Below are 57,182 nucleotides of genomic sequence, written 5' to 3'. Positions count from 1 at the left end.
GAGAGATGGAACTTTAGCTTTGGCCCATCTGAATTATCAGTATCAACTTACTTTTAAGCAGGACCAAGTGCGGAGGACCTTGGGGAAATTCCCGGAGCTTAGAGATATATCGGTAAGAGATACTTTAGGTATGGAAGAGCCATGGCATTATCGCAACAAAGCTTTAGTCCCGATTGCTGGGAAAATTGGTCATCTTTGCAGCGGTTTTTATCGCCAAAACTCGCATAAGTTTATCCCTGTAGCTGATTACAAAATTCAACTGCCTATTATTGATCGGACAATTCAAACCGTACTTCAAGTGATTAATCGTCACGGCTGGACGGCTTATGATGAAAAAACCGGTAGGGGTTTGCTTCGCCATATTGGGGTAAGAGTCGGATTCCATACCGGTGAAATAATGGTGATTTTTGTCGTTAATGGAGCGATTTTACCGGAAGAAATAGATGTTACACAGGAAATAGTTTCGGCTATTCCCAATTTGACTGGGCTGATAATGAACAAAAACTGTCAGGCAACTAACGTTATTTTGGGGCATGAAAGTAGGGTGCTTTATGGTTGTGACTGTTATCGGGAAACAATCGGAGGTCTGACTTTCATGGTTTCTTGGCAAAGCTTTTTACAAGTAAATACTTTACAGGCAGAAAAGCTCTATCAGACTGTGCTTGAGGTGGCCGGTTTGTCGGGTAATGAAACGGTTATCGATGCTTATTGTGGTATAGGGACGATCTCGCTGTATTTGGCGCGGCGGGCAAAATTTGTTTATGGAGTGGAGATTGTGCCGGCGGCGATTGAAATGGCTGAGCGTAATGCCGAGGTTAATGGTATACATAATGCTTCATTTGTCTGCGGTAAAGCGGAAACCGTAATACCGCAATGGGTGGCTGAAGGGCTGGCTCCGGATGTAGTGGTGGTAGACCCGCCACGTAAGGGTTTGGCTACTGAGGTTATCGAGGCTTTGTCGACGGTTCGGCCGGCAAAAATTGTATATGTTTCATGTAATCCGGCGACCTTGGCTAGGGATATGGCTCTGTTGCTGAAGGCTGGCTATCATGCAGGCGATGTACAGCCGGTTGATATGTTCCCGCAAACACCACATGTGGAGAGTGTCGTATTGATGTCTAGGGTTGATTAGGTGGGTGCATTTTTGCCCTTGTGTAGCAGGGTTTAGCGAAGTCTATCGTTAAAAGGTTTAATGAGTGGCGGCTTTAGGCCGGGTTCTCGCGGTCTTGGAGAGTGATTTTGCTGTATGAGGGAAGATATCAACGCTCTGGGGTCGAGTGCACAGGATGTTAACGAATTAGTTGATTTTGAAGTGCTTGACGATAGTGAGATACAAAAAAAGAGAGATGTTCTTTGTAATAAAGTTTCAGAAGTCAATAATAATTATCCTGCAACTGATGAGAGAAGCTACAGGGCTGCGCAGAAGGCTTTGCAAAAGGAAGAAGAACAGACTTTTAAGGAGAACGAGGTTGATTCCATTTTGCCTAATGGAATTGATAAGTGAATAATCGAAAGGGGTGAGTTATATGATACTCCCTGAAAATTTGATGAGCTTGATTCGTCAGGGCGAGGGGCTGACAGTCGAATTCAAAAAATCAACAACAGATATTACGAAGGATGTCTATGATACTGTTTGTTCTTTTTCCAATCGGGATGGCGGTCATATTTTCTTTGGCGTGAAGGATAACGGGACGATTCTTGGTGTTGATAAAGACTCCGTTGAGCAGATGAAGAAAAATTTTGTTACAACGATCAACAATGAAAGCAAAATGTATCCGCCACTCTATTTGACTACAGAGGAATATGAGATCGATGGGCGTATTGTTCTTTATGTCTATGTCCCGGTTGGAAAAACCGTTTATCGTAATGCAGGCAGAATATTTGACCGCAATAATGAGTCTGACATCGATATTACAGATAATGCGGACATGGTTTTCAATCTTTATGCCCGTAAGCAAAGCACCTATTTTGTGAATAAGGTCTACCCTGCCATCCCGATTTCGAGCCTTCGTCATGATCTTATGGATCGAGCAAGGAGAATGACGAGAGTGAATACTGAGCACCATCCGTGGATTGACATGACGGATGAGGAGATGCTCAGAAGTTGCGGGCTTATACTTGAGGATCCGGAAACGAACAAAGAAGGTATAACACTTGCGGCAATCTTACTCTTTGGTACGGATAACCGTATCATGTCCGTGTTACCTCAGCATAAGACAGACGCTATTTTCAGAGTGTTCAATGTCGATCGTTATGATGACAGGGATGTGGTGATCACAAACCTGATTGAAAGCTACGATCGTTTGATGGAATTTGGAAAGAAGCATCTAAATGACGTTTTTACATTGGATGGCATCCAAAGGGTAAGCACCAGAGACAAAATCCTGCGTGAGATTATCTCCAATTTGTTGATGCACCGTGATTTTTCCAGCGGATATGTACCAAAGCTTGTCATTGAACGGGATAAGATTACAACAGAAAATGCAAATCTTGCACATGGGCACGGAAACTTGAATCTGAAAACATTCAGGCCATTCGCAAAGAATCCGCCTATAGCAAAAATGTTCCGAGAAATCGGACTTGCTGATGAGCTTGGAAGCGGCATGCGCAACAGCTATAAATACACGAAGATGTATTCTGGTGGAGAGCCTGTCTTTACAGAGGCAGATGTTTTTACGACAGTGATTCCTCTTTCTGAGGCGGCAACGGTTACAGTCGGACCGACTACCCAAGGTACTACCCAAGGTACTACCCAAGGTATTATGCAAGCTGAACTGAGCGAAAGAGATAAGACGTTAGTTAATCTATTACTGAAGCATCCGGACCATACACAAGCAAAGATTGCGAATGAATTAAACTGGGATGTTAATACTGTGAAATATTATATGAATAAGCTAAAGAAGAATTCCGTAATTCTACGCCACGGGACAAGTCAGAACGGCTATTGGGAAGTTATTTATAAGAATTGAGATATAATATATTCATCTGCATTTTAGGGCACTTCAAAGCGCACTTATAGATAAGCCAAAGTGCTAAAACGCCAAGATGACGTTTTAAGTGGCGTTTTGAATGATGTTTTGGTGGATAAGATAATAGAAGTCATTCAAAATGATCCTAAGATTACGCAGGTATAACTTGTCAAGATACTTAATATTCCATATCGTTCTTTACAAAGAAAAATGGATGAGATGAAAGACTCTGGCCGCATAGAACGCATTGGTGGCAAGCGTTATGGTCACTGGAAGATTAATGATTGATGTAGATGTGTGAAGGATTGACTTTATGTATGGGCAGAAAATAACGGCGAGATGATATTTGATGAATTAAGATCTTTATAAGGAATATATCAAAAAGTCCGATCCTGATAAGCGGGATAAGGGAACAAGATAAGGAGCAAGCCACGATACAAGATTTAATTCAATTTTGCTCTGTTCCTCGCAGACGGAAAGAAATGCAAGAATTTATGGGGCTGACCGGTAGAGGAAACTTTTCGCAAAAATTACAAGGCCTCTTATGAAACATCAAATAAAAAGAAAAGGTCGTGAATAAATGAGCAGAATACTATGCCCGGAATGCGGGACAAAAATATCAGATAAAGCTACGAAGTGCCCGCATTGTGGATTTCAAAGTGCCGATCCAAAGAGGCCAATCAGTGAGCAGGACAAATACGAGATGGTTCCAATCTTCGAATATGATATTGAAGAGTGGCAGCCGAATCGAGGAGAACTAAGCATTATCTCATATGAAGATAATAGAAGTCTTATTCAGTATTTTGGTAAGTGGGAAAATATCAAGGTGAAGCTTCCTGCAATTGCAGAAGTAATAGGAGCTATGGCAGACAAGGATCACATCATGGTTGCTAAGATGGATTCCTATGTGAAGGATTTAATAGATAAGGGAATCTATCGATTCACCATTGATAAACAGGGAGAAATACTACCAACAATTCGTAACGCAGATGGATTTGTTAAACAGGTTAGACTTGAGGACATGGCCTTGACACCTAATCTCATACAGTCCTTAAACAATTTATCGACGCACGCGGTAATGGCTCAGATTCTTGATGAAATAGAATATGTCGTTGATGCAATAAGAGAAATCCATGTAGAGCTTCAGAATGATCGTCTTGCTATGGCAGAAGGAGCAAGGGATAAACTAATGCAGGCAAGGCTGATTCAGGATGCAAAGCTGAGAGAAGCGGCTATGCTGGATGTTATACATAGTGCGACAGATGCAAAGCGAGTATTGATGCGGAACTTTTCTCAGAATATGTATCATATCACCGAACATTCCCAGAAGTCTGATTTTCAAATGATGCTTGAATTCAAAGGAGAAAAAGACGTCAGTAGGAAGGCAATTGACGCATTTCAGGCACTTGTTTACATTACTAACTCTGTGCAGACCGAGTGTGAAGGATACGCAATGTTGGGAGAATACGAACCGTGCAAGGAATGCTTAGAGGAATTCAAATCCTTCATAGTGGAAAATAAACTTAATGAGCGAGATACATTATTGTTGCTCAATGAGAATTCTTCTCAGAAGCGGATCGAAGTAGTTGATCAGTTTACCGATATTGCAGCGAGGATTACAGCCTTTGATCCGAAGGCACAAATTGAGTATTCAGTACATAATCTGTTGACAGTAGAAACAGAACATACCGGAGGTGATTATGATGAGCAATAATAAAGGTCCAGAAATTCGTTACTGCAAGAAGTGTGGATGCGAACTTGTAAGCACGAATAAGCACAAGTTATGTGATAATTGCAGACGCGAAAGGAACGCAAATATTAGAAAGGACGTATTAGGTGCGGTGGGCGCGATTGGCAGTATCGCACTATTTATTGTTACCAAGGGAAAGCATGGTGGCAGAGGAAATAAAGCCTGAGCCGAGTTGAGGCGATGGGATTTCAGACATATTACCTCAGAGCGAAGCCTTGAGGCGGTTGGTAAATCTGTGCGTTTGCATATTATTAGGCAGGAACATGGCCTTTGACCTGTTTCCGAGAACGGACAAGAGTAAAATCGGTGTGTTATCCTCAAAAAATGCGCTTTGACCAATTCCCGCGTACGAACGTGAATTTGGCTACACACTCGACATCAAGATGAAGCAGTCGAGCCACGTCGAGACTGTCGTATTGATGTCAAGGGCTTAATAGGTGGGTGCATTTTTGCCCTTGTGTAGCAGGGTTTAGTGAAGTCTATCGTTAAAAGGTTTAATGAGTGGCGGCTTTAGGCCGGGTTCTCGAGGTTTTTGAGTGCGATTTTGCTGTATGAGGGAACATGTCTACGCTTTAGGGTCGAGTGCACAGGATGTTAACGTTAAAAGGTGCACCCACTTTGCACCCAGGCTGTGAAGTGAGGATATACAGTATAGTTTGCATAATTATTTATCACGCAAAAAACATGATAATAAAATTTATACAAGCAAAAAGAGATGTTACTCAAATGGCATAATTGTAAAAAGTTACTTTATAACATTCTCCTATATCGTGGGGCTTAAATCTAAGCCCAACTTTTTATATTCAAAACTATTTTTTCAAATAAATAAAAGTCAAAGACTTTGCATATTTAACGCTTATTCTTAGCTAAAACACCTGTTTTTAATATCATTCGTAAGCATGCACTGAACAAAAAAATACAAAACAATATATTGCATATAAAAGGTGAAATACTGTGCGCAATTATTGCGCCTAATTTTACAGTAAATGTCGCAAAAATACCGATAATAATTCCTTCAGTAAAATGAGTATAATGGTAACGAGCATTAGCAATACTACCACTTATAGCTGTAGGAAGCGTGACAAGCAAAGCAGTTCCTCTTGCCATAAGGTCTCCCATGCCGAGCAAAAGTTGCACGCATGGCACTATAATTCCTCCGCCACCAACGCCTAAAATACCTGAAAAAATACCAGAAAAAACGCCTATAAATATAAGACATATAGCTTTTAAAAAACTAACATTAAAATCTACATTTCTTAATGGAATCCAAACTTGACTAGAACATATAACTAGTAATACAAAAAGTGTAAAACACCAAGGAAATATTTTTTTAGGCAAAATATGTGAAAAATATACCCCAATTTGTGATCCGAAAACTGAACCTATTATTAGAAAAAATGCTGATAAAAATGACACTTTTCCGTCTAAACCGTAAACAATGCTTCCACAAAGCGACGTTATAATTATGGCAACAAGAGAAGTAGCAGTAGCATGACGCTGATCAAATTTCATAAAAACAGTTAATGCAGGAACTATCACAATTCCCCCACCTACAGCGAACAATCCTGATAAAAAACCTGCTAATAGTCCAATGAAAACGATTAAAACAATATTATGGAAATTATATTTGGTTTTAAAAATATTTCTCAACATATATCTTTTCTTCACAAATTACCTCCTCGTGCGTTATCCACTACTTTTACTATATTATATGAAAAATAGAATATTATTTCTATACTAGGGTTCATATATGGTAAAAAAATTGCATCAACTATACTAATACTTTGTCTTAGGGGGGTAATCCTCTCTAGGCTGTTTTTTATGCTCAAAAATCAAGCTATTAAGCCAATCTTAAACTTTTTAACGATAGCTTTTCCTATCGTTAAAAGGTGCCCCACTTTGCACCCAGCTTTGTGAAATAAGTAAGACGATAGTTAAGTTGGTTGAGGTACTAAGTTATATATGAGTATATGGTATAATAGTGACAATTATTTTCGGAGGTATCAAAAGATGGTAATTAATAAATCCTGTTCTAACTAATGTAGAGAGGTTAAATCCTCTCGGTATTTTCAAGGAGGATTTATGATACGTATTGATGATTTAACAAAAGTTGTAGGTGCAAGAACTTTATTTGCGATTGATCATCTATCTATTGGTGCTTGTGACAAGGTTGGTTTAATTGGTGATAACGGCACAGGCAAAACCACCTTTTTACGCATACTTTCAAGTCTTGATACTGACTACGCGGGGCGAGTTCAAATGAACGACGAGATTAGTTATTTGCTCAACAATTTAGAAGATGAACTCGGTTTTATATATCAGCGTCGTTTTCAGCAGAATTGTAGTAGTAGTCCAGGCGAGCAGCAAAGATTGAAACTGGAGCACCTTTTAGTTGATAATAAAGCATTTTTGCTTATTGACGAGCCTACATCACATTTAGACATTAAGCAAAGAAAGCTATTAGCTAAACGGCTCTATTCTCGCAATAAGGGTTTTATTCTTGTCTCCCATGATCGAGATTTTATTAATCAAACCTGTACGAAAATTTTCGAATTGGTCAATGGGAAAATTGAGGTTTATAGCGGTGATTATTCGTTTTATCTATGCGAAAGAGAAAAGAGGTATAAGTGTGCTGAGAGGGAATATGAGAGTTATGTAAAAGAAAAGAAGCGTCTTTTACAGGTTGCAAATGCAATAAAACAGCAGTCAGCAAAAGTAAAAACCACACCCAAAAGGATGGGTAACTCAGAAGCTAGGCTGCATAAAATGGGTGGGCAACAAAATAAGAAGAAGCTCGACAAACAGGTAAAAGCCACTTTAGAAAGAGTAAATCAACTAGAGGTGAAGAGTAAGCCATATCAAAATGCAGCCATCAAGCTCAATATGGACGAGCGAGAAAAAATTCATTCCAAGGTACTCATCAGGGCAGAAAATCTCAATAAGAGCTTTGATAGCAAGGTGATTTTTAAGAATGTCAATTTTACGATAGACAATACAAATAAAGTTGCCTTATTAGGTGACAACGGTTCAGGGAAAACCACTTTGCTCAACATGATTCTTAACGGTGAAACGTGGACACATCCGAATTTACGAATTGGTTACTATAGTCAGCTAGGAGAAACACTCGACTATACAAAAACGATTCTGGACAACGTATTACCTTATTCAATCTATGACCAGTCAATGACGAGAATCATCTTGGCTCGTCTAGGTTTCAAAACAAATGATGTGTTCAAGCAAGCGAATGTGCTTAGTGATGGTGAAAAAGCCAAGGTGAAATTGGCGAAGCTTCTAACAGGTAACTTTAATTATTTGGTGATGGATGAGCCAACTAACTTTTTAGATATTCGTGCCATAGAAGCCTTAGAAGAGCTGCTTCAAGGCTACGACAGACCCTTGCTTTTCGTGACGCATGATGTGTCCTTTATCAACAATGTAGCGGATTCTTTGTTACTTATCGAGAATGAAAAGATTACTGGTTTTGAAGGTAATTTGCAGCAATATAATGAGGAAAATGAGGTTTAAACGGTCAAGCCCTCACTTTGGTGTAAATTCATTTCCTTTCCTTTATCCGCCATTTTTATGTTCAAACTCATATGGAGGTTGATTGATATGGCAGTTACTAAGACAGCGAATGTGAATGTGAGAATACAAGAAAATATTAAGCAGCAGGCGGAGCAGATTTTAGAAACGATTGGAATCCCTAGGGCTACTGCTATTGACATGTTTTATCGTCAAATCATTCTTAATAACGGTATTCCATTTTCGCTTACTATTCCAAAGTCACTTCCGGCGCAAGATGATATGGATGAGAAAAGGTTTAACGCGTTGATGGCTAAAGGTTATGATCAGGCAGTTCGTGGTGATAGTTATCCTATAGATGATGTTTTTGAAGAGCTTGAACGTTGATGAGCAGCCGTGGTGTGAACTTGGTTTTAGAAGAATACGCGTAAAAAATTATTACCTTTACTTTTGTGTTGATGAGAGTAAACGAGAAGTCCAAATACTCGCGGTTATTTACGCGAGAAGAGATCAGGATACGCAACTGGAACAATTGTAATGTAACGCGCTGTCAAGCGAGTCTTAAACCTTTTAACGATAGCTTTTCCTATCGTTAAAAAGTGCACCCAATACCCATAGTGTGCACTCAAAAAAGTGTAGAAATACTCGGAGTTCTCTCAATCAACGTTGAAGCTCTAACCCTGCTATCGCGCGATTAGCAAAGCTAATCGATGCGAAGCAGAGGTAGGTCTCATGTCAAGAATCTCCAAGAGAAGCGACCGAATAGGAAGCTTCGATTGAAAAGATTCGACGGCGGAGGTTATAGTATTGATGACAAGAATAAAATATAGTTTGTGGAGGACTGGATTGAATATAAAAGTAAAAGAAATTGAGAATAAACTAGAAAAGGAATCTGTATCGAGAGAAGTATTGTATGATCTTCAAGAATGGTTTGGAATGCCAGAAAGTACAGAAGAATATATTCAAGATTCACAGGAAAAGCCTTTTCTTGCTTGTTATATTAATGATAAACTTGTTGGGTTTATTGTGTTAAACGCAACAAGCAAGGATTGTGCAGAGATTTTTGTGATGGGTATAAAAAAGAAATTCCATAGAATGGGAGTTGGCTCGGTACTTAACAAAGCATACGAAGCTATGGCAAGGAAGATGGGTTACACATACTCACAGGTAAAAACTGTTCAGATGGGACACTACAAAGAATATGATATTACAAATCATTTTTATATCGCGATGGGATATAAAGAATTGGAATGTTTTCCAACTTTATGGGATGAGTGGAATCCGTGTCAAATATATATTAAATATCTAGGAGTGTGAGAACTCTAAGTTTATTTGCTTGAAACCTTTTAACGATAGGCAGAGATAATTGTTAAAAGGTTCATGGATATGTTTCTGCATACGAACATGTCATAAGACATACCTAGTGTTTACTCGTTTAATGTGAAAGCTGCGGCGGAGGCTCTGGTATTGATGACAAACGAATAGAAAAAAAGATAATTGAGGGAAAGTGTATGTTAGAAAGTAGACCTGAATTTAAAGATATAAAATCATTTGAAGAATTCAACAAATATTATTGGTATCGAGAGGAGTTATCAAAAGTTTGTAAGTCTCTTGGATTAGAATATAGAGGAACAAAAAAGGAACTGAATTATATTATAGAAGAATATTTTAAGGGAAATAAAATAAAAAAAATCTTCAAGGAATAAAAATAAAAAGATAACTGATAATATAACATTAAATACTCCATTACTAGAATGTGGATTTTCATTCAATCAAAAATTTAGAGACTATTTTTCAGAGCAAACTGGAATTAAGCCATTTAAATTTAATGCGAATATGGCAGAAGCTTGGCGAAAAGTAAAAAGAAAGAACGACAAAAATTTTACAATTAAAAATATGCTTGATGCATATAATGGAGACTCTGATTACGCAAAATATGATAATACTACTAACCAATGGAACCAGTTTGTAAAAGATTTTAACTTAGATGAACGTAGTGATAAATTTTCTAATAAGATGAAAGTTGCTGCAATTCTTTGGAACGAAGTGAGAGAATCTAACCAAAGTAAAGTATATTCAAAAGAGCTTTTAAGCAAATATGCAGATAAAATAAAAGGATATTGTAAATGAGTAAATTCTACATTATATAATGTGTATTATATATCAAAAACATAAAACTCGATATGTTTCCAAATACGTACTAGTATAAAAAAACCTATGATATGTTTACCAATACGAGGAAAACATTAAAAAAGTCAATGATATGTTCGCGAAAACGAAAAAATGAACTTTTTATCCATAGTGTTGACTCCAGGCACGTTGAGAGTGTTGTTTTGATGTCTAGGGTAAAGGACTAAGGCGTACAGAAAAGCCTTGAAATCAAGGTATTCCGATAATATTGCTTGGTCAAGGAAAGATGCTGTTCTCCCCGCCCTGAAAGAAAATTGGAAGACGGTGCTTATGGGGGATGCGGATGCGGCATCCCGCCAGAGAGTTAAAGATAAGGTTGATGACCTCACTTCTTTTCTGGACGGCCAGACGGAAGGAATTACTGAGTACTCGGAAACACAGGTCAGAAGGCTAATCGAGAAGATAACAGTATATGATGAAAAACTCACTCGTTAAATTTAAATCGGGGCTGGAGATTGATGTGGAGACATAAAGGTATGCAGATATGAATGGCACTCGGCTATAGCCGGGTGTTTTTTCGTTTGCGAAAAAAATCTCCCAAGGCAATTGATATTCTCCCAAAATGCTGACATAATTGGGATAAGATAAAAGTGATTGGGAGAAAGTAAAAGACAATGAGAAAATTTGATTACTCCATACTCAAAGACCGGACATGGGATAATGAAATACTGTCATATGTCTCACAGATACAAGAATATAAAGGCAAGCAGGAATTATTTACAAGGCAGAAACCGACGGAGCTTAAACGCCTTACCCAGATAGCCAGGATACAGAGTACTGAAAGTTCTAACCGTATTGAAGGGATTGTAACGACTAATCCAAGGTTAAAACAACTGATGAACGATAAGACTACTCCAAGAAATCGTGATGAAGAGGAGATCCTCGGCTATCGGAATGTTTTATCTTTAGTGCATGAAGATTATGATGCCATACCGGTAAGACCAAATTGCATCCTGCAGATGCACAGGGATCTGCTTCGGTTTACAAACCTGACATACGGCGGGAGTTTTAAGACTACGCCAAATGAAATAGACATGATTCTTGGCGATGGGAAGAAAATTGTTCTTTTCAAGCCGCTGGAACCATATGAAACTCCGGATGCTGTCACGCATATATGTGAGAGCTATCAGGAATCTCTTGAGAAGGAAATCGTTCATCCCCTCATTCTGATACCATGCTTTATACTGGATTTTCTTTGTATTCATCCATTCAATGATGGGAATGGAAGAATGAGCAGACTTCTTACGCTGCTCCTGCTTTATCGGAGCGGATATATGGTCGGGCAGTATATCAGCATCGAAAAAGCTATTGCGGATACAAAAGAGTCGTATTACAAGGCTCTGGCAGATGCAGACAAACTGTGGCATGAAGAAAAGAACGATCCGAAGCCTTTTATAAAATATATGCTGGGTGTAATACTCGCCTGCTACAGGGAATTTGAGGCGCGAGTTACTATTGCGGAAAAAAGCGGGGTCAGGAGCACATCATATAATATCGTAAAGGAATTTGTTCGGAATAAAATCGGGACATTTACAAAGCAGGAAGCGATGATAGCATGTCCGAGCCTTGGAAGCTCATCCGTGGAATCAGCCTTAAAAAAACTTGTGGAGGATGGAACTTTAAAACGATTGGGGGCAGGCAGAAAAACACATTATGTCAGATCCGATGCTGCCATCTGAGACGGAAAAATAAGAGGCTGTTAAGTTTTAGGTTCTGATAAATTAGAATTAATTAAGGCTCCATATGAAAGAAAAAAGACCTGATTTTAGAGATATAAAATCATTTGAAGAATTTAACAAATACTATTGGTATCGAGAAGAACTTTCACAAATTTGTAAGTCTCTTGGATTAGAGTATAGATGTACGAAGCAAGAATTGAACTATATTATCGAACAATATTTTAGGGGAAATAGAGTAGAAAAATTTTTGAGTATGAGTAGAGGAAATAAAAATCAGTCCGAAGTTATAACCTTGGAGACACCATTACTTAAATGCGGTTTTTCATTTAACCAAAAATTTCGAGATTATTTTTCAGCTGTAACAGGTATTAGTCCGTTTAAATTTAGTGCTGATATGGCAACGGCTTGGCGAAAAGTAAAAAGGGATAAAGATATAAAATTCACTATTCAAGATATGATTAAAATATATTATGGTGAGTCGGATTATGCTAAGTATGATAGTTCGGCTTGTCAATGGAATAAGTTTCTAAAAGACTTTTGTTTAGATGAATTTAGCGATTGTTATTCTAATAAGTTAAAAGTTGCAGCTATTCTCTGGAAAGAAGTTAGAGAATCAAAGAGTGAAAAAGTTTACTCACGAGAACTTTTAAAAAAGTATGAATATAAAGTAGAGGAATACTGTAAGTAAACAGATCCCAGTTTGTCGAGGTAATACCTTTTAGCGATAACCTTATGCTATCGTTAAAAAGTGCACCCGGTATCCATAGTGTGCACTCAAAAAAGTGTAGCAATACTAGGAGTTCTCTCAATCCACGTCGAGAGTGTTGTATTGATGTCAAGGGTGAATGACTAAACTGTATAAAAAGGCTTGAAATCAAGGTATTTCTAAGAAAAGCCTAGACATAAAAACGAAATGTATTGAATCCGGAATCACCCTGGATAGGCTGGCAAAGGAAATCGAAACATCCGCTCCCTATGACCTGGTGATCCGCAAACAAAGAAACCATCGTCAACAACACGCTTGTCAAAATGATGGAAGCTCTGGGGTATGATATAGAGCTTCGGTATGTGAGACGGGAGGAAGAGTTATGGCATAAAGCAAATATTATCTCGATTACATATTAGAACAGCTATCTGGTTTAGAGGATATTTCCTATCGCGCAATGATGGGAGAGTCCATTTTATATTACCGAGGAAAAATCATCGGCGGCATTTATGATGACAGACTACTTGTAAAGCCCGTCCCATCCGCGGTCTCATATATGAGTTGTCCGAAGTTTGAACTTCCTTACACCGGGGCAAAGGAAATGCTGCTGGTTGAGGAAGTTGATAACAGGGAGAAACTATGTGGCTTGCTGTTGGCGATGTACGAGGAATTGCCAAAGCCGAAAAAGAAGAAAAGACGTGGAGGATGAGGCTGTTGATGGATTTACGTGATGAAAGTATGATAGTGTTAAATCAGAATTTATCGGGACAAAAGATAGGACTGCAAGGCCATATGAAGCATGAAGAAATAAGAGGAAAAAAGATTATACTGCGCAGGCAAAGAGAAGAAGACGCTCCGTTTTTCGCCTATTGGTTTAATCAGCCACAGGTTATGTTTCAATGCGGATTTGAGAAGACAACCGATGAAGAAGAGGAGAAAAGAACTATTAACGTCAGCCACAAATCGGAAGACTCGGTTTGGTTTACGATTACTGATCTTGACGGTAATATTATTGGCGAGACCGGTTTGCTCCGTATGTTTCCCGCGTGGCACCAAACCGATCTGACGATTATTATTCCAGACCCTGAAATGCAGCATAAAGGATATGGTTCGGAAGCAATCCGCATCATGTTGGACATGGCATTTCATGAGTATGAGATGCATCGGGTCTCGATTGGCGTGGTAGGGTTGAATACAGATGCACTGGAATTCTACAAGAAAATCGGTTTCAAGCAGGAAGGTATTTTAGAAGAGGCATATTATTATAACGATGAGTACAGCGATTTTATAATGATGCGAATCCTTAGCCAAGAATGGAAATAAGCGACAAATTCCAGTTTGCAGTGCCTTAGACTTTTTCCATCCAACGACATTCCCCACTTCCCCCCTGCAACGAGCGTTAAGACCAAGTTCTTGATGTAGGGTTATCATCAGGGTAGTCTTAATCCCCGTCGAGAGCGTTGTATTGATGTCAAGGGCTGATTAGCTGGGTGCATTTTCCTTTTCATATCTAAACTGCGTGTCTCTTCATAATCTACGCAGAATGATATTTTATTACAAGTTGATGAATTGAAATGAGGAATTCGTATGGTCAATAAAACTGAATATGGTTTTAACACCTCCCGTTTATTTCGATCACGGAGATAGGGTCTCGTTTGGTAAGCATTTTTATGCAAACACCTTGTAAAAACATATCCCAATGGCGTAAGAGTTGGATATGTGCCGAAGCATAGGCGGCCTATAAAACGTAAAGGAACCAATTAATCATGTTTTCTGGCTAGCTGGACAAGCAAGGACATTAAACATGCAGGTAAATATGTTGACAATTTAAAAGAAGACAAGAATGTAAAAATGTAGCGCATAAAAATATCCTCCTTACTGGTTTTGTCCAGTAAGGAGGATACATATCAAAGATGGAGTCAGATATTTTAAAATGATTTATTTAATGAGACATGGTGCAGATCCGGTCGATCGTTATGGTGGATGGAGTGAATATGGTTTAACTGAAGTTGGTAGGTCACAGGTTAATAGTGCAAAGCATAAATTATTAGGAAAAGGTATCGCTGATATCTATTCAAGTGATTTAAACCGAGCAAAAGAAACCGCTTAAAATAAAGGATGCAGAAATCGTACAAATAGATGTATAAATCTTATAAATTAACGTATCATAGAATGCAAGAAAACAATAGGAAAAGAGAAGGAGGTGCAGTATGATTACTGAACGATTAAAGATAAGAAAATTTACTAATAATGATCTAACGGAACTCTATAATCTACTTTCAGATGAAGATGTCATGGAATTTATAGAACCGCCTTTTTCATGGGAAAAAACAGCGAATTTTCTAAATAGTGTTGCACTGATTGACCCTCCTTTGATTTATGCGGTGGAAGATTTTAGTCAGAAGTTTATCGGATATGTAATATTTCATGAGTATGACAATGACTCCTTCGAATTTGGTTGGATACTCAATAAGAGATACTGGGGGAAAGGATATGCCAATGAATTAACAAAAGCCTTTATAAATCGTAGTTCAGAGATAGGAAAAAACTTGATTATTGAGTGTGCCTCGAACCATGAAAATTCCAAACGAATTGCGATGAAAAATGATTTTGAATTTATTGGAGAAAGTGATGGCTGCAGTGTATTCAAAAGAAAGCTGATTAATAAGATTTGAAAAGGTGACCAAGTTAGAATGTATGGTGTATTTCTTTTTGGATACTTATCAGAGCAAGATGATATTTTGGCATTTATGAGAGATGAAGTTTCCCATACAAGGAGAAAAGTATCAATATTTCCCAAAAATCTACTTTTCAATTTCAGTTCAAGGAGGAAATCAAATGGATGTTAAGATTGAGAAAAAGAAAGCGTTTAAAGTAGCGGGTATTAAATCAGATGTAACTAAAAGTTCAAATTTCCCAAAAGTTTGGGATAGACTGGTAGAAAAAGTACCAAGAGAAAAATTTGAAGAGTTTGGTAATGGTCAAATCTTTGGCGTAGGATAGGAATAAGTAAAAGTCCTATTAAATAGTATATAAAATTGAATAAACGTAAAATTTATGCTAAAGTGACACTGATAATAGTTATCAATAGGAGATGAAAATGTTAAAAAAATTTTTTGAAAATGTTAAAAAACCGAAAAACAATTTCGGCGGTCGCTTCATGGTGAAAGAAATGAATATTGGTCACGAAAAAATGGCGAAATGGGGCAGATCCTTTCTGAATATTAAACCATCGGATGCAGTTTTAGATCTAGGATGTGGCGGTGGACGTAATGTTCAATACTTCTTAACAAAGGCTAAAAAAGTATATGGAATGGACTATTCTAAAACAAGTGTAGATATCGCAAGTTCAGTAAATAGCGAAGCAATCAAAGATGGCAGGTGTAAAATTATTGAAGCAGACGTGGCTAAGTTACCTTTTGAAGATGAATCCATAAATATAGTAACTGCCTTTGAAACCATTTATTTTTGGAAGAATATAGAAGTACCTTTTAGGGAAATCCATCGTGTTCTAGTTCAGGACGGTCAGCTTCTAATATGCAACGAAGGAGCATATAGAGAACATAAAAATATAAAAAAATGGGCGGACATGCTAGATTTTGAAGTTTATTCTCCCGAATATCTTACAGAAACATTGAATAAGATAGGATTTAAATGTGAATACCATCTGGACGAGAAAGATCATATAGTATTTTTAGCTAGAAAATTATAAAAATATTTGTGAATAATGAAAAATAAATCTTAAGGAGAATAAAGGAAAAGATACACGTACGCACTTGCTTTCTGGAATTGTAAAATGCCCGATATGTGGAGTGGGAATGTATGGAAACAAGTGTATCAAGAAAAAATCAACATGAAGGTGGATACCTCTGAAATAGAAAAAGAAATAGATAATTACCAAAAGGAATTGAGGAAGAGTCATTCTACAAAGTTTAAGCTAATTGAGGAATATGAAGATAAACAACCTAACGGACAATGATGAACAAGTTGAGTGTGTTGTGTTGATTTTACCGGCTTGCTCAGTGGCTATCGTAAAAGTGCTTATAGCGATGAGTGAGCTTTTATTTTTTGTGACTAAGGATTGATTTTAGCTATGGTGCAAGCCTCCTATATGCTTTGTTTATTTGAAGATTTTTGTTTAGGTCTCTCTTTTTTTGAAACAATCAGAACTCGGGCTCAATATGACGACAGCGATAAATATATTTTTGCGAACAACGATTCGTGAGAACGGGATTCCTTTTTCTCTTAAATTAGAGGTTCCGAATGATACATCAATTCAAAAAAGACCTTAAATTAGCTAAAAAACAAAATAAAAATACGGATAGTCTTTTAAAAGTAATTGATGTTATATAGGCTGGGTACACATTCAGAATTATTTAAGAAATAAAATGATACCTTTGCGATAATTTTCCAATCGTTAAAAGGTGCACCCACTTTGCACCCAGGTTGCGAGGTGGGATTATGTGTCTATAGTACTTTAATTTTGAGCCACTCGCGCAATTGAAAATTGAGCCATCCCTTCCTCTTTAGGGCAATAGTTCTAGGAGGTGTATAGGAAATGATAACAATGATAGACACACAAAATAAGCACTCTTCATAACAAATGTATCTCGCAAAGAAAAAGAGCAGATGATTTAGGCATTTCTAGGAATATAGTAGCTAGCTATATAAAAAAATACGACTCGCTTAGCGCTATTCTTTTCACATCTGAGAATTTGTCTAAAGAACAGCTACATGGTTTGACGATCTTATAGACAACCTTTAAGAACAAGAGATGAAAGGCATTGGCCCCAAGCAGGGCTTTTGCTCGTAGTAGATAGAAACGATATGGACGCAAGTAAGCGTTTTTTATGCTTAGGTGTCAACCACACATTGCTATAAGCAAAATTAGAAAGAAAGTTAAACAAAAATAAAAAGTTGAAGGTTACTATTGAATATCATTAGAAAATAGGTTAGTATAAAAGAAAAGGAGTATGGTAATGAAGAGTGATTGGATCTTTAATCTCGATGATAATGAAATAGCATTTATCAAGCAGTTCATTTTATCATCTGGATCATTGAAGAGCATGGCTAACTATTACGATAGTTCCTATCACATAATCAGGAATAATCTCAATCAGTTAATTGAAAAGGTAAAGCTTATGGAGGTGGATGAAGATCCGTACGTGAAGTTCATTAAGTCTTTAGCTTTGCAAGATAAATATGATTATGAGACTACGAAGAAACTGATTGATAAATACAATGAAAGGAGGCAAGCAAATGAATAGAGAGTTATTGCTTCTTTACTTGGTGATGGGTATTGTTTTAGCCGGACTTGAAATTTACTTTGTTAAAAGCAGACGAGTAAATAAATGGATTCTACCTAGTATTGTTTGGGTTATTACGATTGCTGTAGCCATTCCATTTTCAGTGAATTTTGGAGCTTTTTCTTCGTTATTGCAGGCTGTCGTTTTGGTAGGCTTTTATATGGAAGATTGGCTTCATAGAAGGAATAGTGAGGACGAAAAATTCAAGATAAAGAACTTAGGATAAAATATCATTCGAAAATTTATCTTGATAGTTTAAAGCGGTAAATGGGTAAGAGTGAGCTGGCTGCTACTGTTGCACTTCTTTTTTGTTGCACTGCTTTGCATTTGTCGAGCCGAGCTTGGCGAGCTTATTCCGTTTTAATTAATTGCAGATCGATAAAATGGCGATAATGCTCGTGTTGCGCATATAATTCGCTGTGGGTACCGATGCCGCTGATTTTTCCCTCTTCCAGGAAAATAATCGTATCAGCGTATTTAACAGTTGAAAGACGGTGGGCAATAGAAATAATTGTTTTATCCGGCTTGAATTTAAGCAGTGTTTCAAAAATCAGAGTTTCCAATTCCGAGTCAACCGAAGCTGTAGATTCATCGAGTAAATAAATAGAAGCTTCTTTCAACAAAGCTTTAGCGATCATTAAACGTTGCTTTTGACCGACGGATAAATTTTTGGCAGCTAAACCGAAATCGTAGCCTGCAATATTCTCTGTATTCAGATTTAATTCAGCAGCTAAGCCGACGGTGTTCAGTGTATCTATAAGCTGAGCGTTAGATACCTTATGCTCTTGCCCTAAATTAAGAAAATCAGATAAACTTGAGCCGATGATGCTACTTTCTTGTGGAACTAAGGCAATGTGTCGGCGGATGCTTTTTTTGCTGAAAGAATTTAATTCTTGTGCGTTAAGCAGGATTTTGCCGCTATCAGGTTCGTACAAACGAAGCAATAATTTGTATAATGTACTTTTGCCGGAACCTGATGGACCGACGACTGCAATTTTACTGCCGATAGGAATTTCACAGGATAAATTATCCAGTACTGCAGTGTGCTCGTAGGCGAAAGAAAGATTGCAAAAAGAGAGACTTTTTATTTCTGTTAATTCTTCCTTCCCCTCGTTAGTTGTTTCCGATTCCAATGTTAAATATTTTTCCAGTTCGACTTTGTTGGTATTCCATTTCGACTTAGCCATGAAAAAGTTGCTTGTATAAGCAATCGGATTAAGAAGTTGTAGTAAGTAGAGGAGAAATGGAATCAAGACACCGATTGTGATTTCGCCGCTTTGGACTCTTTTTCCGCCATAGACGAAAATTAAGGAAACTATTATTAAAAGTAATAAGAAAACCAAAGGTTCGGCAATTGCATCAAAGCCGCCGCTTTTAATCGCTATATTTTTCAGATCTTTATTTTTCTGATCAATATTTTCTTCTATTTCCCACCGTAGAAAATGAACGGCGTTTAAACATAATGTTTCCTCCAATAAATGCGTAGATTTTCTTAGGCAATATGAAATAGCCTGAAGCTATAAACATGAGCCGGTGAATAAATAATAGAGTGTGTGAGTAAATCTCTGTAAATAAGATTTCCTGTGATATAATTTCCTGCTAATTAGCCCAGATGCTTGCTATTCCAACTACTTAGCAGTTATTCATTATATAATTCATATGAAATTGCATGTCAAGAGCAGGCAGGTGTTTCCTGTCTGCTCTTTTGCTTGGTATTTTCAAGTTATTCAGGTAGCCTATCCTCATACATGAGCGTTAATTCGCCATAAACTTGGCCCCAGTTTCTAAGTGGCATAGTCCATTTCTTCTTTTCTGTCCTTATCTGCCACATATTTCAGAGTGTTTCGGACTTGATGAACTATACAACGTTGGTATTCAGTGTTAGGAAAAGCTGTAGATATAGCTTCACGAATGCCGACTAGTCCGTCAGCACATATGATCATCACATCTACGTCTTCCCTTCAGTAATTTTCACTTTGTGGATGTTTTCTTTTTTGCTTCTTGCCATTTTTTCGGCCTCCTTTAATTAGTTTATATCGCAGGAGTACCTATTGGAATCTTTCATCTGCTTTTTACAGAAATTATTTCATACTCTCGAAAATGAGGTTTAGACGGTCAAGCCTTAACTTTGGTGTAAATTCATTTTCTTCCCTTTATCTGCTATTTTTATGTTCAAACTCAAACGAGAAAATAAGCGGGGCTTCCCCACCATCATGGCGCTTGATTGTGCTATCTGATGAAGGAATGCGAACACGCAAAGCGCGTATGGTAGCCAAGCAATCCTATTCATGTAAATTGTGTTGCAATATACGACACAATTATGTATGGTATGAATATGGAGGTTGATTGATATGGCAGTTACTAAAAGTGCGAATGTGAATGTGAGAATACAAGAAAATATTAAACAGCAGGCAGAGCAGATTCTGGAAACTATTGGAATTTCTAGGGCTACTGCTATTGACATGTTTTATCGTCAAATCATTCTTAATAAGGGTATTCCGTTTTCGCTTACTATTCCAAAGTCACTTCCGGCACAAGATGATATGGACGAGAAAACGTTTAACGCGTTGATGGCTAAAGGTTATGATCAGGCGGTTCGTGGTGATAGTTATCCGATAGATGATGTTTTTACAGACAATGCCTTATCGTGTGAATTGTATAGCTGAGCAGCCGTGGGGTGAGCTTGGTTTTAGAAAAATACGTGTAAAAAATTATTACATTTCGTTAAAAGGTGCACCCAATATCCATAGTGTGCACTCAAAATTTAGACAGACTTCCCAATAGATTACTCATCAGTAAATTCAAATAAATCTTCTACTTTTACTTTGAAAATTTTTGCGATATCCATGGCCAGTTTCAAAGACGGATTATACCTACCGTTTTCTAGATGAACAATAGTTTCTCTTCTGACATTAACCATTTCAGCCAGCTCTGACTGTTTATAGTTTGCTTTTTCTCGGTAATCTTTTAGTTTTGTTATTAACGCCATAGCTATACCCCTTTTGAATTCAAGATAAGGAACAGCATGGTACGAAGCGTTGCGATTGTGATAATGCTTCCGATGATTAGCCAGCCCATCATTGCAGTTGACATTGCATTGACGTGCCCTAAAATCCCTCCCACATATGCAACTATTACCATTAAAACAGTTAGAACTTTCAGGCATATTGCATCGCATTTGCGTAGTGTTTTTATCGCCAACTCATCAAAACATTCTTTCTTATACTTATGTATCCTAAGATAATGGGCTAGCAATATAAGGAATAAGAATCCGCCGAAGTAAGCTGAATATTGGCGATATTCGGGCATCCAATCGGATCTACTCCACATCCAATAGTAACCTGCAACTAATAAGGCAATGACAATTTTTGTTGCTACAATTTCTAGTATTGATACTTTTTTCTTCATATTAATCTCCTTCTAGTGTAAAAACATAAGGTGATATATTTCTAACATGTGTTATAAATATATAACTTTGAAAACAGCTTGTCAATATTGAGCTTGTAAATTTCTTTTGGACACCAAAGAATAGAGAATTACGGCGTAGGTCAAGCTCTAACGTTGGTGTAAATTCATTTTGTAAATCCAACTTCAAAATATGTCTGTTATGGAATTAATTCTAAATAGGGAGAGGCATAGATTTACGGAAATAATGACTCATTTAAAAAAATACTTATCGTAAAAGATAGAATAAAGTCATTTTTAGATGAAAATGGGATACTCACTCTTAATTTATTCGACTTCTTATTGGATAAGCATAGTTTAGATTTATAACGAATACCTTTATTTATTAGTATGGATATATTCCCACATACGAAGCTTTGAAAAACATTTCATCTTATCCATACTGACCACTTAATCCAGCTTGTCGCCTAGTGTGTCCGAAATTCTGGGTCCATCTCAATACTCAATAATCAAGCTATTAAGCAGGTCTTAAACTTTTTAACGATAGCTTTTCCTATCGTTAAAAGGTGCAACCACTTTGCACCCAGCTGTTTATGTGGGAAAATAAGGTTGTTGGCGTGGCTACAATTTTATCAAATAGAATTAATGAGATGTAATTTAACGGAAATCTGCTTTTCTCGCAGTCTTAAATCCAGTTTCTTTTTGAACTAATACACTAAACTCTTGACAAATATTGAATATGAGTTCAGTATTTTATTAGAAAGAGGTGTGATATGGCACAAGTATTGAAAGAAGAAGTTAGAAATAGAATACTTGATGCAGCAGAAAAAGTATTTTATAAAAATGATTATAGAGGTGCTAAATTAACAGAAATTGCAAAAGAAGCAGATATTCCTGTGGCACTCATTTATACCTATTTCAAAAATAAGGAAGTTTTGTTTGATGCAGTAGTAAGTTCTGTTTATATAAACTTTGACTCAGCTTTTAATGAGGAAGAATCTTTGGAAAAAGGTTCTGCTTCTGAAAGATTTGATGAAGTTGGAGAAAATTATATTCATGAACTTTTAAAAGAGCGTAAGAAGTTAATTATTTTAATGGATAAAAGTTCAGGTACAAAGCATGCAGACGCAAAACAAAAACTCATATCGCAAATGCAGGTTCATATTGAAGTAAGTTTAAAAAGACAATCAAAAGAAGAATATGATCCAATGCTTTCCCATATTTTAGCCAGTAACTTTACAGAGGGGCTTCTTGAAATAGCAAGGCACTATCAAAGTGAAAAGTGGGCAAAAGATATGCTAAAACTTATTGCAAGGTGTTATTACAAGGGAGTGGAATCCCTGTAATCAGCACTAAAAAATAGACTTTGTGTAATCAGCAAAGTCTTATTTTAAGCCTTAATATTAAATTAAAATTCAATATTATTCGGTTTTGAAAGGAGTGTTGTTCATGCCAGAAAAAGAATTAAGGAAAAAAGTGATAGGGAAAAATGGCTTATCCAATTCACTTCTTGCTTTAAAAATAGTATTTGATTTGATACCACAAATCTTACTTGTATATTTAATTAGTTCTTTAATCACAAACAATACTAACGAAGTTGATTTAAAGTATGTATTCTTTGGAATCTTTATCTCATTTGTGTTAAAAGGCGTGTTTTACTATTTTGCAACAAAGGCTGCTCATGAGAAAGCATACGAAAAATTAACAGAACTTAGGTTAGATATTATTGATCATCTAAAAAAACTAAGTTTAGGATTTTTTAAAGAACATAATACAGGAGAGCTTACCAACATTGTTCAGCATGATGTGGAACAAGTGGAAGTATACCTTGCCCATGGTCTTCCTGAAATAATGTCAGTTACACTTCTACCTACCATTATTTTTGTAGCTATGATTTTTGTGGATTGGCGTCTTGCTCTTGGAATGATTGCCGGAGTTCCACTCATGTATTTGGTGAAAGTTCTTTCACAGAAAACAATGGATAAAAATTTTGCTATTTACTTTAACCATGAAAACAAGATGAGAGAAGAGCTAATGGAATATGTAAAAAATATTTCTGTGATTAAGGCTTTTGCTAAAGAAGAGGAGATTAGCGAAAGAACATTAAAAACGGCAAGAGAGTATGTTTACTGGGTTAAAAAGAGTATGGGGGCAATCACAATTCCAATGGGACTCATTGACATATTTATGGAAATTGGAGTAGTTATTGTCATGATTTTGGGAAGTATATTTCTTTACTATGGAAATATTACAACCCCTAATTTTATACTTGCAATTATTTTATCATCTGCGTTTACAGCATCCATAAGCAAGACAGCCACTCTACAACATTTTTCTATTGTATTTAAGGAGGCATTAAAGGCGATTGGCAAAGTTTTAACCGTTCCGCTTCCAAAGAAAAAGACAGAACAAGGTTTAGAATTTGGAAACATAGAATTTAAAGATGTGAATTTTGCATACGGAAAAGATGGCTTTGCGCTTAAAGATATCAATTTAACTTTTAAGAAAAATAGCTTGAATGCCTTTGTAGGGGCAAGCGGTTGTGGGAAAAGTACCGTATCTAATTTGCTTATGGGATTTTGGGATGCTGACAGCGGACGAATAGAAATAAATGGGAAAGATATAAAGGATTACAGTCAGGAAAATATTTCAAATCTTATTGGAAGTGTGCAACAGGAGGTCATCCTTTTCGATTTAAGTATTTTTGACAATATTGCAATCGGGAAACTTAATGCGACAAAAGAAGAAGTCATAGAAGCTGCCAAAAAAGCGAGATGTCATGACTTTATTTCAGCGTTGCCAAATGGATATGAAACACGAGTAGGTGAAATGGGAGTTAAGTTATCCGGTGGAGAAAAACAAAGAATATCAATTGCGAGAATGATACTTAAAAATGCACCGATTTTAATATTAGATGAGGCAATGGCAGCTGTTGATAGTGAAAACGAAAGACTAATCGGTGAAGCGATTGATGATTTAAGTCAGGATAAAACCATCATTACAATTGCTCATCATCTAAATACGATTAGAGATTCAGACCAAATTATTGTTATGGATAAAGGCCTTGTTCTTGATGCAGGAAGTCATGAAGAGCTGATGGAAAGATGTGAGTTCTATAAGGATATGGTTGAAGCACAGAACAAGGTAGATAGATGGAATTTGAAAGAGGTGGTAACAGAAAATGTTTAGAGAAATGTTAAAACTACTTACAAAAACCGGCAAGAGAGATTTGATTATATCAAGTGTATTTTTTGCCCTTTATGGACTCAGCTCCATAGCCATGATTGTTATCGTATTTTCTATACTGTTCCAAATCTTTGACGGAACGAGCTTAACAAGCCTATATAAATATTTTATTGCGATTGGATTACTTGTAGTCTTCAAAGGTATTTGTAACATGGTCGCAGATATGAAAAAGCATAGTGCAGGTTTTGATATTGTTCAGCAAATAAGAGAACGCATGATTATCAAATTAAAGAAATTCAGTTTGGGATTTTATACCAATGAACGACTTGGGGAAATAAATACAATTTTACACAAAGATGTTGATAATATGTCCCTTGTTGTAGGGCATATGTGGTCGAGAATGTTTGGTGATTTTTTGATAGGCGCAGTCGTATTTGTTGGTCTTGCAAATATTGATTTCAAACTTTCTATTATTATGGCTGTATCTGTTCCGATTGCACTAATCTTTCTATATCTGACAATTAAGCAATCTGAAAAAATAGAAAATCAGAACAACTCAGCACTTCTTGATATGGTTAGCTTATTTGTTGAATATGTTAGAGGAATACCTGTATTAAAGAGTTTTTCAAACAATAAGAGCTTGGATAATGAGCTTATGAATAAGACAAAAAAGTTTGGAGAAACAAGCAAAGTAGCTTCAAGATTAAAGGCAAAACAGCTATCTATATTTGGGTTTTTACTGGATATTGGATATTTAGTTCTTTTAATTGCAGGAGCAATACTTGTTACAACGGGAAGTCTTGATGTACTTCATTTTATTATCTTTGCAGTAATTTCAAAAGAATTTTATAAGCCATTCGCTTCTATGGAACAACACTATATGTACTATGTTTCGGCGGTAGATAGTTATGAGAGACTTTCAAGAATTTTATATGCAGATGTAATCCCGGATAAAGTGAATGGAATTGTTCCGAAAGATAATGATATAGCTTTTGAAAACATAGATTTTTCTTATGAAAAAGATGAATTTAAAATGGAAAAATTGAGCTTTTCTATTGCTGAAAAAACAATGACAGCCTTAGTTGGAGAATCAGGTAGTGGAAAGACTACTATTACCAACTTGCTTCTAAGATTTTATGATGTGCATAAAGGGAAAATTATACTTGGAGGAACTGATATAAGGGATATTCCTTATGATGAGCTTTTAGATCGTATCAGCATTGTCATGCAGAATGTTCAACTGTTTGATAACACGATTGAAGAAAATATCAGAGTAGGTAAAAAAGGAGCTACAAAAGAAGAAATCATTGAAGCTGCAAAGAAAGCGAGAATACATGATTTCATTATGAGTTTACCAAAAGGTTATGAAACTGATATTGGAGAAAATGGTGGGATTTTATCAGGTGGACAGAGACAAAGAATATCTATTGCAAGAGCTTTTCTAAAGGATGCACCTATTTTAATTCTTGATGAAATGACAAGTAATGTTGATCCTGTAAATGAATCTTTGATACAAGATGCTATTACAGAACTCGCAAAGAATAGAACTGTACTTGTAGTGGCTCATCATTTAAAAACCATTCAAAAAGCCGACCAAATTCTCGTATTTCAAAAAGGTAATTTACTTGAAAAAGGAAAGCACGGGGAACTTCTTGATAAAAATGGTTACTACACAAAATTATGGAAAGCTCAGTATGAGGTGTAACCATGATTTTGTTAAAAGATGTTTCTTATGAATGGGAAGATGGGCGAACTGCTTTAAAAAATATCAATCTTGAAATTAAAAAAGGTGAATTTGTTTTAATTTCAGGGAAAAGTGGAAGTGGTAAAAGCACTCTTGGAAGTGTAATGAATGGCCTTATTCCACATTATTACAAAGGCAAAATGAAAGGAGAAGCCTTTGCGTTCGGAAAAGATATAAGCAAATTATTACTTCATGAAGTAGGGCATATTGTAGGGACTGTATTTCAAGATCCAAGAAGTCAGTTTTTCACGACAACGACAGATGAAGAAATAGCTTTTGGGCTTCAAACTATCTGTAAATCAAGAGATGAAATCAAACAGAGAGTAGAAGAAGTATATGCAGAGCTGGATATTGAGGAACTGAAAGGAAAATCTGTTTTTGAATTATCAAGCGGGCAGAAACAAAAGATAGCTATTGCAAGTATCTATGCAATGAATCCGAAAGTTTTAATTTTAGATGAGCCTTCAGCAAATTTGGATATGAAAGCAACATTTGATCTGTTTTTAATTTTGGAGAAATTAAAGAAAAAAGGTACAACAGTTGTTCTAATTGAGCATCGTTTGTACTATGCAAAATCTTTATTTGACCGTTTTCTTTTGATGAAAGATGGAGAGATTGCACAGGACTTGAGCCGGGAAGAAGTTATCCATCTTGAAGAGGAGTTTTGGGATGAGAATGGACTAAGAACTCTTGAATTAGAAGAATACAGGATAAGTGAGAAGAAAGATTCATATCAATTAAATGATGAAAGTATCAGTGGAAAAGGCTTGAGATTTTGCTATCCGAATGTAGCTAAGGATGGAAAGAAACAAAACAAGTACATCTTAAATCATCTTGATTTCAATATAGAGTGTGGGAAAGCCATTGGTCTTATCGGCTTAAACGGTACCGGGAAAACTACCTTTGCAAGAGTGATTTCAGGACTTGAGAAGATAAAAGAGGGAACAATATGGGCGGGAAAAGATAAGTCGCTTAATCATAAAGATTTAATGGATATGTCATATTTTGTCTTTCAAGATTCAGACTATCAGTTATTTTCGGAAAGTGTACTTGATGAAATGCTACTTGGTATTTCAAGTAAAGATAAAAAAGAAAATACCCAAAAGGCAAAGTTTATTTTGAGTGTACTTGGCTTAGATAAATACGTTGATAAACATCCGTTTGCTTTATCAAGAGGAGAAAAACAAAGATTGACAATAGCTTGTGGAATGATGAAACAGGCAAAGATTTTCATCTATGATGAACCAACATCAGGTTGTGATAAAGACTCAATGCTTTCGGTGGCAAAATTGATTGAAGAACAATTAAAAAATGGGACAACAGTTTTGGTAATAAGTCATGATTTTGAGTTTTTAGCAAACACAGTAAGTGAGCTGTGGGTAATGGGAGATGGAAAAATAGAAACTGTTTTGAATATGAGTGAAAGTAACAAATTTCTCATATTAGACAAGATGAGAGGAGGTGGTAAGCGTGGTAGATAGAAAAACCATTGATCCGAGAATAAAGCTTACTCTACTTCCAATTGTTGGATTTACGAGCTTTTTTATAAGCGATACAATTCTACTTTTTATTCTAATTGTTTTTGCCTTTTTTCTGTATGTATATAGCAGTATGTGGAAAAGGGCGTTACGCTTTATCTTGTTTTTTGTGCTTTTATACTGCATAGAGTTAGGGCTTAGCAAGTTTTCTGAAGCAAGCATCGTATTTGCAATATATATGTTTATTTACTTTGTATCAAGAATGACCTTAATCGCTATGTTTGGTGGATATATAACAAAGACTACAAGTGTAAGTGAAATGCTGGAAGCGTTAAATAGAATGAAAGTACCAAGAAGCATTGGTATACCTTTTAGTGTTTTGCTTAGGTTTGTACCAACTATAAAAACAGAACTCAAGGCATTAAAAGAGAATATGAGGATTCGAGGAATTGTAACAAGCAGATTTTTCCCATTGCTACACCCAATTAAATACATTGAATATACGCTTGTTCCGCTTTTAATGAGAATGATTAAGATTTCAGATGAACTGTCAGCTTCAGCACTCATTAGAGGACTTGATAGTGATGAGAAGAGGGTAACATTAACAGAATTGCAGTTTAGATGTGCAGACTTAACTATTGGACTATTAGGAGCTTTTATGATCGCTCTTATGATAGTAATACAGAGAATTTATTAGGAGGGCTTTTATGAAAAACAAATTAAATGGTCGTGATTTTATTACAATCGGAATTTTTAATGCAATTGGAATTGTCATATACATGGCAGTTGCATTTGCCATGGCAACAACAGTTGTTGGAGGATTTATTGCTTCAGGAGTTAGCTTTATGGTAGCTGCCACCGTTTATATCCTTATGGCTGTGAAAGTTAAAAAGAAGGGCGTATTTACAATATCAGGAACGCTTCTTGGTTTAATTGCGCTGTCAGGAGGACATTTGCCTCATGCAGTCTTTGCTGTAATCGGTGGAATTATATGTGATTTGATTATAGGAAATTACAAGAGCAAGGGACGAATGATTATTGGATATGGGACATTTGCATTAGCAGATTTTTTAGGGACTGTAATTCCCGTGATTTTATTCGGAACTGCTTCTTTTGTGGAAAGAGCAACAAAATGGAAAATGAGCGAAGCACAAATAAATGAAGCATTATCTTATTTCAAAGTTTCGTGGGCAGTAGGATTTGGCTTGATAACTTTTGTTCTTGCTTGCATAGGAGCTTTTGTTGCAACAAGAATACTTAAAAAACATTTTGAAAAAGCCGGAGTGATTTAATCAATATTTATTTGTGAGGGAAAAGAAAAATGGATTAAGTAGTTGGAGGTAATTGCTATGTGTTGTTTAGGGTATGTTATTCATATAGGAAAAAAGAATAGGCCTTTTTGATACTGGTAATTATCATAAAAAATCAAATTTTAAATATAGAGAAAGAGCAAATTTCTTTCATTTTAGAGGACTTCTTATGCCCGGATGCAGAAGTCCTCCTTTTTTGTCTAAAAACGCAGACAAAAAAGAAATGGAGGAAACTTTATGGCAAAAGAATATTACCTTTATGTCAACGGACAAAGGGTTAAAGTCAGCGAGCAGATATATCAGGTCTACTGGCGAGACGATGGTATCATTGTCCAAACTAAACCCAGACCAACATATTGATATAGAAATCGGAGAAGAATTATCTGAAATAGATTTTTCAAAAGATGCAACTTATGGAGAAATTAAAAAGTTGGAATGATTCAAATAATATCTAAGATTGAGAATTTTAAAATTAAGATATTAAAAACTAATGAAGCCTTGCAAGAAAAGACAGATTAGGATAGCGAAATAAACAAAACAAGGCTATGATAATTGACAAATTGCATATAAAGTTATAGAACAAAAATCATAAGATCAAATAACAAAGGAGCCTAACATGAATCAAAAAGAAAAAATACTAGAATCATGGATTATGGTGGAGCATTTATCGGAGGGAGATATTAATTTAAGAGACAAGAATATTTTAACTTTTAAAGATCTTAAAGATTATGATTTCTATGATGCATTTAAGAAAAAGATCAAATATTTTAATTTAAATCCATACCAAAAAGGCGGGATAGTTGTATATTTTGATATTTTCAAATTTACAGAAGTAATTGAATTTTTGAGAGATAAATTCAATCTTCCAGTATCCAATCAAGAAATCACTTTAGGAAACAAATTTTCATTTGCACTGTATTTCGATAAGGATTTGCAGATAAATAATGATATGACTTTTTTAACAGAAAGCTTTTATATTAGAAACTTTCATAAAATTCCTTCGGAAAAAGAGTTTAGGGAATATGATGAAGATTTCAACAAGAAAATTCAAGAAGTATTTGAATGTCCAGAGAATAAACCTTATAAAGATTGGTTCAACAAGGCTATACTGGGCATTTTAGAAACCAATAAAATAGATATTGATAATTGTAGAATGAAGCCTTTGAAAAATTTGGAGAACGATGCAATTAATCTACATTCATTTTTCATTAATGATTTGCAAAAGGCGAAATCTGTTCATTCGAAAAACTTGAATGATTATTTGCTTGGGAATTGTTCAAATAGAAAAGACTTAGATAGTAGAATCACTTCTCCTAAGTTTAATAAATATATTTTTACAGAGATTTTACAGCCAAACAACTATCCTTTGTCTAGATTTCCGAGTAATATACAATATGCACCATCTTTTATGCAACAAGTCGCAATCAATTTGTCATTAGGATTTGATTCTAATAATATGAGAAGTGTAAATGGACCTCCAGGAACAGGGAAAACAACACTTTTGAGAGACATTTTTGCACAATTATTAGTAGATCAATCCTATGAAATCACAAAACTAAACAACAAAAAAATTACGGGAAATGACGAGACTGTTTATTGGAAAAACGGATCACAAAAAGCTTCAATTGGTATACTTCCAGCAAAAATAGCAGAAAATGGGATTATTGTTGCAAGTTCTAATAATGGAGCTGTAAAAAACATTGTAGATGAACTCCCACTGATATCCGAAATCGACAATTCATTGGCAGATGAAATAAAAAGAATAGATTATTTCAAAGACATTTCTAATTCTAAACTTTTAACAGAATGGGTAGAAGAAAATGGAAAATATATAGAGAAATTAGAAGCCGAGAAACAATTAGATGAAAAATTCTGGGGATTGTTTTCTCTTGAAGGTGGAAGAAAAGAAAACATGCAGTACATAATTACTGCATTAAAATATGTGGTTGATGATTTAAAAAACAATTATATTTCTGATAATAATGTCTATAGTGAATTTGAGAAAAAATACAATGAAGCATTATCTTATAGAAATAAGAGACAAGAGATATCAGATAAATACTTCTCTTTAGAAAAATTTGAATGCGAATTATTAAACAAAAAATCAAAATTCAGTAAAAATGTAAAATTCAGAGAAAGCGAGTTCAGTAATTTAAAAAATAATGTTAATTTGAAATTAGAAGAATTATATTTGAACAAAAGTCATTTGAATCAAAAAGTAAATGAATTGAAGAACGATTCGTCAAATATAAGTGAAAATAAAAAAATGATTGAAAATAGCATTGATGTCCTCAAATTACAAAAGCCAGGATTTTTCCAATTCAGTAGGAAAAAAACATATAATGAGCAGATGAGGAAATACTCCGACGATTTAATAAAAATATTAGACCAAGAAAGATCGACAAAATTAAAGATAGGTGCTTTTATAAAAGATTTAAAACATATCGAAGATCAAATTTCTTATGGAAATAAGCTTATCGAAGATAAAAATTCAGAGATTGTTCAAGCGATTCAAAATGAGGATAACGAGATCAAAAAACTAGAAGCAAAAATAAGAGATATGAAATCTGTATTAGTAAATACAGATGTTAATGTGTTAGATTTTTCATTGCCATATGATGATTTGCAAATGAGTAATCCTTGGTTTGATGAAGCGTATCGTAGAATTCAGTCTGAACTATTCATAGTTGCACTGAAAGTTCGCAAACAATTCTTATATGAAAATATAAAAAATATTGAAGCTGCAACTAGAATATGGAACAAACAACAAAATTACTTGGATAAAAATATTATTATACAAGAAGCGTGGAATTGGATTAACATGACAGTTCCAGTTATAAGTTCCACATTTGCAAGTATGGGAAGGATGTTTTCAAATATTCAAGCAAATTCTTTGGGACATTTATTCATTGATGAAGCAGGACAAGCCTTGCCTCAAGCAAGCGTTGGCGCGATTTTTAGATGTAAGCATGTTATGGCAGTTGGAGATCCAGCCCAAATCAAACCAGTTTTAACTTTAGACTCATATATACTTAGTTTATTGGGACAAAATTATGGAGTTGGACAAGCTTATCTATCAGAAGATGCATCTACTCAAACTTTGATTGACAGTGCTAGTCAATATGGATTTTACAAAGGTATCAACAATCTTGAAGATTGGATAGGAATTCCTTTATGGGTACACAGACGTTGCAAGTATCCAATGTTCAGCATATCAAATGAAATCTCTTATGGTGGTAACATGGTTCAAGGAAATAAATCAGACGGAAAAGCAGAATGGTATGATGTTGGAGGATCTGCGGATAATAAGTATGTAAAAGAACAGGGTGAATTATTGGTAGAAAAAATCAAGAAATTAGCAGAAACCAATAAAGACATTCTAGATAAAACTAAGAAAGACCAAGTCTATGTAATATCGCCGTTTAAAAATGTTGCGTATAATTTATCCAGAAAACTTGCAACAGATCTCAACTTTACAAGATATGACAGCAAATACAGTCCGACAAATGTAGGAACAGTACACACATTCCAAGGAAAAGAAGCACCAATAGTATTCTTGGTTTTAGGAGCAGATGAAAAAAGTAAGGGAGCTGCAAACTGGGCAATGGGATCAGAAAATCCAAACATAATGAATGTATCAGCAACTAGAGCCAAAAAAGAATTTTATATAATTGGAGATAAAAAGCTGTACTCAAACTTGTGTAGTGATGTTATAGATAAAACGATAAACGAAATTAGAAAATTTAATTCAAAACCAAAAAAAAGCTAACATAAGACAAATCTCCCGAAACACTCGGGGAGTGTGTGAATAAATCGCGGAGCAATTCTTTTGCCGTACGTCTTTTAAACGCAAAAAGACAAGTTAAACAATTCGGGCGTAATCTTAAAGCTGAACTTGAAATTTACGCCTAAAATGGTTGCTATATTATGCAAGGGGGCTTTTATGATAAAAAAGAAAAGTTGCTGAAAAGTTGGTACAAGTTTCCAAGCAAGTGCCTGTAGTTACTGTAATTGGGCCAAGACAATCCGGTAAAACTACTTTAGTAAAGGAGTGTTTTCCGGAATACAATTACGTCAATAATCTTTAGCAGGTAGAACGAGCATAGTGACGCTTCTCCCATTAAGCATGGATGAACTTGCAGAAGACGGACGTCTAGGGAAATTATCTGCTGATAAGTTATTGATTCAGGGCTTTATGCCGGAATTGTATAGAGAAAATTCAAGGGAAAGCAGTGTATATTATCGTGATTACTTGAATACCTATGTAGAAAAAGATTTACGCGAAATGTTAGAAGTTAAAAATTTGGATAAGTTTCTACGATTCATAACCCTGCTTGCAGGCAGAGTTGGGCAAGTTGTAAATTTGTCTTCTATGTCCGGAGATGTTGGCGTTTCGTCTGCAACTTTGGCGCAATGGCTGTCAGTACTTGAGGCATCTTATATAGTGTATAAGTTACAGCCATATTTTTCTAACATTTCAAAACGACATACCAAATCGCCGAAAATATATTTTACAGAAATTGGATTGGCTTCATACTTATTGGGAATTGAAACAGAAAATCAAGCGAATAGAGATCCATTACGTGGAAATCTTTTCGAAAATCTAATTGTTTCGGAAGTCCTAAAATCTCGATTGAATGAGAACAAAATCCTCAGCTGTTTTACATGAGAACAGAAAAAGGGATAAAATTATTTATACAGGACAGTCTTACCCACAATTTAATGGCAATGAAACCTGATTATTAGTATGTGCACGAGGAGGTGCTTAAGGAATGGATAATAAGAAGTTTATCGCAGAGACGAAAGATGTTCGTTTAACGGTGAAACGTGCTGATACCTTTGGCGTGAGCTTTGTTAACTGTGAACAAGATATATTGAGGGTTGAGGAAGCGCAAAATGTTATAAGGCTTATTCAAACTAAAAAAGTTTCAGCTTCGAATTGGCTGAGGTGGTTTACTCAGGGTATGCCTGAAATTGTTGTGAGTTTGCCACATGATGTGGAAGTTTGTGAGGTTGAATCTGATTCTAATCAAGTGCTCATCACAGATATTGAGATTGGTGAGCTTTATGTAGAAGTGAACAATGGCAAGGTAGAAGTTGTTAATGTGAAAGCGGATGATGTCTTTCTTAAATGTTGTAATGGGTCGGCTTCAGCAACAAACGTAGAAGTAACTCATGTTTGTACACTCGATACGTTAAATGGCATGAGTATTTTAGAAGGAACAATCACCAAGGATGCAAGCCTTGAAGTAGATTGTGAGAATGGTGTCACCGAGGTTTCAGATGAGAAGAAGGTAAACTGTAAAAACGATGGATTTGCGCATTACACGGTGCACTGCCTTAATGGGAAAGCTATTGCAAAGTAGCAGACATATAGATCAAAAAAGAAGCAATAAAACTTGATATAAGTTGGAATTAGAGCGTAATTTGACAAGTGCTGTGCATTAAAGCGTACGAATTGCAGAAGCTTGAATAAAGACTTTTTAATTATAGACCCAAAAGATGAATTCTTAATTTGCTTCGTTTATAATAGAAGCAAATGCAAGAAACGATAAATTTATCGACTATAATCGAAAGGCGCGATGATATGTCATACATACTACGTAAAAAATATCTCAATAAGATCAAACCTTTTATTGACAAGCCTATTGTGAAGGTGATTACAGGTATGAGACGCGTGGGCAAGTCCACTTTGTTAAAAATGATTCAATCTGAATTACTTACAGACGTTCCCTCAAGTAATATTATTTATATTAATTTAGAATCAGCTCAATACTTATCTGTCAAAAATGATTTTGATCTGCAGCAACTAATTATGAAACGTAGTCAACAAATCGAAGGTAAAATATATTTTTTCTTTGATGAAATACAATTAGTTACTCACTGGGAGCGTGTTATAAATGCGCTTAGAGTTGATTATGATTGCGATATCTATTTGACCGGTTCTAACTCAAAATTATTGTCCGGCGAGCTTGCCACTTTGCTTGCGGGGCGTTACGTGAGTTTTGAGGTGCTTCCTTTTACCTTTGGCGAATTTGTGGATTTGTATCAAAACTTAAATTTAAGCATACAAGAATTATTTCAGCTATATATCAAGATTGGCGGTATGCCTCCTCTTCATTATTTTAATGGAGAAGAAGAGTCGAGTTTTAAATATTTAAATGATATCTACAATACTGTTGTTGTTAAAGATGTGCTTGAATATAATTCAATTCGAGATGTTGACGTGTTCAATCGCATTTTACTTTTTTGTTTAGATAATATTGGACAAAGTTTTTCGGCTAACAGCTTACGTAAATATTTTATGAGCGAAAATCGTAAAGTTTCAGTGGACACCATTTTGAATTACTTGAATTTTTGCCAAGCTGCGTATCTTCTGAAAAAAGTTCCACGCTATGACAGTGTCGGAAAAAAGTTATTGACGGTTGAGGAAAAATACTATGTAACGGATCATGGCTTTAGGCAAGCAGTAGGCTTTTCAAATGTTGCATCAATTGAACGTATTCTGGAAAATATCGTCTATATTGAGCTTTTGTCTCGTGGCTTTCAAGTTCAAGTTGGTCGTATTAACAATCAAGAAATCGACTTCATTGCTACTAGAAAAGGTGAAACTGAGTATTATCAAGTGTCTTATTTGCTGGCCGGTGAAGATACTCGTAGGAGGGAGTTTGGCGTTTATCGATTGGTTAAGGATAATTATCCTAAATATGTTTTATCGATGGATACAATGAATTTTTCACAAGAAGGGATTATCCACAAATATTTACCGGAATTTCTACTGGAAGAGAATGCGTAAAAGGTTTTGATTACATGCGATGATGACAATATCGGATCAATAAAAGTTATAGAAAATAATGGCGGAATTTTGGAAAACAAAGTGAAAAACAGCTTAGCAAGAGGAAATGTTGCAACAAGAAGGTATTGGATTAATATATAAAATTAGATACACTATTCGTTCTCTCAATATTGATTTTACAGGCTTGTTCAGTGGCTATCGTAAAAGTGCTGATAGCGATAAATATGTTTTTGCGAACAACGATTCGTGAGAACGGGATTCCTTTTTCTCTTAAATTAGAGGTTCCGAATGATACATCAATTCAAAAAAAGACCTTAAATTAGCTAAGAAACAAAATAAAAATACGGATGGTCTTTTAAAAGTAATTAATGTCATATTGAACCGGATTGGCTTTTAGTTTATGAAATTAAGAATGAAGTTCTTGTTTTGATGTTATATAGGCTGGGTTCTTGCGATTTTTGAGCGCAGTTTGGCTGTTTGAGGGAAGATGTCTACGCTCTAGGGTCGAGTGCACAGGATGTTAACGTTTTAGTCCGTGCGTGTATAGATATTTTAGATTATTAACGAGGAGATAAAGAGGACAATGGCTGTGAAAAAATCCGAGCTGTATTCAATTTTGTGGGAGGCTTGTAACAAGTTAAGGGGTGGTGTGGAGCCTTCAAGATACAAAGATTATGTGCTCGTACTTTATGTGAGCTTTAATAATCCTGATGAGCTTGGCAAAGGTAAGGAACTTGTAGATAAGGTTTCAGGTCTTTATTAAAGTATTTCAAAATACTGCTATCGATTTAACGGCATCGCTGCTTAGGGTACGAACCTAATACTAAGGGGTACGAAAATTAATAAGCTCACAGCGATGTTCATCCTAAAATTAAACTAAGAGGAATTACGCGTTACAAGAATCTTGATGTATCTGGCAGGGTTCTTTTTTATGCAACATTAAACGAATTGCCATTATCGCATAAAATTCTTGACAAATAAGTTAATCTATGATAACTTGCTACTTACCGAGAATAATCTCGGTAAAGGGAGGGAAATGATGGTCAGAGAACGATTAGATCCGGAAATGCGTAAGGAAGACATTCAAAAGGCTGCTATGGCACTCTTTTCTTCTAAGGGCTTTAACAATACGACGATGGATGAAGTTCGTGAAAAATCCGGTTTATCAGCCGGCGGATTATACTACTACTACAAAAATACGGCAGAAATCCTCTACGACATTATGGACAGAGGAAGCAGGATGCGTGAAGCGACGGTAACAAACACGGTTCAACATATGGGAAACAGGCTTACACCACACGTCTTGGCTGAAATTGTCGTCGATAAAATGTTGGCGAATAATCCTTTTACGCCTATCTATGTCATGTTTCTTGGTGAGATTAAGAAAAATGAACAGCTTAACGCATTATATGAAAAACTCAAGAGGGATTCGATTACTTACTTTAAGCATTTTATGAATGGGTACGACTGCGGATTGTTTACTGATGATGACTATGAATTTGTAACGAATCTCATCAATGCAAGCTTGTTATCCTGTGAAATTTTAGATACGCGTGAAAATTTTCTAAAGAACAGACAGCACTTGGTATCCATGCTTGAAGGTTATTTTACTCGTTTGACTTCTCAGTAAGCGGAAGTTTCAGGACTCTAAAATCTTCCATCAATTTCCGCATTTCATTCATTTACTAAGGAGGTTTTTTGATATGAACTTATTGAAAAAGTACATCGCCAAAAATAAGACCGGATACTTTTTCTCGGTTCTTTTTGCCGTTTTGGGTGTACTGGCAGGACTTTTTACCTATGTGCTCTTGAGTAAAATGATCGTTGCCCTCATTGCAGGGAATACAGATTTTGCTTTTTATACTAAAGGAGTCCTCAATATTCTCGCGCTGCTGTGCGCCAAAGAAGTTTTTATGGGTATTTCCACCACGATTTCTCATACAGTGACCTATGGTGCTTTGTGTAAAATCAGGCGAGATATCATGGAGAAACTTTTCAAAATGCCGTTAGGAAACATTTTGAATTTAAGCACAGGAAAACTAAAAGATGTCATCGTGAATCAAGTTGACAGCATGGAGACAACCCTGGCTCACCTGATTCCTGAAATGACCGCTAATATTGTTGGCCCGGCTTTACTTCTTGTTTACATGTTTGTACTCGATTGGCGCGTTTCGCTCTTGTCACTGGTCCCTCTTGTGATCGGCATATTTTTTATGGTCGGCCCGATGAAGCGCATGCCTAAAATGTTTCCCAAAGCAGTCAAAATCGGTCAAGACATGAACAACTCGATTGTGGAATATATCAACGGCATCGAGGTCATTAAGTCTTTTAATCAAGGCGATACATCCTATAAAAAATACAGCGATAATGTTTATGCCAAAGCAGATTATTACTGCAAGTGGATGGGCTTGAACAACAACGACTATGCGGTGAGTATGTCGCTTGCACCGATGGGTATTTTAACCATCATTCCGTTTGGCCTTTTCTTCTGTATGCAAGGTAGCCTAAGCGGCGCTCATCTTTTGATGTTGATTATTTTATCGTTTGGCACAATCTCAAATATCATGCAGGTGATGTCTTATGAGGACGATATGGGTCGCATCAAAACCATTGCCGGTGAGATTGAAAAAGTTCTCAACTCAAAAGAGTTATCCCACGCAACCGGTACACAAAACATTTCACGCTATAACATCACTTTCGATCACGTGTATTTCTCTTACGATGACAACAAACAGGTTATCAAGGATGTCAATCTGCACATCAATGAAGGTAGTGTCAATGCACTCGTCGGGTATTCTGGCTCAGGGAAATCGACCGTTGCAAAGCTCCTCGCCGGATTTTGGGATACAGATAGTGGCACCATAACAATTGGTGGCATAGCTCTCAAGGATATGCCTTTAGAACAGCTTTCAGACGCTATTTCTTATGTATCTCAAGACAATTATTTGTTTGATATTTCCATCAAAGATAATATTCGCATCGGCAAAAAAGATGCAACGGATGAGGAAATTATAGATATTGCTAAAAAATCGGGCTGCCACGATTTCATTATGAAGCTCTCACAAGGCTATGAAACGGTTGCCGGAGAAGGTGGCGGGCATCTCTCCGGCGGTGAACGCCAACGCATCTCTATTGCACGCGCCATGCTCAAAGATGCACCGATTGTCATTTTGGATGAAGCCACTTCCTATATCGATCCAGAAAATGAAGCTATTTTGCAAGATGCCATCGCCACATTGGTAAAAGGCAAAACGCTCATTATTATCGCCCATCGACTGAAAACCATTGCAGATGTGGATCAAATATTTGTAATCCATGATGGATATGTTGAAAATCACGGAACACACGATGAACTATTAAAAGATTCTCCGGTTTACCAAGAATTGTGGAGTGCGGCCATGCGAGGTGAAGAAAATGATTAATATATTTAAGAAGTTATGGAAATTTGCAGAGCGTGAGCAAGGAATGATTCGCTCCTCGGTGATCTGGAGTTTTTTGGGCGCGATTTTTAACGTTTTTCAATTTATGGCCATCTATTTGGTCATTGCGGCGATTATAAAGCAGGAAATTACGTGGCAGACGATTGGTATGTGCAGCGCATTCTTATTGCTTTCCTTACTGGGCATCATTATTTCTAAGAAAAATTCCATGCTTAAGCAAACGCATGCCGGCTATTTTACAGCCGCAAATAAACGTATCGCTATGGGAGAAAAAATCAAAAAAGTGCCAATGGGCTTTTTCAATGATTTTAGCTTAGGAAATTTAACGGCCATTGCGACGACAAAGTTGGACAGTCTCGAAACTTGGGTGCCCACACTTTTTATTATGGTATTCAGCGGTCTTCTTGTAACCGTGGTATTTATTCTGTCCCTTTTTATGCTGTATTGGAAAATTGCACTCATTGCTATCGCTGGGTCTTTGATTTTCTTGGCGGCGGCCGTTTTAATGCAGCAAAGATCTAAAAAGAGTTCGGATCGAGTTTCTATTGTACAAAACGATCTCACGAAAGAAGTGCTGGCAACCTTGCAAGGTATGCAGATCATCAAGTCCTATAACTTGGGCGGACAAAATAACAACAAGCTGGATCAAAGTTTTGAAGAAACAAAAAAATCGACGTTGAGCCTTGAAAGGGCCGTTACGCCTTACACGGTACTGCTGAAAATCATCATTGCTATCACGATTTCGGTTATGATTGCCACAGCACTTTCATGCTACTTTTCGGGAGAGCTTTCTTTGGACTATACCATCATGACGCTGGTTGCCAGTTTTGTGATTTTTAACAGTTTATTGGCTTCTGGTAGTGCTATGGCCATGCTTAGAACCATTGACAACGCGATGGATTCTTATGATTACGTCAATCAAATGCAAGATATGCCGGAAGGTCATATCAATGATGCACTTCAGCAACACGATATTGAATTTAAAAATGTTTCCTTTGCCTATGGCGAAAAGCCAATCTTAAATAATGTGTCTTGCTATATCCCCGAAAGATCAATGACGGCTATCGTAGGGCCGTCTGGTTCAGGGAAAACAACTTTTTGCAATTTGATCTCTCGCTTTTGGGATGTCAATTCAGGAGAGATTCGCCTTGGAGGAAAGAACATAAAAGATTACTCCCTTGAAAATCTCATGAAGCATATTTCGATGGTCTTCCAAGATGTCTATCTTTTTGCCGATACGATTGAAAACAACATTAAATTCGGATGCCCAAATGCCAACCGCGATGATGTGATTGCGGCGGCAAAAAAGGCCCAGTGCCATGACTTTATTTCCGCCTTGCCCGATGGCTATCAGAGCATGATCGGAGAAGGTGGAACAAGTCTTTCCGGCGGTGAAAAACAGCGCATCTCCATTGCCAGAGCAATGCTGAAAGATGCACCGATTATCATCTTTGATGAAGCTACTGCAAATGTTGATCCGGAAAACGAAGACAAGCTGAAAGCAGCCATTGAAGCCCTTACTCAAAACAAAACCGTCATCATGATCGCGCACCGCTTGAAGACGATCCGTAATGCAAACCGGATTTTGGTACTGAACAAAGCAGGGATTGAGCAGTGCGGCACACATGATGAATTGATGCTGCAAGGAGGTCTTTATCGAGCTCTTATCGAATCGAGAAGCAAGGCTGAAAGCTGGAGATTCGCAAATTAAAGTTGAACTTAATAGCTGGAAGTTGGAAAGCAAAGAAACAAATCAAGTGTACAAGTTGGCAAGTAAACTTATTAGCTGACAACTCCCAGCTTATCGATCTTAGAAAACTATAAGTTTCTAATAGATAAAACCTATAAAACTTGTGCAGATATTTTAGGGTAGGAAAAGATATCTTCCTCAGTGTCGTCGATGACAACGTAAAAAAACAGAAAAGTTGCGTACGCTAATCCTGTAGTAGGGGTGTTCTAGGGTTGTTGATGATTGGTAAGGAGCAAATAAGAGGGGCGATTCAAGTCGTTTATCGATTGCTGATTCTATATCGTCAACAAGTCTGTGAGCAGTTTTGGGATTTTGCAGTGTATTGGTTATATAGTCAAGTGTTTCTAATAAATCTTCTTTGAATAGTGGTAGAAAGGTTAATTTAAAGGTACTGCAATCCAGTTTGCTGTTTAAAGCTTTGGAATTTCCGCTCAAAGAAATTAAGGAGAAACAGCGAGGAAACAAAAATGTTCCATCAACAACTCATGCTGATTTTTGCAGAATTTGGCAAGGTAAAATCACAACACAGCGATTCAGTTGAAGTTCAGGCTTTGGTAAAGAAACTGCAGGAATTTATTACAGCTAATTTCTATTTTGCACCCAGGTTGCGAGGTGGGAAAATAAGGTTTAGGCTAATTATCATGGTGAGAAAATCTAGAATTTATTAGTCTAAAAATAAGGAGGCTTGTTTATGACTATTGTCTCATTATTAGCAGGCATTACATTGACAATTGTAGGGATATTGATATGGAAATTTAAATTAGTAGGAATTTTAGCTGGATATACTCCGAAATCAGGTGTTGATGAAACTCGATTGGCGACAATGTCCGGTCTGTTGTTATTGCTGCTTGGACTTTTGCTATTAGTAGAATCATTCTTAATATTAAAAGGAATAATAATGGCAGAGAAAGCTATTTTTGTGGTGGTAGGAACCATAATTATAGGTGTAATTGTAGTTGCAGTTGTAACTTCATATTATTCTAAACATTAAGGTTTTAGATGAATCAGATGCGGAAACACATGAATGGCTAAGAAGGAAAACAGGGCCATTTGAAATAATTTCTGTAAAAAGCAGAACCTAATAAAACCAATGTCAACATTGGCTTTTAAAAACAACTGTGAGATGCGGCTTGCGTTCTGTAGAGACATATCTCGGCAGCGGAATATAGAAAGGTAATCATCGGACTTATCTTTCTGCATTAACTTCAAAATCTAAGGCATTAAAAATCTATCGTCTTTTTAGTTTAAGAAACTATAAAAAGTAAAGCGAGCTTGACAAAAAAAGCAAAGTGAACTATACTACGCATGTAAAGCAAGCTTGCTATTGAAGGAGGAAAATGAAAAATACAATTTCTCAATTAAGAAAGCAGCATAAAATAACTCAAGAAGAATTGGCAAATGAAGTTGGAGTAACAAGACAGACCATAACTTCCATTGAAACCGGAAAATATATAGCGTCACTGCCGTTGGCTTTTAAAATTGCTAAGTTTTTTGATATGAGTATTGAAGAAATATTTAGTATAGAAGAGGATGATTAATATGAACAAATTAGAAAAATATAAAAAAGAAATAGGATTTAGAATTAGTATTTTAGTCTTATTATGTATGGTTGCCTTACTCACAGTTATTATTGGAAATTTTTACTTAAAATATAAATTTCCATTAAAAGAAGATGTGACAGATTATGTAGTAGGATTTTTTATTGGACTTGAACTTGTATCTGTATTCTACATGTCAATGCTTAGTAGAGCATATAGAAATAGAGATGTATTGGAGAAGATGTATACTAAAGAAACAGATGAAAGAATGATATTAATAAAGATGAAGTCAGGATCAAATATAATACCTATATTTTCAATGGTTATTGTAATAGTTTCTTTAATTGTAGCATATATAAGTTATGAAGCCTTTTTAGCGTTAATAATAGTTGCATTTGTACAAATACTATTTTCTAAATTATTAAAAGTATATTGGTCGAAAAAGATTTAAAAATATCATAGTAAAGGTATTAGACGATAGACAGTTAAAACTCTATCGTCTTTTTTTATACTCAAAATTAGGAGGAAAAAATGGTAAGGAGAAGAAGCGCACTTAAAACAAATTGCTCAGGATATGGAGAAAAAGTGCGCGTGTGCTAAGAAAATGCCATGTTACGATTCGTAACGCTTGTGTTCTCGTTCGTTCCTTTTTTATTCATATGTTGCGCGTTAGCATGTAATTACGCAGTGCGATTATTAATTGCATTACGAGCAAAACAAATAATCATTAAGAACGAAAACTCATAGCCAATGAAAGGAGTTATACGATGTTGTTAGGAGAAAAAATCAGAAATGCGCGCGTGGAAGCGGGTTTAACTCAGGAAGAACTTGCTGAAATGATTATGGTATCGCGTGCTGCGGTAGCGAAGTGGGAAGGTGGTCGCGGTCTGCCGGATGTTGCAAATTTGAAGATGATTGCGGATGCGCTGGGTGTCACTGTCGACTATTTGTTGGATAAAGACAATGCTATTGATTTGTCAATCATTAAGAAGCCTATTGATTTAGCGAAGTATGCTCTTAATGCAAAATTGGGTGTACGTAAGAAAATCAAAATAAAGGAACAAATTGTTCGCGATGAATATCCAGACGCTGAAATTATTATGCTCACGGTGACGAAGTTTATTCCCAATTCGTCTGAAAAGTTTATGGATAATTTTATCGGGTTTATTACTACTTTGTTCGGAGGCATTCCTTTGTTTGATACGTTTGCATTCGGTAAAGCGGTAGAGAGTATTGGCAGTGAACAGTATTACTTGGTGAATAAAAAAGAAAAGCAATTTTTTGTGCTGATAACGGATGAGTATATTATTAGCAGAATGATGCGAGTAAAGTTCACTGATAAGAAGATGTGTGTTGGGGATAAGGAATTTACGCAAGTTGGTAAGTTGCGTGATAAGTAAGAACTGGTAGTTGGCCGGGAATTGATCAGAAGAATGTGGTTTTCGGTTTTGATTTCCGCATTCTCCTGATTTTTATTTTCCGGGTTTTGTACATACTTTTAGTGTTTTTACATGGCAGTTGATTATAAGAAATGAAAACAGATATACTCGTATAATTCACTAAGATTAAGGAACGCTTGCGGAGAATAGATGATGTTATAAGTTGTACTCATGCACCATATTCCTTTGCAAAGAACTGATCTACTTCATCTGCACTATAAGATTTGCCGGATCTTAGAGAGTCTAAGCCTTTCTGCAATTCCTTATCTAACTCATCTCTTGTTAAGTTACCTAAAGCAGTAGGTTTATTTACTGGCAGGCGAAGTTCAAAGGACATGCCTTTTTGTAAAACGATTTGACTATAAAGCATTTGAATCGCAGAAGACGGTGTTATGCCAAGCCGGTTTAAAATGTTTTCAGCATTTTCTTTAAGTGTGGTGTCGATTCGTGCATATACAACATTTGGAAGTCACTATTTTACAGATACGATGTTTTGATGTTGACGGTTGCCAAAATGCAATGTATAATTGCAAGCGTTGAAGGAGGGATTGATATGAGCTGGCAAGAAAAAGTTGAAAACTTAATGTTGGACAGAGGCATCAATCAAAAGCAGCTATCACAATTAAGCGGTATTACAGAAAGTTCTGTATCGCGGTATCTTCGTTCTGAGCGTAGGCCACGACTTGATATTGTTGTGAACTTTGCAAAGGCATTTGGTGTTGCAACCGAGTATCTTCTTGATGAGGGGGAAGATAGTGAAACAAGTGCTTATGAAACAAGTGCTTATGAAACAAGTGCTTATGAAACAATTTCTACTGCGATTGCCAGGAAAGGTGGAGAGCTGACGGCTGAAGAAAAAAATGAGCTTATCGCACTACTTCTTGGGAGTAAAGCAGATGTATAGGAGTGGAAGTGAGTATGACAAACTGGATAAGTTGATTTATTCAATATACGACGATTACAATATTGATAAATTCCCGATAGACGCGAAAGAGCTTTGTCGGAAGATGAAAATCGCTCTTGTTCCCTATTCTGCTTTTTCCGATGAAGCTAAAAAATTGTTGCATAAGAAATCAAAGCACGCATTCTTTGTTAAAGAGTCTAAAGAAAACCCTCCAACCATTTATTACAATGACCTGTTTGAATCAGAAGGTGCAATCCGTCTTTCTATTTTTCATGAAATTGGGCATTATATTTGCGAAGATGAAGATGATTCTAAAGATGATTTAGCTGATTATTTTGCACGGCATTTTATGTGTCCAACAGCTTATCTTATGTTGAAGGGCATAGAATCTGCCAATGAGATTGTGGCATTTTGTGGTGTAAGTTTTGAAGCTGCGCGCAATGCAAGCGCGAATATTACAAGTCGTAATAAAAAATTCGGATTTAAATTATTTAGTCATGAAGAAGAATTTATAAAAAAGATTGATCCGATAGCATTTGGGTTTTATGAATTGACAGAAAAGGGGGGACAAACGTGAATGAACTAGTAAATTAAAACGCTCCTGAATTGTTGGAGCAATTCAAAAGCGTTTTATGTAGGCGTTATAAAACACCCATCTAAGCAATGAACATTTTATCACGCCTACTAAGTAACTACAAGAAAAATATGGAAATAAAACCTGTTTTTAAGAACAGGTAGAAAGGCGTGGTATATGGTGAAATTAAATATAAATAAAGCTCTTCACCGTACGCATATGGTGAAGTCAATTTGCTGTTGTTCATTCTAACGAGGGAGCATACACAAAGCCACAGAAGGATAATCACATCCGCTTGAAATCCGGTGGCCATGGTCAGACAGGACTTAAAGAATTGGATAAATACGGCATTGAGTATCATATCGTGAAAACATATCCCAATGGCGTAAGAGTTGGATATGTGCCAGATCATAAGAAACCTGTAAAACAAGAGGGTACTAATCAAGCGTGGTTTCCTGCACATTGGACAACCAAAGACATTAAACATGCAGGTGAACATGTTGCTAATTTAAAGGGAAATAAGCATGTGAAGGATGGAGTTATCGTATTTGGTAATTGGAAAGGCGTGCGTGTTGGAGTTATACGAACACACGGTCAAATCGGCACAATCTTTCCCGATTCAAATCAACCAAGTAATAAAAGAGGGCGAAATAATGGATGTACAAAAGTTTAAAGAAGTGCTTAAAAGACGTGATGAGACACACAGTGAATATACTTACGGACTAGAAATGTGTTGGAAGGAGGAAGTTGAAATATTGTCTAAAGATATACCATCAACTATCGAGTACTTGCAAAACAAATGCACGGCAGATGAATTTGTATGGATTAGCGAAATTATTGATGATCTGGCTGAAAAGACACGAAGCAGAGAACTTGTAGAGTGTTATAAAAATTTGATGAATAAATATCCAGAAGAAACTAAAGAATATCACATTGGCTTTTGTGTAGAGTGTGCTGAAGATTTTCTTGAGGATACTGATAAATCTTCTGATTCAAATCAAACAAGTAAGAAAAGAGGTAATAAATAATGGATGTACAAAGGTTTAAAGAGGTAATTCAAAAACGGATTAACACTGTTGACGAATACTACGTTGGCGTAGAGGAATGTTGGAAAGAAGAAATAGAAATATTGTCGGAAGACGTGCCTTCTACGGTCACATACCTAAAAAACGAGTGTACAGCAGATGAATTTGCTTGGATTTGCGAAATCATTGATGACCTAGCAGCTAAAACACAGAGCAGAGAAATAGTAGAAGCGTACAAAAATTTAGGGAAAAAGTATCCGGATATGGCAAAAACTTTTAGCTTTGAGTTCTGCGCTTCGTATGCAGAAGAAGCACTGGAAATTGCGTTACAAAACGATGTAAATCACGTCGATTCAAATCAACCGAGTAAGAAAAGAGGTAATAAATAATGGATGTACAAAGGTTTAAAGAGGTAATTAAAAAGCGCAATGAAACGCATGATGAATATGATTATGGCGTAGAAATGTGTGACAAAGAAGAAGTTCAAATATTAGCTGAAGATATACCGTCAACTATCGAGTACTTGCAAAATCAATGCACGGCAGATGAATTTGTATGGATTAGCGAGATTATCGATGATCTAGCTGAAAAGACACGAAGCAGAGAACTTGTAGAGTGTTATAAAAATTTGATGAATAAATATCCAGAAGAAACTAAAGAATATCACATTGGCTTTTGTGTAGAGTGTGCTGAAGATTTTCTTGAGGATACTGATAAATCTTCTGATTCAAATCAAACAAGTAAGAAAAGAGGTAATAAATAATGGATGTACAAAAGTTTAAAGAGGTAATTAAAAAGCGCAATGAAACGCATGATGAATATGATTATGGCGTAGAAATGTGCTGGAAAGAAGAAATAGAAATCATGTCGGAAGACGTGCCTTCAACTGTTACGTATTTGAAAAATGACTGCACACCGAAAGAATTTTTTTGGATCAGCGAAATCATTGATGACCTAGCTGTTAAAACACGAAGCAGAGAAATAGTAGAAGCGTACAAAAATTTAGGGAAAAAGTATCCAGATATGGCGAAGACATTTAACTTTGCCGGCTGTGTGAAGTATGCCGAAGCAGCATTGGGAGAGGACGCTAATGCCTAAAATAGAAACGCTTGTAGATGAAGGTTTCAGAGTTTCCTTAATTGAAACAGCATTCTTTGATGGAAAATTTGAAATACCACACATTCGTTGGGGCGATGAAAGAACGTATAGCAATGAGTTACTGGGAGAAAAAGTAGCTTTTCAGGGCGTAGATAAAAATAGCATAGTTTCAATTGTAAGCAAACTATTGATAATGACTGCAAATAAGTGAAAAACAAAGAATTTAGACTGGCTTTCAAAAATAACCTAATAATCTCACATTAGCAGCAGAATGGCCAAATACTTGAACAGAAACTTGACAAGTGCTTGAATAAATTACAGACAAATACATGAATAAAAATTGGACAAATGCTTGAATAACTTATAAAATCCACTTAAGTATTGAGTATGCGAGGAAATAGTGAAGGAGTATTTACATAGAATTGCATATAAATTATTGGAAGAACGATTAGACGCAAGCAGTACCGAATGAACTTGACGAGTCTATGCATACGGGTACAGGAAGAATTTCCAGGCTTTTAATGCGACCTATGAGTTTATATGTGATTTAAATACCATGGGAATTTTGTTTGAAAACTTATGTATCCGTGATTTAAGAATTTATACAGACTATTTGGATGGAACAGTTTCTAGCATTTATGGAGATATTCCCACATACGAGGCTTTTGAAAAACTTGGAAATTTGTCTATACTGACCCCCTCAACCTCACGTCGAGATGTTAGATGTGATTTTGCTTTTATCAGTCATAACTTATAAACTATCAATTTTGTTATTAAATTTCACTTATAGGTGTGATAAACTGTAATTAGTTAAGTATGGGTGGTGAAGTTTTATGATTAAACGTGAACTGTATATGAGCCGTATTCGTCCATTTATTGGAACTGATTTGATTAAGGTTATGACTGGCATACGCCGATGTGGAAAGTCGGTTATGTTGGAGCTGATTCAGCAGGAGATTACAGAATCTGGTGTTAGTTCGACGCAGTTTATTTCAATTAACTTTGAAGATATGTGCTATTCGCATCTTCTAACCGCTCAGGCGCTGAACGACGAGATTGTTAAACGTGCCAAAGAGATTGGTGGTAAGGTTTACCTCTTTTTCGATGAGATTCAGGAGGTTAAAGATTGGGAAAAGTGTATCAATTCTCTACGTGTTTCGCTGGATTGCGATATTTACATTACTGGGTCGAATGCAAAGTTGCTGTCTGGTGAGCTTGTGACTTATTTGGGTGGTAGATATGTGGAGTTTGTGATATATCCTTTTTCTTTTGAGGAGTTTATTGAGTTATATCGCTCTGTTAACCCTGATGCATCTAATCAGCAGTGTTTTAACGAATACCTGCTCGTTGGAGGCATGCCTTATCTTGCGAATCTGCGTTATATAGATGCGCCGTCTAAGCAGTATCTTCATGATTTGTTTAATTCGGTTCAGCTTAAGGATATTGTAAAACGTAATAAAATTCGTGATGTTGATTTGCTTGAACGAATTATTGCTTATGTGATTGTTAATGTTGGAACGACTTTTTCTGCAACGTCTCTTGCAAAGTTTTTAAAAAGCGAGCATCGTATTGTCGCTCCAGAAACGATTTTGAACTATATAAAATACTGTTGTGATGCGTATTTGTTTTATCAGGTTAAGAGAGAGGATTTGCAGGGCAGGCAGGTTCTTTCTTCTAATGAAAAGTATTATATTGCTGATCATGGTATACGCGAGGCTATTTTTGGTGGCAATATGCGAGATATTAATCTCATTTTGGAAAATATTGTCTATTTGGAATTGCTTCGCCGAGGTTATGAAGTGACTGTTGGCAGAATGGGTGACAAAGAAATTGACTTTGTATGCAGTACGCACGGTGAAAAACTATATGTTCAGGTCACTTATTTGCTTGCTTCAGAAGAAACGGTGAGGCGGGAGTTTGGAGTGTATGATGCTATTCGCGATAATTTCCCGAAATACGTTGTTTCTCTCGATGAGTTTGACATGAGCCGGAACGGTATTAAGCACAGGAATATTCGTGATTTCCTTTTATCTGAAGCTTGGTAAAAAGTTGAAAAGTATGATTTAGTATATGTTTTGGATCTGATATGTACCCTCCTTACGGGTCTGTCCAGTAAAGAGGGTACATATCAATTTAGACAAGGGAGTATCTTTTGTTATCTCATTTCTTTTTTGCCAAATTGTGTTATTGCTATCAAAAAAACGAACAAAGATATCGCAATTGCACATGGTAAAAATGGTATAAGATTAAATCCGTTTCCTAATCCTGTTGATGTAACTGCATGCAGAGAGCGGGAAACCATATATCCGCTGTAACAATAAGGATAACCTATCCAAAGTGGAGTATTTGCTATTAATATGCCAGGAATTACAAGAAGTATATTTAATCCAATGGATAACATTGATTTTTCAAAAAGTACAGTAATCGCCCACATGACTATTACGCTTGGAATCATAGTCAAAAACAGATCTAAACACCATTTTAGTAGATACATAATTGGGAGCGTTTCTGTAACTCCTGTGCTTCTGGTTGCAAACAGTCCTGCTATAACGAATACAGCAAAAAATACGACCATTTCCATAAGCAAATAAAATAACAGTACGCAAAATTTTGCAGCAGAAATCGCGTGTCGGCTAACAGGTAGTGCCAGCATTTTAAGTATTCCGTTATTGCTTGTTTCTCGTCCTGCAATCATCACACAAATAACAATCATACTAAGAGGAAGCAAATAGTATGAATAGACTAATGCGCTTTGAATAAACATAGCAGCCCATGCATTTGTATATTCTGGAGTGAAGTATCTATGAAGGCTTGCTACCCCGGATCCAACCACAATTAGTGGGGCAATAAAAATCAAAGGAATAATTTTACTACGCTTTACTTTCTTAAATTCGATTCTAAGAAGTTCAAAAAATCTCATTTTCATAATCTCCTTATTCGTAGTGCAGGTTCTTAGCTGTCCACAATCCAGAACATAAGAACAGAAGTGTTTCAACTATTGATACGGTTACGACCGTAATATTAGGCTGCGCACTCATGGCAACTGCCGGTTTTAACATGACGATAAAAGGTGATGCCATAAAAAGCACTATGTCTGACGAAGCCAATGCCAGGCCGCTTAAAAATCCTGCTACACCAATTCCAAGCGTCACCCACATGTTTTCAAATCGTGATGATACAAAAATCATAAAGGACAATACAGGCATTGACGTAATAAATGAATATGCAGCAAAAGATATAAGAGTACTTACATTAAACGTACCTTGTGGCAAATCTGTTGCACCGATTTTGGCAAGTGCTAAATTTTGTATGCAAATAGCGATTAGTAATAGGACAGTCAGCAGCATAAATTTGCATAGGTACATAGCAGGAACGCTCATGGGTAGCATATGCATCTTTTTTACTGCATTTCCCTTAAATTCCATGTTGTAGATAATGCATGCGGCGACTATTATGCCAAACATGTTTAACACCATAATCATGCCGTAAAGCTGTGTAAGAAGAATATCCATAGGAGCTAAAGGCAGGTTTAATAATGTATTTTTTCGTACAATGAAATTCACAAAAGCGTACGCTGCACCCATAACGCCAATAGCAATCATAAGAGCTATAAAGCCAGTTCTCTTGCATTTTTTTAGTTCGATTACAAGCGTTTTCATAGTCTTGCACTCTGCTTCCTGATCTTATTGTTTTCATCAATCATGGATAGGAACATATCTTCCAATTTGTCGGAAGCAAAACCAGATCGTAATGCATGCTGTCGTAGTTCATCTAAACTACCTTCAAATAACAAGTGTCCGTGATTAAGTATTCCAATATCATCTGCAATAAGCTCAATTTCGGATAGCATATGAGAAGAAATAAGAATCGTGCAATCGTAAAGATATGGCAGCGACTTAATCAGATTTCGGATTTCGTGTATGCCAGATGGATCGAGTCCATTTGTTGGCTCATCTAAAATTAAAATAGGTGGTCTACCAAGCAATGCTCCGGCAAGACCAAGCCTTTGCTTCATGCCAAGCGAATATTTTTTGGCAAGACGGTCTCCAAACTCAGAAAGACCTACTAATTCTAATGCGTCATCAACTGCACGCTTAGGTAGTTCTAAAATGCGGCGTATAATGTCAAGATTTTCTCTACCTGTTAGATTTGCATAGAAAGATGGTGATTCAATAAACGAGCCTATTTCTTTCAAAATAGGTATGCGGTCGGCAGGAAAACGCTTTCCATCGATTGTAAATACACCTTTTGTTGGAGCCGTAAGCCCTAGGAGCATTTTCATTGTTGTAGATTTTCCAGCTCCATTTGGCCCAAGAAAGCCGTAAATGCTACCTTTGCGAATATGAAGTGAAACATCATTAACAGCAATAAATGATTTGTATTTTTTGGTTAAATGTTCTGTTGTAACAATATTGTTCATGGCAATATCTCCTTTCAGGATTTATGATATTGCATCAACCTTTCGACAACATTCTCTTAACCTTACATCTACCTTACATTTTTATGCGAGGTCAAAAAATGAATATTTACATGGCATAATATATATTAGGGGGGCTCTCCATGAATCGGAATGATTATTTATTGAACAAACATCTGCTGCTTGTTGATGATGAGCAGGAACTTCTAGATATGGTTGTATCCATATTAAACGAATACGGTTTTTATAATATAACGACTGCAAAAAGTATAAGAGATGCCGTAGAAGCAACACAAAAAATACGTCCGGAATTAGCAATCCTTGATGTTATGCTCCCCGACGGTAATGGGTTTGAGTTAATGAAGCAGATAAAACAATATAGTGATTGTCCTATTTTATTCCTTACTGCTTGCGGTGAAGATGAAGATAAGTTTAAGGGATTTGACTTAGGAGCAGACGATTATATTGTAAAGCCGTTTCTTCCAAAAGAACTAACGTTTCGCATTATGGCAATTTTAAGACGAAGCTACAAGAGCGAAAATCCCATTGTTAAACTGAAGAATAGTCAGATTGATTTTTCTTCTGCCCAAGTAATAAAAAATAACGAACATATTCCGCTTACAGCCAAAGAATATGATTTACTTTCTGCACTTTATAGAAATGCTGGATGCATTGTGACAATTGATGCACTGTGTGAAGCTGCATGGGGAGCTAATCCTTTTGGATATGAAAATTCTTTAATGGCACATATACGTCGTATCAGAGAAAAAATAGAACTCAATCCATCGCAGCCTGTTTCTTTAGTAACAGTTAAAGGCTTAGGATATAAGCTCATTGTGGAGTAAAGCAGAATGAAAAGCATACCAAAACTAATACAACGCTTTATAAGTATTTTTCTACTAAGCTCTGTGCTTATAGTATTAATGAATGTTATTGCGTTTATTGTACTTATAGGAAATTACGCACCCGGTAAAGAGATGTCTCCTTATAGCATAGCAAAAGAGACGGGAGAAGCGTTGCAATTATCCGCAAGTGGGGATTATGCATTATCAAAAAATATGTCTTCCAAATTGACAAATTCTGGCGCATGGGCAATTTTGATTGATAATAATACGTTGAAAGTCGTATGGAAAACAGAAAATGTCCCTGCAGGTATTCCAAACAACTATACTTTGTCTGATATAGCTAATTTGAGTGCCGGCTACATTGAGGGTTATCCAACTTACACTGGCAAAAATAAGGATGGAGTTGTTGTAGTCGGATTTCCGCACAACAGCTTTTGGAAACATACGCGAGCAAGTTGGAACTACAGTTTAATCTCAAATTTTCCGCAGATTGTTTTAGGCGGATTATTTATCAACGTTTTGGTTATTCTTGGAATTTATTTAATAGCTAATATAAAACTACTAAAATCAATTAATCCGATTACAAAAGGTATACAACGTTTATCTAGTGGAGAAAGCGTGCATATTCCAGAAACAGGAGCGCTTTCAGAAATTTCATCTAACATAAATTCTGCTTCCGATATTTTGCAAATACAAAAAGAACAATTGAGGAAAAGGGAGACAGCAAGAGCGAATTGGATAGCTGGGGTTTCGCATGATATTCGTACGCCGTTATCTATGGTTATGGGGTATGCGGGACAGCTAGAAAATTCTCTCCATATTTCGCAAGAAGATCGTAAAAAAGCGACGATGATTATTAAGCAAAGTGCCAGAATGAAGAATTTGATTAATGACCTTAATCTGGCTTCAAAACTTGAATACAATATGCAACCAATTATGAAAAAAGAAGAAAATGTTGTTGCTGTTGTTAGGCAAGTTGTTGTGGACTTTATGAATATGGGTATGCAAGATGAGTTTTCGATTAAATGGGAAACGGACGCAGAATTTACTGTTTGCAATACTAATGTAGACAAAGATTTATTAAAACGAGCAATATCTAATCTTATTCAGAACAGCATATCTCATAATGAAAACGGGTGTACGATTTATGTATCCGTTGCTGCAAATAATGATAATTGTATTATTTGTGTTGAAGATAACGGTATAGGGGCTTCAGATGAAAAGATCGAAAAGCTTAATCATGCACCGCACTATATGATTTGCGATACAAGTACTGCAGAGCAACGGCATGGTTTGGGTTTGCTGATTGTTCAGCAGATTATTAGATCTCATAACGGAACGGCTGCGATAAGTAAGAGCAAACACGGTGGGCTTAAGGTATCTCTAACGATACCGATTAATTGAATATGGGCAGTAGATGGATGACATCTTTCCCCTTAATTATTGAATTATCCCTTAAAATGCGCTATATTTCAAGGGATAAAACTAGTTGTAAGAAGAAAAGTTTCCTATCGTTGAACTAGTTAGAAAAGCGGCTTTACAAAAACTTGGAAGGTTTACTAAGCAAGATATTATAGAACTTTGCCCATCACTAAGTGTAAGTTCAATTGAAGGAGCGTTAAGAAAACTGATAGCTGAAGGTGAAGTTAAAAGAGAAGGTGTTAAAGTGAAAATAGTTGAGTGTCCGCGTTGCGGTGGAAACGTACAAATTGTTAGAACAGAACAAACAGCTGTGAATGGAGATGTTAACAGAAATCTAAGCGCAAATCTAAGCACAAATGCAAACTCAAATAAAAACGAGTTTGCGGTTACTTTTTGTGGGAGATGCGGATATAAGTTAACCAATGAATATATAGCAATAGCTGATAATCCGCGCGAAGCATGGATATACAGGGAGCTGCATTGTTTATATGGCCTAGAGAGAGGTCAAGGTTTATTAGAAAAAATGGCTCAAACATTGGAGGATTTTGAGAGTCGCAAAATTCTCTTCGAAAAAAGATTCAGTATAAAATTAGCTGATATTCCTCAAATAAAAAATAAAAACACGGTTATGGCGGACAAAGGACTTTACCTATTGAATATACTCATAAACTGTAGTAAACAAAGCAATTTTAGCAGCAAAAAAGTTGCCGGTAAAAACTTAGAGAGTTTGGTAGTTTTCTTGCAAAAAAATAAAGTAACTATGAGCTCATTTAAAGATGAAGTAGTAAATCTTGTTTATTTATACATTTCACTATGCAAATCAAGTAAAAAATACACTTCAGTTTTGTTTGGCTTAGGGAAACGTAAACCTCAATCAGTATTAAATAATATTTGGGATGATTTGCTTGCACTTAAAGAATACTATCTTGAACCAAACTATGATATTGCGTACATGAAATGTGCCGGGGAGGCAATTGTGGCTGCTTTGAATACAAATGAAATTGAGGAACCAATATAGACAAGAAAGCTATATTAAATTTTGGCTACATACGTGACTAGATAAACGAGATTTAGTATAATTATCTCATTTAGTTGCAATAGTTTTAATGTGTTTGTATAAGGAGAAAATTTGTGGAGGACGGCGACAGTATAAGGTTCATTTTAAACAAATTATCATTTGTTCTTAAAGCGGATGTGAGTTATTGGTGGCTTGATATTATAGTCTTAATTATTTTAATTTTGATTAATGGCTTTTTTTCAGCAACGGAATTTTCAATAGTGTCATTGAATAACAACAAAATAAGGAAATTGGCTGAGGAAGGTGATAAGGCTGCAAATAAATTGCTTAAGCTTATAAAGAATCCCAGTAGCTTTCTGGCGACTATTCAAGTAGGCGTGACTTTTGCGGGCTTCTTTTCAGCTGCCTTGGCTTCAGATAAATTTGCCGAACGTTTAGCGGTGATATTTGATCCTTCGGGTCAAGTTCATTGGTTGCGCACGGCCTCAATGGTGATAATTACCGTTGTTCTTTCTTATTTTTCCCTGGTGCTGGGTGAACTCGTGCCTAAACGCTTGGCGATGCATAATCCTGAAGGAATTGCAATTGGGGTAGGCGGAGTTTTAAGTTTCTTTAATATAATTTTGCTGCCTTTTACTAAATTGTTATCTATTTCTACTAATCTGATTTTGCGGCTGATGGGGTTAGACCCTAATTACAGTGAAACTGCCGTTACCGAAGATGAAATTAGGCTGATGGTTGATGCTTCTAACGAAACGGGTAACATTGAGAACACGGAAAAGGAACTTATTGATAATGTTTTTGAATTTAATGATACTGAAGTTTCGGAGATAATGACGCATAGAACAAATGTTGAAGCTCTCCCTTTGGATGCTGACATTGAACAAACTTTAAAAGTTTGTTGTGATGAGCGTTTTAGTCGAATTCCGGTTTATGATGAGAATATTGACGATATTGTAGGCATTCTTCATGTAAAGGATATGCTTAGTTTTATGGCGAAGCACAAAAAGCAGGATTTTGCATTAAAAGATTTAATTCGTCAGCCGTTTGTTACGCCGGAAAAGAAGTCTATTGATGCACTATTTAGAGAGATGCAAAAAAATCATGTGCAGATGGCGATTGTAATAGACGAGTATGGTGGTACCGCGGGTATTATAACCATTGAAGATATCTTGGAAGAGCTGGTAGGAAATATTCAGGATGAATACGATGAGGAAGACGCTGAAATCGTTGCCAACGCCGACGGTTCTTATACAGTCGATGGATTGGCTGCTCCGGATGATGTGAGTGAGCAAATTCCGTGGTTTAAATTGGATAACAGCGAAGATGATTGTGACACCATGGGTGGGTATGTTATTAACTTGCTTGATAGAATTCCTGATGAAGATGAGCATCCAAGCGTGCGTGAAGGTGATGTTAATTTTTATGTAAAGGAAATGGATGAGAAACGAATATCTAAATTAGTTTTAACCCATTTGGGGGAGGCTGAAGAGCAACCTGAAAAACTACCAGAAAAGAGTGATGTTAGTCCTGAAGAAAAATTAAAAGCCATGGAAATAGCGGAATATCAGCAGAAGCTGGAGTCTGTAGATGTAGCTAAAGAACGCAACGATTCAGGAAAATCCGCAAGGGCAAATGAATCCGAAAATGCTGCTGCTAACGTTTCGGATA

The 57,182-nt window shown here is 36.2% G+C and carries 63 protein-coding genes and 4 pseudogenes (2 of these 67 cut by a window edge); 58 read left to right on the top strand and 9 right to left on the bottom strand.

All coding sequences use genetic code 11. The annotated features are described in order from the left end of the window. The 5 genes from rlmD to HMPREF0868_RS07605 form a co-directional block, all read left to right on the top strand. Positions 1-1,132: the 3' portion of a 23S rRNA (uracil(1939)-C(5))-methyltransferase RlmD gene (rlmD, locus tag HMPREF0868_RS07625; RefSeq protein ID WP_012994164.1), read on the top strand. It extends 245 nt beyond the left edge of the window; only the last 1,132 of its 1,377 coding nucleotides appear in the window; its start codon lies off the left edge, out of view; its stop codon occupies positions 1,130-1,132. A 114-nt stretch (positions 1,133-1,246) separates the two neighbouring features. Next, positions 1,247-1,504 (top strand): hypothetical protein, encoded by a 258-nt coding sequence (locus tag HMPREF0868_RS07620; RefSeq protein WP_012994163.1) that lies wholly within the window; start codon positions 1,247-1,249, stop codon positions 1,502-1,504. 22 nt (positions 1,505-1,526) lie between these two features. Then, complete coding sequence (locus HMPREF0868_RS07615) at positions 1,527-2,969, top strand: RNA-binding domain-containing protein (RefSeq protein WP_012994162.1); 1,443 nt, start codon at positions 1,527-1,529, stop codon at positions 2,967-2,969. Between the two features lie 580 nt (positions 2,970-3,549). After that, entirely contained in the window at positions 3,550-4,683 is a 1,134-nt protein-coding gene (locus tag HMPREF0868_RS07610) for a zinc ribbon domain-containing protein (protein WP_049779021.1), read from the top strand. Further along, complete coding sequence (locus HMPREF0868_RS07605) at positions 4,670-4,885, top strand: hypothetical protein (protein WP_034574004.1); 216 nt, start codon at positions 4,670-4,672, stop codon at positions 4,883-4,885. The genes HMPREF0868_RS07610 and HMPREF0868_RS07605 overlap by 14 nt, the downstream gene beginning before the upstream one ends. A 683-nt stretch (positions 4,886-5,568) precedes the next feature. Here HMPREF0868_RS07605 and HMPREF0868_RS07600 read toward each other — a convergent pair. Further along, positions 5,569-6,387, bottom strand: a complete 819-nt coding sequence (locus HMPREF0868_RS07600; protein WP_012994160.1) for a sulfite exporter TauE/SafE family protein — start codon at positions 6,385-6,387, stop codon at positions 5,569-5,571. Positions 6,388-6,801: 414 nt separating this feature from the next. On the opposite strand from HMPREF0868_RS07600, the gene abc-f reads away from it, so the two are divergent. From abc-f to HMPREF0868_RS07525, 18 genes and pseudogenes are all read left to right on the top strand, one after another. Continuing rightward, on the top strand, positions 6,802-8,244 hold the full coding sequence (abc-f, locus tag HMPREF0868_RS07595; RefSeq protein WP_012994159.1) for a ribosomal protection-like ABC-F family protein: 1,443 nt from the start codon (positions 6,802-6,804) through the stop codon (positions 8,242-8,244). 87 nt (positions 8,245-8,331) lie between these two features. Next, positions 8,332-8,628 (top strand): type II toxin-antitoxin system RelB/DinJ family antitoxin, encoded by a 297-nt coding sequence (locus HMPREF0868_RS07590; protein WP_012994158.1) that lies wholly within the window; start codon positions 8,332-8,334, stop codon positions 8,626-8,628. A gap of 459 nt (positions 8,629-9,087) precedes the next feature. Continuing rightward, positions 9,088-9,558: a GNAT family N-acetyltransferase gene (locus tag HMPREF0868_RS07585; protein ID WP_004111719.1), complete on the top strand. Its 471-nt coding sequence runs from the start codon at positions 9,088-9,090 to the stop codon at positions 9,556-9,558. A gap of 194 nt (positions 9,559-9,752) precedes the next feature. Then, on the top strand, positions 9,753-9,947 hold the full coding sequence (locus tag HMPREF0868_RS08855) for an SAP domain-containing protein (protein WP_012994157.1): 195 nt from the start codon (positions 9,753-9,755) through the stop codon (positions 9,945-9,947). A 130-nt stretch (positions 9,948-10,077) separates the two neighbouring features. Continuing rightward, positions 10,078-10,371 carry a hypothetical protein gene (locus HMPREF0868_RS08850; RefSeq protein ID WP_012994156.1) on the top strand — a complete coding sequence of 98 codons (294 nt, stop codon included), beginning with the start codon at positions 10,078-10,080 and terminating at the stop codon, positions 10,369-10,371. 243 nt (positions 10,372-10,614) lie between these two features. After that, complete coding sequence (locus HMPREF0868_RS07575) at positions 10,615-10,866, top strand: hypothetical protein (RefSeq protein ID WP_012994155.1); 252 nt, start codon at positions 10,615-10,617, stop codon at positions 10,864-10,866. A 179-nt stretch (positions 10,867-11,045) separates the two neighbouring features. Next, positions 11,046-12,110, top strand: a complete 1,065-nt coding sequence (locus HMPREF0868_RS07570; RefSeq protein WP_012994154.1) for a Fic family protein — start codon at positions 11,046-11,048, stop codon at positions 12,108-12,110. 64 nt (positions 12,111-12,174) lie between these two features. Next, on the top strand, positions 12,175-12,798 hold the full coding sequence (locus HMPREF0868_RS07565; RefSeq protein ID WP_012994153.1) for an SAP domain-containing protein: 624 nt from the start codon (positions 12,175-12,177) through the stop codon (positions 12,796-12,798). 430 nt (positions 12,799-13,228) lie between these two features. After that, positions 13,229-13,525, top strand: coding sequence for a TfoX/Sxy family protein (locus HMPREF0868_RS08375; protein ID WP_242821337.1), 297 nt, complete (start codon positions 13,229-13,231; stop codon positions 13,523-13,525). Positions 13,526-13,533: 8 nt separating this feature from the next. Then, on the top strand, positions 13,534-14,139 hold the full coding sequence (locus tag HMPREF0868_RS07560; RefSeq protein ID WP_338037237.1) for a GNAT family N-acetyltransferase: 606 nt from the start codon (positions 13,534-13,536) through the stop codon (positions 14,137-14,139). 610 nt (positions 14,140-14,749) lie between these two features. Continuing rightward, positions 14,750-14,926 (top strand): histidine phosphatase family protein, encoded by a 177-nt coding sequence (locus HMPREF0868_RS07555; protein ID WP_012994151.1) that lies wholly within the window; start codon positions 14,750-14,752, stop codon positions 14,924-14,926. A gap of 100 nt (positions 14,927-15,026) precedes the next feature. After that, a complete protein-coding gene (locus tag HMPREF0868_RS07550) occupies positions 15,027-15,491 on the top strand; it encodes a GNAT family N-acetyltransferase (RefSeq protein ID WP_012994150.1) in 465 nt (154 codons plus the stop codon). A 163-nt stretch (positions 15,492-15,654) separates the two neighbouring features. After that, positions 15,655-15,819, top strand: a complete 165-nt coding sequence (locus HMPREF0868_RS08370) for a hypothetical protein (RefSeq protein ID WP_012994149.1) — start codon at positions 15,655-15,657, stop codon at positions 15,817-15,819. Positions 15,820-15,916: 97 nt separating this feature from the next. Further along, positions 15,917-16,528, top strand: coding sequence for a class I SAM-dependent methyltransferase (locus HMPREF0868_RS07545; RefSeq protein WP_012994148.1), 612 nt, complete (start codon positions 15,917-15,919; stop codon positions 16,526-16,528). A gap of 84 nt (positions 16,529-16,612) precedes the next feature. Further along, complete coding sequence (locus HMPREF0868_RS07540) at positions 16,613-16,795, top strand: hypothetical protein (protein ID WP_041705736.1); 183 nt, start codon at positions 16,613-16,615, stop codon at positions 16,793-16,795. Positions 16,796-16,979: 184 nt separating this feature from the next. Further along, positions 16,980-17,096: pseudogene (locus HMPREF0868_RS08365) on the top strand (type II toxin-antitoxin system RelB/DinJ family antitoxin); the annotation flags it as partial. Positions 17,097-17,795: 699 nt separating this feature from the next. Then, positions 17,796-18,083 carry a DUF2089 family protein gene (locus tag HMPREF0868_RS07530; protein ID WP_012994145.1) on the top strand — a complete coding sequence of 96 codons (288 nt, stop codon included), beginning with the start codon at positions 17,796-17,798 and terminating at the stop codon, positions 18,081-18,083. Further along, a complete protein-coding gene (locus HMPREF0868_RS07525; protein WP_012994144.1) occupies positions 18,076-18,348 on the top strand; it encodes a hypothetical protein in 273 nt (90 codons plus the stop codon). Before HMPREF0868_RS07530 ends, HMPREF0868_RS07525 begins: the two co-directional genes overlap by 8 nt. 124 nt (positions 18,349-18,472) lie before the next feature. Here HMPREF0868_RS07525 and HMPREF0868_RS07520 read toward each other — a convergent pair whose 3' ends face one another. Beyond that, a complete protein-coding gene (locus HMPREF0868_RS07520) occupies positions 18,473-19,597 on the bottom strand; it encodes an ATP-binding cassette domain-containing protein (RefSeq protein ID WP_012994143.1) in 1,125 nt (374 codons plus the stop codon). A gap of 330 nt (positions 19,598-19,927) precedes the next feature. Further along, positions 19,928-20,071: pseudogene (locus tag HMPREF0868_RS07515) on the bottom strand (transposase); the annotation flags it as partial. Between the two features lie 402 nt (positions 20,072-20,473). Between HMPREF0868_RS07515 and HMPREF0868_RS07510 the strand changes: the two are divergent. Beyond that, entirely contained in the window at positions 20,474-20,788 is a 315-nt protein-coding gene (locus tag HMPREF0868_RS07510) for a type II toxin-antitoxin system RelB/DinJ family antitoxin (RefSeq protein ID WP_012994141.1), read from the top strand. A 119-nt stretch (positions 20,789-20,907) separates the two neighbouring features. Here HMPREF0868_RS07510 and HMPREF0868_RS07505 read toward each other — a convergent pair whose 3' ends face one another. Beyond that, the gene (locus HMPREF0868_RS07505; RefSeq protein ID WP_012994140.1) at positions 20,908-21,111 is read right to left on the bottom strand and encodes a helix-turn-helix transcriptional regulator; all 204 of its coding nucleotides are present in this window, start codon (positions 21,109-21,111) and stop codon (positions 20,908-20,910) included. A 2-nt stretch (positions 21,112-21,113) separates the two neighbouring features. Next, positions 21,114-21,530, bottom strand: coding sequence for a hypothetical protein (locus tag HMPREF0868_RS07500; RefSeq protein WP_041705734.1), 417 nt, complete (start codon positions 21,528-21,530; stop codon positions 21,114-21,116). Positions 21,531-22,300: 770 nt separating this feature from the next. Here HMPREF0868_RS07500 and HMPREF0868_RS07495 point away from each other — a divergent pair. From HMPREF0868_RS07495 to HMPREF0868_RS07400, 21 genes and pseudogenes are all read left to right on the top strand, one after another. Further along, positions 22,301-22,873: a TetR/AcrR family transcriptional regulator gene (locus HMPREF0868_RS07495; protein ID WP_012994139.1), complete on the top strand. Its 573-nt coding sequence runs from the start codon at positions 22,301-22,303 to the stop codon at positions 22,871-22,873. 103 nt (positions 22,874-22,976) lie between these two features. Next, positions 22,977-24,716, top strand: coding sequence for an ABC transporter ATP-binding protein (locus tag HMPREF0868_RS07490; RefSeq protein ID WP_012994138.1), 1,740 nt, complete (start codon positions 22,977-22,979; stop codon positions 24,714-24,716). Further along, on the top strand, positions 24,709-26,418 hold the full coding sequence (locus HMPREF0868_RS07485; RefSeq protein ID WP_012994137.1) for an ABC transporter ATP-binding protein: 1,710 nt from the start codon (positions 24,709-24,711) through the stop codon (positions 26,416-26,418). Before HMPREF0868_RS07490 ends, HMPREF0868_RS07485 begins: the two co-directional genes overlap by 8 nt. Positions 26,419-26,420: 2 nt before the next feature. Then, on the top strand, positions 26,421-27,938 hold the full coding sequence (locus tag HMPREF0868_RS07480; RefSeq protein WP_012994136.1) for an ABC transporter ATP-binding protein: 1,518 nt from the start codon (positions 26,421-26,423) through the stop codon (positions 27,936-27,938). Further along, complete coding sequence (locus HMPREF0868_RS07475; RefSeq protein ID WP_012994135.1) at positions 27,928-28,632, top strand: energy-coupling factor transporter transmembrane component T; 705 nt, start codon at positions 27,928-27,930, stop codon at positions 28,630-28,632. The genes HMPREF0868_RS07480 and HMPREF0868_RS07475 overlap by 11 nt, the downstream gene beginning before the upstream one ends. A 10-nt stretch (positions 28,633-28,642) precedes the next feature. Next, entirely contained in the window at positions 28,643-29,227 is a 585-nt protein-coding gene (locus HMPREF0868_RS07470; protein ID WP_012994134.1) for an MptD family putative ECF transporter S component, read from the top strand. Between the two features lie 187 nt (positions 29,228-29,414). Continuing rightward, positions 29,415-29,684: a hypothetical protein gene (locus HMPREF0868_RS08845; RefSeq protein WP_476703289.1), complete on the top strand. Its 270-nt coding sequence runs from the start codon at positions 29,415-29,417 to the stop codon at positions 29,682-29,684. A gap of 177 nt (positions 29,685-29,861) precedes the next feature. Continuing rightward, positions 29,862-33,014, top strand: a complete 3,153-nt coding sequence (locus tag HMPREF0868_RS07460; protein ID WP_012994132.1) for an AAA domain-containing protein — start codon at positions 29,862-29,864, stop codon at positions 33,012-33,014. 357 nt (positions 33,015-33,371) lie between these two features. After that, positions 33,372-33,914, top strand: coding sequence for an ATP-binding protein (locus HMPREF0868_RS07455; protein ID WP_049779020.1), 543 nt, complete (start codon positions 33,372-33,374; stop codon positions 33,912-33,914). Between the two features lie 103 nt (positions 33,915-34,017). Next, on the top strand, positions 34,018-34,611 hold the full coding sequence (locus HMPREF0868_RS07450; protein ID WP_012994130.1) for a DUF4097 family beta strand repeat-containing protein: 594 nt from the start codon (positions 34,018-34,020) through the stop codon (positions 34,609-34,611). 221 nt (positions 34,612-34,832) lie between these two features. Further along, positions 34,833-36,041: an ATP-binding protein gene (locus tag HMPREF0868_RS07445; RefSeq protein WP_012994129.1), complete on the top strand. Its 1,209-nt coding sequence runs from the start codon at positions 34,833-34,835 to the stop codon at positions 36,039-36,041. 375 nt (positions 36,042-36,416) lie between these two features. Then, positions 36,417-36,503: a type II toxin-antitoxin system RelE/ParE family toxin gene (locus HMPREF0868_RS08760; protein ID WP_338037243.1), complete on the top strand. Its 87-nt coding sequence runs from the start codon at positions 36,417-36,419 to the stop codon at positions 36,501-36,503. Between the two features lie 121 nt (positions 36,504-36,624). Then, positions 36,625-36,804: a DNA methyltransferase family protein gene (locus tag HMPREF0868_RS07440; protein ID WP_012994127.1), complete on the top strand. Its 180-nt coding sequence runs from the start codon at positions 36,625-36,627 to the stop codon at positions 36,802-36,804. Positions 36,805-37,080: 276 nt separating this feature from the next. Then, positions 37,081-37,671, top strand: a complete 591-nt coding sequence (locus HMPREF0868_RS07435) for a TetR/AcrR family transcriptional regulator (protein WP_041705732.1) — start codon at positions 37,081-37,083, stop codon at positions 37,669-37,671. Positions 37,672-37,744: 73 nt separating this feature from the next. Further along, positions 37,745-39,463, top strand: coding sequence for an ABC transporter ATP-binding protein (locus HMPREF0868_RS07430; RefSeq protein WP_012994125.1), 1,719 nt, complete (start codon positions 37,745-37,747; stop codon positions 39,461-39,463). Further along, a complete protein-coding gene (locus tag HMPREF0868_RS07425) occupies positions 39,456-41,192 on the top strand; it encodes an ABC transporter ATP-binding protein (RefSeq protein WP_012994124.1) in 1,737 nt (578 codons plus the stop codon). The genes HMPREF0868_RS07430 and HMPREF0868_RS07425 overlap by 8 nt, the downstream gene beginning before the upstream one ends. Positions 41,193-41,683: 491 nt before the next feature. Continuing rightward, a pseudogene (locus HMPREF0868_RS08820) lies at positions 41,684-41,899 on the top strand (hypothetical protein); the annotation flags it as partial. Between the two features lie 23 nt (positions 41,900-41,922). Then, a complete protein-coding gene (locus HMPREF0868_RS07415) occupies positions 41,923-42,222 on the top strand; it encodes a DUF3784 domain-containing protein (RefSeq protein WP_012994122.1) in 300 nt (99 codons plus the stop codon). A 346-nt stretch (positions 42,223-42,568) separates the two neighbouring features. Then, complete coding sequence (locus HMPREF0868_RS07410) at positions 42,569-42,769, top strand: helix-turn-helix transcriptional regulator (RefSeq protein ID WP_012994121.1); 201 nt, start codon at positions 42,569-42,571, stop codon at positions 42,767-42,769. Between the two features lies 1 nt (position 42,770). Further along, positions 42,771-43,220 (top strand): hypothetical protein, encoded by a 450-nt coding sequence (locus HMPREF0868_RS07405; RefSeq protein ID WP_012994120.1) that lies wholly within the window; start codon positions 42,771-42,773, stop codon positions 43,218-43,220. Positions 43,221-43,536: 316 nt separating this feature from the next. Beyond that, positions 43,537-44,169: a helix-turn-helix domain-containing protein gene (locus HMPREF0868_RS07400; protein WP_012994119.1), complete on the top strand. Its 633-nt coding sequence runs from the start codon at positions 43,537-43,539 to the stop codon at positions 44,167-44,169. A 208-nt stretch (positions 44,170-44,377) separates the two neighbouring features. Here the strand turns inward: HMPREF0868_RS07400 and HMPREF0868_RS07395 are convergent. Next, positions 44,378-44,656, bottom strand: a pseudogene (locus tag HMPREF0868_RS07395) (type II toxin-antitoxin system RelB/DinJ family antitoxin); the annotation flags it as partial. Between the two features lie 105 nt (positions 44,657-44,761). Here HMPREF0868_RS07395 and HMPREF0868_RS07390 point away from each other — a divergent pair. From HMPREF0868_RS07390 to HMPREF0868_RS07350, 9 genes are all read left to right on the top strand, one after another. Further along, the gene (locus HMPREF0868_RS07390; protein ID WP_041705731.1) at positions 44,762-45,112 is read left to right on the top strand and encodes a helix-turn-helix domain-containing protein; all 351 of its coding nucleotides are present in this window, start codon (positions 44,762-44,764) and stop codon (positions 45,110-45,112) included. Next, positions 45,105-45,689, top strand: coding sequence for an ImmA/IrrE family metallo-endopeptidase (locus tag HMPREF0868_RS07385; protein WP_012994116.1), 585 nt, complete (start codon positions 45,105-45,107; stop codon positions 45,687-45,689). Before HMPREF0868_RS07390 ends, HMPREF0868_RS07385 begins: the two co-directional genes overlap by 8 nt. Before the next feature lie 292 nt (positions 45,690-45,981). Continuing rightward, positions 45,982-46,359, top strand: coding sequence for an EndoU domain-containing protein (locus tag HMPREF0868_RS07380; RefSeq protein ID WP_198300176.1), 378 nt, complete (start codon positions 45,982-45,984; stop codon positions 46,357-46,359). After that, positions 46,340-46,714, top strand: a complete 375-nt coding sequence (locus tag HMPREF0868_RS07375) for a hypothetical protein (RefSeq protein WP_041705729.1) — start codon at positions 46,340-46,342, stop codon at positions 46,712-46,714. Before HMPREF0868_RS07380 ends, HMPREF0868_RS07375 begins: the two co-directional genes overlap by 20 nt. Then, positions 46,714-47,100, top strand: coding sequence for a hypothetical protein (locus tag HMPREF0868_RS07370; protein ID WP_012994113.1), 387 nt, complete (start codon positions 46,714-46,716; stop codon positions 47,098-47,100). Before HMPREF0868_RS07375 ends, HMPREF0868_RS07370 begins: the two co-directional genes overlap by 1 nt. Further along, on the top strand, positions 47,100-47,474 hold the full coding sequence (locus HMPREF0868_RS07365) for a hypothetical protein (protein WP_012994112.1): 375 nt from the start codon (positions 47,100-47,102) through the stop codon (positions 47,472-47,474). Before HMPREF0868_RS07370 ends, HMPREF0868_RS07365 begins: the two co-directional genes overlap by 1 nt. Further along, complete coding sequence (locus tag HMPREF0868_RS07360) at positions 47,474-47,809, top strand: hypothetical protein (RefSeq protein WP_012994111.1); 336 nt, start codon at positions 47,474-47,476, stop codon at positions 47,807-47,809. The genes HMPREF0868_RS07365 and HMPREF0868_RS07360 overlap by 1 nt, the downstream gene beginning before the upstream one ends. Continuing rightward, complete coding sequence (locus HMPREF0868_RS07355) at positions 47,802-48,020, top strand: hypothetical protein (protein ID WP_012994110.1); 219 nt, start codon at positions 47,802-47,804, stop codon at positions 48,018-48,020. The genes HMPREF0868_RS07360 and HMPREF0868_RS07355 overlap by 8 nt, the downstream gene beginning before the upstream one ends. A gap of 622 nt (positions 48,021-48,642) precedes the next feature. Beyond that, positions 48,643-49,854, top strand: coding sequence for an ATP-binding protein (locus tag HMPREF0868_RS07350; protein ID WP_012994108.1), 1,212 nt, complete (start codon positions 48,643-48,645; stop codon positions 49,852-49,854). A 110-nt stretch (positions 49,855-49,964) separates the two neighbouring features. Here the strand turns inward: HMPREF0868_RS07350 and HMPREF0868_RS07345 are convergent, their stop codons facing one another. The 3 genes from HMPREF0868_RS07345 to HMPREF0868_RS07335 are packed head-to-tail and all read right to left on the bottom strand — an operon-like array spanning position 49,965 to position 52,229. After that, the gene (locus HMPREF0868_RS07345) at positions 49,965-50,729 is read right to left on the bottom strand and encodes an ABC transporter permease (protein WP_012994107.1); all 765 of its coding nucleotides are present in this window, start codon (positions 50,727-50,729) and stop codon (positions 49,965-49,967) included. A gap of 13 nt (positions 50,730-50,742) precedes the next feature. After that, a complete protein-coding gene (locus tag HMPREF0868_RS07340; protein ID WP_012994106.1) occupies positions 50,743-51,468 on the bottom strand; it encodes an ABC transporter permease in 726 nt (241 codons plus the stop codon). Then, positions 51,465-52,229 (bottom strand): ABC transporter ATP-binding protein, encoded by a 765-nt coding sequence (locus tag HMPREF0868_RS07335; protein ID WP_012994105.1) that lies wholly within the window; start codon positions 52,227-52,229, stop codon positions 51,465-51,467. Before HMPREF0868_RS07335 ends, HMPREF0868_RS07340 begins: the two co-directional genes overlap by 4 nt. Before the next feature lie 140 nt (positions 52,230-52,369). Between HMPREF0868_RS07335 and HMPREF0868_RS07330 the strand changes: the two genes are divergently transcribed. From HMPREF0868_RS07330 to HMPREF0868_RS07315, 4 genes are all read left to right on the top strand, one after another. Continuing rightward, on the top strand, positions 52,370-53,071 hold the full coding sequence (locus tag HMPREF0868_RS07330) for a response regulator transcription factor (protein ID WP_012994104.1): 702 nt from the start codon (positions 52,370-52,372) through the stop codon (positions 53,069-53,071). Between the two features lie 6 nt (positions 53,072-53,077). Continuing rightward, positions 53,078-54,475, top strand: coding sequence for a sensor histidine kinase (locus tag HMPREF0868_RS07325; protein WP_012994103.1), 1,398 nt, complete (start codon positions 53,078-53,080; stop codon positions 54,473-54,475). A 262-nt stretch (positions 54,476-54,737) separates the two neighbouring features. After that, positions 54,738-55,511 (top strand): DUF6553 family protein, encoded by a 774-nt coding sequence (locus HMPREF0868_RS08440; protein WP_041705728.1) that lies wholly within the window; start codon positions 54,738-54,740, stop codon positions 55,509-55,511. 113 nt (positions 55,512-55,624) lie between these two features. Beyond that, on the top strand, positions 55,625-57,182 hold the 5' portion of the coding sequence (locus HMPREF0868_RS07315) for a hemolysin family protein (protein WP_012994101.1). It continues 320 nt past the right edge of the window; the window shows 1,558 of its 1,878 coding nt (coding positions 1-1,558); its start codon is at positions 55,625-55,627; its stop codon lies off the right edge, out of view.

The sequence above is a fragment of the Mageeibacillus indolicus UPII9-5 genome, from assembly GCF_000025225.2.
GTDB lineage: Bacteria > Bacillota > Clostridia > Saccharofermentanales > Fastidiosipilaceae > Mageeibacillus > Mageeibacillus indolicus.
Note: the sequence above shows the minus strand (reverse complement) of the source record. Positions and strands in the feature narration are given on the sequence as shown.

Excerpts from the sequence above, each read along its gene's own strand:
- HMPREF0868_RS07340 (WP_012994106.1), bottom strand. The coding sequence starts at position 51,468 with ATGAAAACGCTTGTAATCGAACTAAAAAAATGCAAGAGAACTGGCTTT.
- HMPREF0868_RS07445 (WP_012994129.1), top strand. The coding sequence starts at position 34,833 with ATGTCATACATACTACGTAAAAAATATCTCAATAAGATCAAACCTTTT.
- HMPREF0868_RS07540 (WP_041705736.1), top strand. The coding sequence starts at position 16,613 with ATGCCCGATATGTGGAGTGGGAATGTATGGAAACAAGTGTATCAAGAA.
- HMPREF0868_RS07560 (WP_338037237.1), top strand. The coding sequence starts at position 13,534 with ATGGATTTACGTGATGAAAGTATGATAGTGTTAAATCAGAATTTATCG.
- HMPREF0868_RS07455 (WP_049779020.1), top strand. The coding sequence starts at position 33,372 with ATGGATGAACTTGCAGAAGACGGACGTCTAGGGAAATTATCTGCTGAT.
- HMPREF0868_RS07500 (WP_041705734.1), bottom strand. The coding sequence starts at position 21,530 with ATGAAGAAAAAAGTATCAATACTAGAAATTGTAGCAACAAAAATTGTC.
- HMPREF0868_RS07375 (WP_041705729.1), top strand. The coding sequence starts at position 46,340 with ATGGATGTACAAAAGTTTAAAGAAGTGCTTAAAAGACGTGATGAGACA.
- HMPREF0868_RS07620 (WP_012994163.1), top strand. The coding sequence starts at position 1,247 with ATGAGGGAAGATATCAACGCTCTGGGGTCGAGTGCACAGGATGTTAAC.
- HMPREF0868_RS07385 (WP_012994116.1), top strand. The coding sequence starts at position 45,105 with ATGTATAGGAGTGGAAGTGAGTATGACAAACTGGATAAGTTGATTTAT.
- HMPREF0868_RS07345 (WP_012994107.1), bottom strand. The coding sequence starts at position 50,729 with ATGAGATTTTTTGAACTTCTTAGAATCGAATTTAAGAAAGTAAAGCGT.
- HMPREF0868_RS07355 (WP_012994110.1), top strand. The coding sequence starts at position 47,802 with ATGCCTAAAATAGAAACGCTTGTAGATGAAGGTTTCAGAGTTTCCTTA.
- HMPREF0868_RS07410 (WP_012994121.1), top strand. The coding sequence starts at position 42,569 with ATGAAAAATACAATTTCTCAATTAAGAAAGCAGCATAAAATAACTCAA.
- HMPREF0868_RS07470 (WP_012994134.1), top strand. The coding sequence starts at position 28,643 with ATGAAAAACAAATTAAATGGTCGTGATTTTATTACAATCGGAATTTTT.
- HMPREF0868_RS07485 (WP_012994137.1), top strand. The coding sequence starts at position 24,709 with ATGTTTAGAGAAATGTTAAAACTACTTACAAAAACCGGCAAGAGAGAT.
- HMPREF0868_RS07435 (WP_041705732.1), top strand. The coding sequence starts at position 37,081 with ATGGTCAGAGAACGATTAGATCCGGAAATGCGTAAGGAAGACATTCAA.
- HMPREF0868_RS07335 (WP_012994105.1), bottom strand. The coding sequence starts at position 52,229 with ATGAACAATATTGTTACAACAGAACATTTAACCAAAAAATACAAATCA.
- HMPREF0868_RS07450 (WP_012994130.1), top strand. The coding sequence starts at position 34,018 with ATGGATAATAAGAAGTTTATCGCAGAGACGAAAGATGTTCGTTTAACG.
- HMPREF0868_RS07425 (WP_012994124.1), top strand. The coding sequence starts at position 39,456 with ATGATTAATATATTTAAGAAGTTATGGAAATTTGCAGAGCGTGAGCAA.
- HMPREF0868_RS07530 (WP_012994145.1), top strand. The coding sequence starts at position 17,796 with ATGAAGAGTGATTGGATCTTTAATCTCGATGATAATGAAATAGCATTT.
- HMPREF0868_RS07610 (WP_049779021.1), top strand. The coding sequence starts at position 3,550 with ATGAGCAGAATACTATGCCCGGAATGCGGGACAAAAATATCAGATAAA.
- HMPREF0868_RS07505 (WP_012994140.1), bottom strand. The coding sequence starts at position 21,111 with ATGGCGTTAATAACAAAACTAAAAGATTACCGAGAAAAAGCAAACTAT.
- HMPREF0868_RS07590 (WP_012994158.1), top strand. The coding sequence starts at position 8,332 with ATGGCAGTTACTAAGACAGCGAATGTGAATGTGAGAATACAAGAAAAT.
- HMPREF0868_RS07400 (WP_012994119.1), top strand. The coding sequence starts at position 43,537 with ATGTTGTTAGGAGAAAAAATCAGAAATGCGCGCGTGGAAGCGGGTTTA.
- HMPREF0868_RS08370 (WP_012994149.1), top strand. The coding sequence starts at position 15,655 with ATGGATGTTAAGATTGAGAAAAAGAAAGCGTTTAAAGTAGCGGGTATT.
- HMPREF0868_RS07415 (WP_012994122.1), top strand. The coding sequence starts at position 41,923 with ATGACTATTGTCTCATTATTAGCAGGCATTACATTGACAATTGTAGGG.
- HMPREF0868_RS08850 (WP_012994156.1), top strand. The coding sequence starts at position 10,078 with ATGGCAGAAGCTTGGCGAAAAGTAAAAAGAAAGAACGACAAAAATTTT.
- HMPREF0868_RS07430 (WP_012994125.1), top strand. The coding sequence starts at position 37,745 with ATGAACTTATTGAAAAAGTACATCGCCAAAAATAAGACCGGATACTTT.
- HMPREF0868_RS07325 (WP_012994103.1), top strand. The coding sequence starts at position 53,078 with ATGAAAAGCATACCAAAACTAATACAACGCTTTATAAGTATTTTTCTA.
- HMPREF0868_RS07330 (WP_012994104.1), top strand. The coding sequence starts at position 52,370 with ATGAATCGGAATGATTATTTATTGAACAAACATCTGCTGCTTGTTGAT.
- HMPREF0868_RS07555 (WP_012994151.1), top strand. The coding sequence starts at position 14,750 with ATGATTTATTTAATGAGACATGGTGCAGATCCGGTCGATCGTTATGGT.
- HMPREF0868_RS07550 (WP_012994150.1), top strand. The coding sequence starts at position 15,027 with ATGATTACTGAACGATTAAAGATAAGAAAATTTACTAATAATGATCTA.
- HMPREF0868_RS07490 (WP_012994138.1), top strand. The coding sequence starts at position 22,977 with ATGCCAGAAAAAGAATTAAGGAAAAAAGTGATAGGGAAAAATGGCTTA.
- HMPREF0868_RS07460 (WP_012994132.1), top strand. The coding sequence starts at position 29,862 with ATGAATCAAAAAGAAAAAATACTAGAATCATGGATTATGGTGGAGCAT.
- HMPREF0868_RS08845 (WP_476703289.1), top strand. The coding sequence starts at position 29,415 with ATGCCCGGATGCAGAAGTCCTCCTTTTTTGTCTAAAAACGCAGACAAA.
- HMPREF0868_RS07360 (WP_012994111.1), top strand. The coding sequence starts at position 47,474 with ATGGATGTACAAAAGTTTAAAGAGGTAATTAAAAAGCGCAATGAAACG.
- HMPREF0868_RS07495 (WP_012994139.1), top strand. The coding sequence starts at position 22,301 with ATGGCACAAGTATTGAAAGAAGAAGTTAGAAATAGAATACTTGATGCA.
- HMPREF0868_RS07565 (WP_012994153.1), top strand. The coding sequence starts at position 12,175 with ATGAAAGAAAAAAGACCTGATTTTAGAGATATAAAATCATTTGAAGAA.
- abc-f (WP_012994159.1), top strand. The coding sequence starts at position 6,802 with ATGATACGTATTGATGATTTAACAAAAGTTGTAGGTGCAAGAACTTTA.
- HMPREF0868_RS08855 (WP_012994157.1), top strand. The coding sequence starts at position 9,753 with ATGTTAGAAAGTAGACCTGAATTTAAAGATATAAAATCATTTGAAGAA.
- HMPREF0868_RS07510 (WP_012994141.1), top strand. The coding sequence starts at position 20,474 with ATGGCAGTTACTAAAAGTGCGAATGTGAATGTGAGAATACAAGAAAAT.
- HMPREF0868_RS07370 (WP_012994113.1), top strand. The coding sequence starts at position 46,714 with ATGGATGTACAAAGGTTTAAAGAGGTAATTCAAAAACGGATTAACACT.
- HMPREF0868_RS07480 (WP_012994136.1), top strand. The coding sequence starts at position 26,421 with ATGATTTTGTTAAAAGATGTTTCTTATGAATGGGAAGATGGGCGAACT.
- HMPREF0868_RS07405 (WP_012994120.1), top strand. The coding sequence starts at position 42,771 with ATGAACAAATTAGAAAAATATAAAAAAGAAATAGGATTTAGAATTAGT.
- HMPREF0868_RS07605 (WP_034574004.1), top strand. The coding sequence starts at position 4,670 with ATGATGAGCAATAATAAAGGTCCAGAAATTCGTTACTGCAAGAAGTGT.
- HMPREF0868_RS07350 (WP_012994108.1), top strand. The coding sequence starts at position 48,643 with ATGATTAAACGTGAACTGTATATGAGCCGTATTCGTCCATTTATTGGA.
- HMPREF0868_RS07570 (WP_012994154.1), top strand. The coding sequence starts at position 11,046 with ATGAGAAAATTTGATTACTCCATACTCAAAGACCGGACATGGGATAAT.
- HMPREF0868_RS07440 (WP_012994127.1), top strand. The coding sequence starts at position 36,625 with ATGGCTGTGAAAAAATCCGAGCTGTATTCAATTTTGTGGGAGGCTTGT.
- HMPREF0868_RS07615 (WP_012994162.1), top strand. The coding sequence starts at position 1,527 with ATGATACTCCCTGAAAATTTGATGAGCTTGATTCGTCAGGGCGAGGGG.
- HMPREF0868_RS07525 (WP_012994144.1), top strand. The coding sequence starts at position 18,076 with ATGAATAGAGAGTTATTGCTTCTTTACTTGGTGATGGGTATTGTTTTA.
- HMPREF0868_RS07545 (WP_012994148.1), top strand. The coding sequence starts at position 15,917 with ATGTTAAAAAAATTTTTTGAAAATGTTAAAAAACCGAAAAACAATTTC.
- HMPREF0868_RS07390 (WP_041705731.1), top strand. The coding sequence starts at position 44,762 with ATGAGCTGGCAAGAAAAAGTTGAAAACTTAATGTTGGACAGAGGCATC.
- HMPREF0868_RS07365 (WP_012994112.1), top strand. The coding sequence starts at position 47,100 with ATGGATGTACAAAGGTTTAAAGAGGTAATTAAAAAGCGCAATGAAACG.